Origin of the sequence: Paenibacillus thailandensis, from assembly GCF_042685365.1 — a bacterium.
GTDB lineage: Bacteria > Bacillota > Bacilli > Paenibacillales > Paenibacillaceae > Paenibacillus_AP > Paenibacillus_AP thailandensis.
In genome coordinates this window covers 57672-106757 of sequence record NZ_JBHUMY010000041.1, presented here as the reverse complement: position 1 = coordinate 106757, position 49086 = coordinate 57672, and the positions used below count along the sequence as shown (strand labels likewise).

At 56.6% G+C, this 49086-nt stretch carries 44 protein-coding genes (1 of these 44 cut by a window edge); 38 read left to right on the top strand and 6 right to left on the bottom strand.

Features of this window, described 5'->3' with window-relative positions:
* The first annotated feature begins 97 nt into the window (after positions 1–97).
* Positions 98–469, top strand: coding sequence for a hypothetical protein (locus ACFSW5_RS24215; protein WP_379279162.1), 372 nt, complete (start codon positions 98–100; stop codon positions 467–469).
* A gap of 254 nt (positions 470–723) precedes the next feature.
* Here the strand turns inward: ACFSW5_RS24215 and ACFSW5_RS24210 are convergent, their stop codons facing one another.
* Positions 724–3006, bottom strand: a complete 2283-nt coding sequence (locus tag ACFSW5_RS24210; protein ID WP_379279159.1) for a helix-turn-helix domain-containing protein — start codon at positions 3004–3006, stop codon at positions 724–726.
* 350 nt (positions 3007–3356) lie between these two features.
* Between ACFSW5_RS24210 and ACFSW5_RS24205 the strand changes: the two genes are divergently transcribed.
* The 3 genes from ACFSW5_RS24205 to ACFSW5_RS24195 are packed head-to-tail and all read left to right on the top strand — an operon-like array spanning position 3357 to position 6804.
* The gene (locus tag ACFSW5_RS24205) at positions 3357–4250 is read left to right on the top strand and encodes an ABC transporter permease (RefSeq protein ID WP_379279173.1); all 894 of its coding nucleotides are present in this window, start codon (positions 3357–3359) and stop codon (positions 4248–4250) included.
* A 19-nt stretch (positions 4251–4269) separates the two neighbouring features.
* Positions 4270–5148: a carbohydrate ABC transporter permease gene (locus ACFSW5_RS24200; protein WP_379279157.1), complete on the top strand. Its 879-nt coding sequence runs from the start codon at positions 4270–4272 to the stop codon at positions 5146–5148.
* A 30-nt stretch (positions 5149–5178) separates the two neighbouring features.
* A complete protein-coding gene (locus ACFSW5_RS24195) occupies positions 5179–6804 on the top strand; it encodes an ABC transporter substrate-binding protein (protein ID WP_379279155.1) in 1626 nt (541 codons plus the stop codon).
* Positions 6805–6985: 181 nt separating this feature from the next.
* Here ACFSW5_RS24195 and ACFSW5_RS24190 read toward each other — a convergent pair whose 3' ends face one another.
* On the bottom strand, positions 6986–7219 hold the full coding sequence (locus tag ACFSW5_RS24190) for a hypothetical protein (protein ID WP_379279153.1): 234 nt from the start codon (positions 7217–7219) through the stop codon (positions 6986–6988).
* 293 nt (positions 7220–7512) lie between these two features.
* Here ACFSW5_RS24190 and ACFSW5_RS24185 point away from each other — a divergent pair, with 293 nt between their 5' ends.
* From ACFSW5_RS24185 to ACFSW5_RS24140, 10 genes are all read left to right on the top strand, one after another.
* Positions 7513–8376: a MurR/RpiR family transcriptional regulator gene (locus ACFSW5_RS24185; RefSeq protein ID WP_379279151.1), complete on the top strand. Its 864-nt coding sequence runs from the start codon at positions 7513–7515 to the stop codon at positions 8374–8376.
* Positions 8377–8840: 464 nt separating this feature from the next.
* Positions 8841–9773: an N-acetylmuramic acid 6-phosphate etherase gene (gene murQ / locus ACFSW5_RS24180; RefSeq protein ID WP_379279149.1), complete on the top strand. Its 933-nt coding sequence runs from the start codon at positions 8841–8843 to the stop codon at positions 9771–9773.
* 45 nt (positions 9774–9818) lie between these two features.
* Positions 9819–11279, top strand: coding sequence for an ABC transporter substrate-binding protein (locus tag ACFSW5_RS24175; protein WP_379279147.1), 1461 nt, complete (start codon positions 9819–9821; stop codon positions 11277–11279).
* Between the two features lie 498 nt (positions 11280–11777).
* Positions 11778–12680, top strand: coding sequence for a carbohydrate ABC transporter permease (locus ACFSW5_RS24170; protein ID WP_379279145.1), 903 nt, complete (start codon positions 11778–11780; stop codon positions 12678–12680).
* Between the two features lie 14 nt (positions 12681–12694).
* The gene (locus ACFSW5_RS24165; protein ID WP_379279143.1) at positions 12695–13555 is read left to right on the top strand and encodes a carbohydrate ABC transporter permease; all 861 of its coding nucleotides are present in this window, start codon (positions 12695–12697) and stop codon (positions 13553–13555) included.
* 9 nt (positions 13556–13564) lie between these two features.
* On the top strand, positions 13565–14770 hold the full coding sequence (locus ACFSW5_RS24160; RefSeq protein ID WP_379279139.1) for an anhydro-N-acetylmuramic acid kinase: 1206 nt from the start codon (positions 13565–13567) through the stop codon (positions 14768–14770).
* Between the two features lie 33 nt (positions 14771–14803).
* The gene (locus ACFSW5_RS24155; protein WP_379279137.1) at positions 14804–15817 is read left to right on the top strand and encodes a GNAT family N-acetyltransferase; all 1014 of its coding nucleotides are present in this window, start codon (positions 14804–14806) and stop codon (positions 15815–15817) included.
* The gene (locus ACFSW5_RS24150; RefSeq protein ID WP_379279134.1) at positions 15814–16524 is read left to right on the top strand and encodes a PIG-L deacetylase family protein; all 711 of its coding nucleotides are present in this window, start codon (positions 15814–15816) and stop codon (positions 16522–16524) included. Before ACFSW5_RS24155 ends, ACFSW5_RS24150 begins: the two co-directional genes overlap by 4 nt.
* 13 nt (positions 16525–16537) lie before the next feature.
* The gene (locus ACFSW5_RS24145; protein WP_379279132.1) at positions 16538–17680 is read left to right on the top strand and encodes an exo-beta-N-acetylmuramidase NamZ family protein; all 1143 of its coding nucleotides are present in this window, start codon (positions 16538–16540) and stop codon (positions 17678–17680) included.
* A 21-nt stretch (positions 17681–17701) separates the two neighbouring features.
* The gene (locus ACFSW5_RS24140) at positions 17702–20251 is read left to right on the top strand and encodes a glycoside hydrolase family 3 N-terminal domain-containing protein (protein ID WP_379279128.1); all 2550 of its coding nucleotides are present in this window, start codon (positions 17702–17704) and stop codon (positions 20249–20251) included.
* Positions 20252–20477: 226 nt separating this feature from the next.
* Here ACFSW5_RS24140 and ACFSW5_RS24135 read toward each other — a convergent pair whose 3' ends face one another.
* Entirely contained in the window at positions 20478–21467 is a 990-nt protein-coding gene (locus ACFSW5_RS24135) for a stalk domain-containing protein (protein WP_379279126.1), read from the bottom strand.
* Between the two features lie 187 nt (positions 21468–21654).
* Between ACFSW5_RS24135 and ACFSW5_RS24130 the strand changes: the two genes are divergently transcribed.
* From ACFSW5_RS24130 to ACFSW5_RS24090, 9 genes are all read left to right on the top strand, one after another.
* On the top strand, positions 21655–21810 hold the full coding sequence (locus tag ACFSW5_RS24130) for a hypothetical protein (RefSeq protein ID WP_379279122.1): 156 nt from the start codon (positions 21655–21657) through the stop codon (positions 21808–21810).
* Positions 21811–21851: 41 nt separating this feature from the next.
* Positions 21852–22070, top strand: a complete 219-nt coding sequence (locus tag ACFSW5_RS24125; protein ID WP_379279119.1) for a hypothetical protein — start codon at positions 21852–21854, stop codon at positions 22068–22070.
* A gap of 177 nt (positions 22071–22247) precedes the next feature.
* The gene (locus tag ACFSW5_RS24120; protein WP_379279117.1) at positions 22248–22604 is read left to right on the top strand and encodes a Na-translocating system protein MpsC family protein; all 357 of its coding nucleotides are present in this window, start codon (positions 22248–22250) and stop codon (positions 22602–22604) included.
* A gap of 406 nt (positions 22605–23010) precedes the next feature.
* Entirely contained in the window at positions 23011–24069 is a 1059-nt protein-coding gene (locus tag ACFSW5_RS24115; RefSeq protein ID WP_379279115.1) for a Nif3-like dinuclear metal center hexameric protein, read from the top strand.
* Between the two features lie 24 nt (positions 24070–24093).
* Positions 24094–25185, top strand: a complete 1092-nt coding sequence (locus ACFSW5_RS24110) for an ABC transporter substrate-binding protein (protein ID WP_379279110.1) — start codon at positions 24094–24096, stop codon at positions 25183–25185.
* 3 nt (positions 25186–25188) lie between these two features.
* Positions 25189–25968 carry an ABC transporter ATP-binding protein gene (locus ACFSW5_RS24105; protein ID WP_379279107.1) on the top strand — a complete coding sequence of 260 codons (780 nt, stop codon included), beginning with the start codon at positions 25189–25191 and terminating at the stop codon, positions 25966–25968.
* Complete coding sequence (locus ACFSW5_RS24100) at positions 25949–26818, top strand: ABC transporter permease (RefSeq protein ID WP_379279105.1); 870 nt, start codon at positions 25949–25951, stop codon at positions 26816–26818. Before ACFSW5_RS24105 ends, ACFSW5_RS24100 begins: the two co-directional genes overlap by 20 nt.
* Positions 26819–27018: 200 nt before the next feature.
* The gene (locus ACFSW5_RS24095; RefSeq protein WP_379279170.1) at positions 27019–28551 is read left to right on the top strand and encodes a hypothetical protein; all 1533 of its coding nucleotides are present in this window, start codon (positions 27019–27021) and stop codon (positions 28549–28551) included.
* 293 nt (positions 28552–28844) lie between these two features.
* Positions 28845–29729: a helix-turn-helix domain-containing protein gene (locus ACFSW5_RS24090; RefSeq protein WP_379279103.1), complete on the top strand. Its 885-nt coding sequence runs from the start codon at positions 28845–28847 to the stop codon at positions 29727–29729.
* 124 nt (positions 29730–29853) lie between these two features.
* Here ACFSW5_RS24090 and ACFSW5_RS24085 read toward each other — a convergent pair whose 3' ends face one another.
* Entirely contained in the window at positions 29854–30384 is a 531-nt protein-coding gene (locus ACFSW5_RS24085; RefSeq protein ID WP_379279101.1) for an NAD(P)H-dependent oxidoreductase, read from the bottom strand.
* Positions 30385–30624: 240 nt separating this feature from the next.
* Between ACFSW5_RS24085 and ACFSW5_RS24080 the strand changes: the two genes are divergently transcribed.
* Positions 30625–30981, top strand: a complete 357-nt coding sequence (locus ACFSW5_RS24080; protein ID WP_379279097.1) for a winged helix-turn-helix transcriptional regulator — start codon at positions 30625–30627, stop codon at positions 30979–30981.
* A 115-nt stretch (positions 30982–31096) separates the two neighbouring features.
* Here the strand turns inward: ACFSW5_RS24080 and ACFSW5_RS24075 are convergent, their stop codons facing one another.
* Positions 31097–31369, bottom strand: coding sequence for a hypothetical protein (locus tag ACFSW5_RS24075; protein WP_379279095.1), 273 nt, complete (start codon positions 31367–31369; stop codon positions 31097–31099).
* Positions 31370–31914: 545 nt separating this feature from the next.
* On the opposite strand from ACFSW5_RS24075, the gene ACFSW5_RS24070 reads away from it, so the two are divergent.
* Entirely contained in the window at positions 31915–32334 is a 420-nt protein-coding gene (locus ACFSW5_RS24070) for a hypothetical protein (protein WP_379279093.1), read from the top strand.
* A 205-nt stretch (positions 32335–32539) separates the two neighbouring features.
* Entirely contained in the window at positions 32540–35020 is a 2481-nt protein-coding gene (locus ACFSW5_RS24065) for a carbohydrate-binding protein (protein WP_379279090.1), read from the top strand.
* 57 nt (positions 35021–35077) lie between these two features.
* Here the strand turns inward: ACFSW5_RS24065 and ACFSW5_RS24060 are convergent, their stop codons facing one another.
* Positions 35078–35395: a cupin domain-containing protein gene (locus tag ACFSW5_RS24060; RefSeq protein ID WP_379279088.1), complete on the bottom strand. Its 318-nt coding sequence runs from the start codon at positions 35393–35395 to the stop codon at positions 35078–35080.
* A 431-nt stretch (positions 35396–35826) separates the two neighbouring features.
* Between ACFSW5_RS24060 and ACFSW5_RS24055 the strand changes: the two genes are divergently transcribed.
* The 12 genes from ACFSW5_RS24055 to ACFSW5_RS24000 all read left to right on the top strand — a co-directional run.
* Positions 35827–36324: a TRAP transporter small permease gene (locus ACFSW5_RS24055; protein ID WP_379279086.1), complete on the top strand. Its 498-nt coding sequence runs from the start codon at positions 35827–35829 to the stop codon at positions 36322–36324.
* Complete coding sequence (locus ACFSW5_RS24050; RefSeq protein WP_379279083.1) at positions 36324–37619, top strand: TRAP transporter large permease; 1296 nt, start codon at positions 36324–36326, stop codon at positions 37617–37619. The genes ACFSW5_RS24055 and ACFSW5_RS24050 overlap by 1 nt, the downstream gene beginning before the upstream one ends.
* 91 nt (positions 37620–37710) lie before the next feature.
* Complete coding sequence (locus tag ACFSW5_RS24045; protein ID WP_379279080.1) at positions 37711–38748, top strand: TRAP transporter substrate-binding protein; 1038 nt, start codon at positions 37711–37713, stop codon at positions 38746–38748.
* A 104-nt stretch (positions 38749–38852) separates the two neighbouring features.
* Positions 38853–40673 carry a sensor histidine kinase gene (locus tag ACFSW5_RS24040; protein WP_379279077.1) on the top strand — a complete coding sequence of 607 codons (1821 nt, stop codon included), beginning with the start codon at positions 38853–38855 and terminating at the stop codon, positions 40671–40673.
* A 4-nt stretch (positions 40674–40677) separates the two neighbouring features.
* Positions 40678–41451, top strand: a complete 774-nt coding sequence (locus ACFSW5_RS24035) for a response regulator transcription factor (protein WP_379279074.1) — start codon at positions 40678–40680, stop codon at positions 41449–41451.
* Between the two features lie 226 nt (positions 41452–41677).
* Complete coding sequence (locus ACFSW5_RS24030; protein ID WP_379279070.1) at positions 41678–43504, top strand: LytS/YhcK type 5TM receptor domain-containing protein; 1827 nt, start codon at positions 41678–41680, stop codon at positions 43502–43504.
* Positions 43452–44231, top strand: a complete 780-nt coding sequence (locus ACFSW5_RS24025; protein ID WP_379279067.1) for a LytR/AlgR family response regulator transcription factor — start codon at positions 43452–43454, stop codon at positions 44229–44231. Before ACFSW5_RS24030 ends, ACFSW5_RS24025 begins: the two co-directional genes overlap by 53 nt.
* Before the next feature lie 256 nt (positions 44232–44487).
* On the top strand, positions 44488–44793 hold the full coding sequence (locus ACFSW5_RS24020; protein WP_379279064.1) for a DUF485 domain-containing protein: 306 nt from the start codon (positions 44488–44490) through the stop codon (positions 44791–44793).
* A gap of 3 nt (positions 44794–44796) precedes the next feature.
* Entirely contained in the window at positions 44797–46311 is a 1515-nt protein-coding gene (locus ACFSW5_RS24015) for a solute symporter family protein (protein WP_379279062.1), read from the top strand.
* A gap of 6 nt (positions 46312–46317) precedes the next feature.
* A complete protein-coding gene (locus tag ACFSW5_RS24010; protein ID WP_379279060.1) occupies positions 46318–47868 on the top strand; it encodes a solute symporter family protein in 1551 nt (516 codons plus the stop codon).
* 210 nt (positions 47869–48078) lie between these two features.
* Positions 48079–49053: a sugar ABC transporter substrate-binding protein gene (locus ACFSW5_RS24005; protein WP_379279058.1), complete on the top strand. Its 975-nt coding sequence runs from the start codon at positions 48079–48081 to the stop codon at positions 49051–49053.
* On the top strand, positions 49050–49086 hold the start of the coding sequence (locus tag ACFSW5_RS24000) for a sensor histidine kinase (RefSeq protein ID WP_379279056.1). Its footprint extends 1436 nt past the window's final position; 37 of the gene's 1473 nt are visible here — the first part of the coding sequence; its start codon is at positions 49050–49052; the stop codon falls past the right edge of the window. Before ACFSW5_RS24005 ends, ACFSW5_RS24000 begins: the two co-directional genes overlap by 4 nt.

The following is a 49086-nucleotide window of genomic DNA, read 5'->3' as shown; positions in this document are numbered from 1 at the left end:
CGAAAATTCTACTTTAATACGGTAAATCGATAAAATTTGTGTCTACTATCTTGACAGAGGTCCATATTGATGAAAAGTTAAAATTGAGGTGAAGCAAATGAAGCTGATTCAAATTGTGATTTTATCGGTGTTTATCGTGACAATCGGGTGCTCAAATACAAGTAAGCAAGACGTGCTTGATTATTTATCTGCCGACTCCAGCGAAAGATACAGAATCCACTTATTCTACGATGACACGACCAAACTTGATCATAAGCTGCTTGAATATTGGAATTCAAAGCAAGAGCTGCTGCAACTTGTCCAAGGCATCCAACTCTTCGATGTGCAGATGAAGAAAAACAAGGAAATGGCAACCCTTCTAGGGATCAACGACTTTCCTTCTTTTATCATTATGAACGACAAAGAAGTCGTGTTGGCGACAAAAGACCTAGCAGAATTGGAAAGCTTCTTCAACAAGCTAATTCCTTAGTTCGATAGTAATATTAGCAATATGTGTTACGATCAGAAGCTAACGGCAATATTACGATTTACAGTGTAAGGTTTTGATAGATCCGATTAGGCTTGCGAAGGTGCCAAAGGGAATCTCTGCCAAAAAAATGACCTGCATCTCGATCGGATGCAGGTCCAAGCTTTTCCTCTATGTCGAATAGGGAGTATGATGCTTGATTATGAAACATTTACCTTAAACCATCCTTAGAGAAAGGTTAGCCCAGCATAAAAGAGTCAAGCGCCGCTTTTCTCCATTGGCGCATGGCGCCTGCGGTATTCGCTTGGGCTAACGCCTGTCCACTTCTTGAACATCCGGTTGAAGGACGTAATGTTCTGGTACCCGACCTGCCTGCCGATATCCGCAATGGAAGTACTCGTGCCGACGAGAAGCTCCTGCGCTCTGCGCATCCGGATGTTGTTCAGATGCTCGCTGTAATTCGTCCCCGTCTTCTCCTTAATATAAGCCGACAAATAAGAGCTCGACATGTTCAGCCTGTCCGCCAAATAATCGAGCGACAGCTCCTCGGCGTACCTCGATTCAAGCAGCTGCAGGAAACGGCTGACGATCGGGTCGTCCGCTTCCTCTTCCTCCTCCGGCATGCTGCAATACAGCTCCGCCGCGTGCCACAGCAGCCGCTGAAAGGCATCCTTATATTCCTCCAGCGAGCAGCATTCGCCAAGCTGCCGGGTGATCGGCTTCAGCGGCCATAAGGCTTGGTCGTCGATCCGCTTCTGCCTCAGGCTGTCCGTAATTCGGCCGACGATATCGTCCGCGAAATGCCGGAAATGCTCAATGCTCGCTTCCTGCTCATGCAGCTTCTCCAGAAATTCGATCAGCATCGGCATCGCCGCTTCGGCGCGCCCAGCCTCCAGCGCGGTCTCCAGCTCCTTGCGCCGCGCCGGATCGAGGACCGGCGGGACGAACGGCCTGCCGCTGCCCCAAATGATCTGCGTCTCTTCGATCAAGAGCGCCTGCCGGGTCATCGCCAGCACTTGCGTATAGGCGTGATTGAACTGCGACGTATGCTCAAAGCGCGAGGATGCGGCTGCCGTCACCAGGCAGTAGCCGCTTTCCCGGTCGAGCACGTCCTTCAGCCTCCGCAGCATATCCGCAAGCCCGTCCCGATTTTTGCCTTTGATCACCGATAAAATCTGATGCTTCTCCATCTGGAACGTATGGGAGTCGGGAAACGTCTCGGAGCAAATCAATTGGACATGCTCGCGGATGGCTCGAGCGGCCCGGTCGGCGGAGATGCCCGCTGCAGCAAGCGCGGCGGACCGGAAGCGGAGCTCGTAGAGCACGACGGTGTAGGATTCGCCGGTCTCCAGGAAATCTTTCCATTCATTGATATCGGTATGGATGCTCTTCAGCTTGTTCATATAACCGTAGGTGGTCAGAATGGACGACTGCCGTTTCATCTCGTTCTCCACCGCGTCCTTCTCCGCCATCAGCCGGCGGATATTGCGCTCGATCAAGTCGAATTCCTTGATCTTGCTTTTGCCGGGACGGGCATGCCCCGGATTCGTCATGGCCGACAAAATATGCTTGACGGGCCGCTGAAGCCGGTTGCTGAACGCATAGGAGGCGGCCAGTCCGATCGCGATCGACAGCGCCGCGACGAGCAGCAGCACCCAGGACAGCTTCCGGACTTGTACGGCGATGCTCTCGTAAGGCACCGAAGTTACGTACCGAAGCCCATTCCCGTCCTTCTCCCAGAAATAATAGAAGCCGTCCTTCAGCTTGTAGCCCGAATCGCCGTCCAGCGCCGGAAGCGGGGTTTCGCGTGCGGCGTCCGGCGAACGGTACAGAACGGTCCCGTCCCCGTTCACAATCGCCACGGAGCGGGCGGCGGCCTCCCCGAAAAACTCGTTCCGGGCCTTCTCGATGTCGATCAGGGCGATGACCCGGTAATCCGAACCCTGCTCCTTAAAGGATAAGGGAAGCAGCTCGCCTCCGCCGGGCAGCTCGTCGGAGCTGTTGTAGCGGGCGGCCGGAAGGAAGCGGAAGGCATTCGCGGACGAGGCCAATCCGTTCCAGAAGGACAGCGGGTATTCGCCGCTCGCGTAAGCCCGTCCGAACAGGTCTTCGGCGCTGCTGCTTCCTTCTTGATCCAGCGTTAACGAACCGGATTCATAATGAATAACGATCGCTTCCAAATAAAACAGCGGATTATAAGCTTCTTTACGAATGGCTTTCAGCGCGTCGACCGCCTGCAGATAATTGACGTCCAGGCCTTGGGCTCTTCGGAGCTGGCGGGCGAAGCCCGCCACGTCCTTGTCGACGTAAAGGTTGTGCAGCATCGTCTGCACCCGGGCGAACTGCGTGCCGAACCGCTCGGAAGAATCGGCCAGAAGCTGCCGGTTCGTGTCTATAATCTCGCGCTGTACGTTCTTCGTAAAAAAAGCGAAAGTAAACGCGTTGAATAAAGCGAATAAAAGAATAATCGATAAGAAGCTGACAAAGATCTTCATAAACAGCGATTGGCCGGATAGGCGAAGTCGGCGAAACCGGATCATAAACGGATAGCTCCTTTCGCGCGGACGCAGGCTTTCTCCATTTATGGTAGCGCAGCGGGCCGCCGAGCGGAAGTGACCATTGTTTTAGAAACTTTGCATTTTTTTAGATCGCCGTTTTACATAGAGCCCCGGAACACGGTCTCGCCCCTTAACAACGGAAAAAGGAACAAGCGGCAACATTCGTAAGAACGGTGAATAGGCACGAAGGACACCCTCGTTATATGATCGGGCTGCAGGCGGTAAGCGGCTGAAGAGAAGGGGGTGAATCGTTGGAGCGGCTTACGAAAGAAAGATTCCGCATGTCCGCAGGAAGCGGAGAGGTCAAGGAGACGGGCGCCCGGCGCCGGCGAATGGTGCGGATGCGGCGAAACGCGGATTTGTATCTGTTGTTTCTGCCGGTCGCCGCGTTTTTTGTTCTTTTTCAATACGTGCCGATGTACGGCGTGCAAATCGCGTTCAAGGACTTCATCGCCGTGCAGGGCATATGGGGAAGCCCGTGGATCGGCTTCGAGCATTTCGAGCGTTTTTTCAACAGCTATTATTTCTGGCGGCTGATCGGCAATACGCTTGGCATTGGGGTATACGAGCTTGTCGTCGGGTTCCCGCTGCCCATTATGCTCGCTTTGCTCATTCACGAGGTGCGTTCGGCGCGTTTCCGCCGATTCGTGCAGACGGTGACGTATGCGCCGCATTTTCTGTCGACGGTCGTGGTCGTCGGCATCCTGATGATGTTCCTGTCGCAGGAGAGCGGAATGCTGAACGGCTTCATCCAGATGGCGGGCGGCGAGCCGATCGGATTTCTGACCGAGCCGTCCTGGTTCAAGACGATCTTCGTCGGCAGCGGCGTCTGGCAGAGCATGGGCTGGAACTCGATCATTTATCTCGCGGCGCTGGCCGGCATCGATCCGCAGCTTCACGAAGCGGCCAAGGTGGACGGCGCAAGCAGGCTGCAGCGGATTTGGCATATTAACCTGCCGGGCATTCTGCCGACGGTCGTCATTCTGCTTATTCTGAACGTTGGGCAAGTGCTCGGCGTCGGCTTCGAGAAGGTGTATCTGCTTCAGAACAACCTGAATATGCAGGCTTCCGACGTCATCTCCACCAACGTCTACCGAAGCGGCATATTGGGCGCGCAGTACGGCTACTCCGCGGCGGTGGGCTTGTTCAACTCCGTCGTCAATTTCATTCTGCTCCTCTCGGTCAACCGGCTGGCGCGCAGATTGAACGGGACAAGTCTATGGTGAGAGGGGGAAGAGAAGCAACATGGAAAACCGGTTGGACCGATGGACGGAAAGAGTGATTGTTTGCATACTCGCCGTCATATCTCTTCTCGTGCTGTACCCTTTATGGTTCGTCCTGATCGCTTCCATAAGCGGTCCGGAAGCGGTGCTGCGGGGGGAAGTCTGGCTCTGGCCGAAAAACTTCAGTCTGGTCGGGTATGAGCGTCTTTTCCAGAACCCCGAGATTGTAAGGGGCTATTTGAACACAATATTGTACACGCTCGTCGGAACGGCGCTGAACCTGATTCTGACCGTCGCGGCGGCTTACCCGCTGTCGCGCAAAGATTTCGACGGCAGGGGTCCGTTCACGGCCATGATCGTCTTCACGATGTTTTTCAGCGGCGGCATGATCCCGACTTACTTGCTGGTCAAAGATTTGGGGCTGCTGAATTCGTTCTGGGCGCTTATTTTGCCGACGGCCATCTCCGTGTGGAACGTTCTCATTATGCGCACCTTTTTTCAGACCGGCATTCCGTACGAGCTGCAGGAAGCTTCGTTCATCGACGGCTGCTCGAACATCCAGACGCTGCTTCGCGTCGTCCTTCCGGTATCGGGTCCGGTGATGGCCGTCATGCTGCTGTTCTACGGGGTGGGCCATTGGAACGCCTATTTCAGCGCGCTGTTGTATCTGGCCGACCGCGAGCTGTATCCGCTTCAGCTGCTGCTGCGCGAAATTCTGATTCAAGGCCAGATGCAGGAGATGGTCGACATCGGCGACGATTCGCTCGCCCGCGGGCTGCTGGACGCCGAAGCGATCAAATACGCGGCCGTGATCGTGGCCAATTTGCCGATGCTGGCGCTTTATCCGTTCCTTCAAAAATATTTTGTGCGGGGCGTCATGATCGGAGCCGTTAAAGGCTGATTCGCTTTGTAGAGGAGAGGATGGGAGAACATGTTGATAAGAAAAGGTTTGGGGCTTGCGCTGGCGGCCCTCGTTACGGTATCTTCCCTTGCGGCCTGCAGCGGCGGCAATAGCGGAGCGGGAGGGGAAGCCGCGGCAGGCGCAACGGCCGCGCCGAGCGTGAACAAGACGGGCTTCCCGATCGTGAACGAACCGATTTCGCTTCGGTTTTTTACGGGCAAATCGACGACGAACGGCAACAATTTCGAAGAGACGCTCGTCTGGAGCGAATACGCCAAGATGACGAACATGAACGTCAAGTTCGAGCTCGTGCCGTTCGAAAATTTGACGGACAAGCGCAATCTCGTGCTGGCGAGCGGCGAATACCCGGACGCGTTCTATTCGGCGCGGGTATCCGCGGCCGAGCTGTACAAATACGGCAAGCAGGGCGTGTTCGTGCCGCTGAACGACATGATCGGCGAGTACGCGCCGAACCTGAAGAAGGTGCTGGATACGTACCCTTTTATCAAGAAAGGGCTGACGATGCCGGACGGCAACATTTATTCGATCCCGTCGATTTACGATCCCGAGTTTCTGTCCATGCTCATCGGCATGCCGCTGTGGGTCAAGCAGGAATGGCTGGACAAGCTCGGCATGAAGGAGCCGACGACGATCGACGAGTTCTACCAATTCCTGAAGGCCGTCAAGGAAACCGATCTGAACGGCAACGGGCAGCAGGACGAAATTCCGCTGAGCGCGGTCAATATCGGCGAGGTGATCGATCAGCTGAAGGGCTCGTGGGGGCTCGGCAACCGGGGCCTCAGCCATAAGCTGGTGGATGTCGATCCGCAAACGAATCAGCTTCGTTTCACCAAGACGACGCCGGAATACAAGGAGCTGCTGCAGTTTATCAACAAGCTTTACACGGAAGGGCTGCTCGACAAGGAGATTTTCACCATTAAGGATACGGCGCTTAACGCCAAGGGACAGGCGGGCGTTCTTGCCGCGACGATCGTGCCGAACCCGGCTGCCGTCATGGGGCAGAAGGGTTATATCGGGCTTGGCACGCTGGAGGGGCCGCATGGCGACAAGCTGTATTCCCATGTCAAGTCGCCGCTCGTATGGGTCGGGGCGTTCGCGATTACGTCGGCCAACAAGCATCCGGAGGCGACGCTCCGCTGGATCGATTATTTCTACGGCGACGAAGGGGCGAAGTTCTACTTCATGGGATTGAAGGACAAGACGTATATCGAGAATCCGGACGGTTCGCTGGAGTACGTGAAGGAAATAACGGACAACCCCGACGGTCTTACGCAGGACCAAGCCTCGGTCAAATATTTCACCTGGATGGGCGGAAGCTACCCGGCGTTCGCGAAGCAGGCTTACTTCCGGGGTTCGGAATCGCTGCCGGAGGCGCTGGCCTCGGCGGAAAAAGTCAAAAACGACGCGGTGAAGGAGATTTGGACGAGCTTCAACTTTACCGAGGAAGAGACCGGCTTCATGTCGTCGACAGGCGCCGACATCTCGAGCTACATCAGCGAGATGGAATCGAAGTTCATCAACGGCTCGGCTTCGTTCGACGAGTGGGACAATTACGTCGCCACCCTGAAGAAAATGGGCTCGGACGAGTACATGAAGGTGTACCAAGCCGCCTACGACCGGTATAAAGCGGAATAAGGGCATAAGGGACAAGGAGGACTCTCCGCCGGCGGCGGGAGTCCTCTTGCTTTGATACCGTTCGAGAATTGGAGTTATTATCGAAGTAATTCGGGAAGTCATAAAACCGAACCGTATCCCGCGGCCGTTGGGCTAAATTATGCAGCGCCGGTCACTTCGAAAGTGAGCGGCGCTTTATTTTTTATCTTTGCACAATCATAGAGATTATAAATATAAGCGCCCCAAAAATAATTACGCTGTAAAAGAAATAAGCAAACCAGCGCAGCGGTTTAGGCATATTGTTTATATCTGCTTTTTTATCAGGTACACCCAGTATACTTTGATAGTGGTCGGTTACATCATTGAAGGACGGGACTTCAGAACTCGCTTCTTCTTTGTAACGTCTAGATTCCCTACTCCCGTAATTTTCTTTCAAGTACCTTCACACCTCCGCCTCATTTTTAACAAAACTTGTTTCGTCAGTTTTGATCCAGTGGCAGAATCCAATTGGTAATAAGCAAACCCGTTAGTACCCCAATTATTTTGACGAAGGCCGATTGATTTTGTTGCGATTATCTGCTGTCGCTTCATCAATCCGCTTGGTTACATTCCTCTCTTGTCAAACCCCGAGAAAGCGCTTATAGTATAATTATATTTTTCATCAATGACGTTCTCTTTTGGAGTAAAAAATCATACTTGTTGGATAAGGGGGCTTAGGGGAGAGAATTCATGGCTATCAACGACAATGTGCTTATTAAAATTCGCGACATGAAAGACAGCTTGACGCCGGTAGAGAGAATGGTAGCCGATTACGTGCTGAACAATCTGGAGGAGATCCCCCTGTTGTCCGTCAAGGAATTGGCGAAACAAAGCAAGACGAGCGACGCTTCGGTGCTCCGGTTCTGCAAAACGATGGGATACGGCGGTTACCGCAGCTTTATCGTCAGCATCTCCGCATCGCTTGGCTCGATGGACGAGGAGCAGAAGGACCAGTACACCGATATCCGGCCGGGAGACAGCTTGTCTACCATTATCGCCAACATTGCCCACAACAACAGCAAGTCGATCGAGGATACGATGAGCGTCATCGACCGCGAGGAAGTGGCGCGCGCCGTCGACGCGCTTGTCTCCTGCAGCCGAATCGCCTTGTTCGGCGTGGGCGCTTCGGGGCTCGTATGCCAGGATGCGGAGCAGAAGTTTCTGCGCATCAACAAGATTTGCCGCGCCTACACGGACGGGCATAGCCAATTGACGGCGGCTGCTTTGCTTGGGCCCGACGACGTCGCCATCTTCGTTTCCAATTCGGGCAGCACGTCCGATGTTTTGGAAGCGCTTGATATCGCCGCCAAAAACGGCTGCAAAACGATCGCCGTCACGAAGCACAGCAAAAGCGAGCTGGCGGACAAATGCGACATCATCCTGAACATATCCACGCCGGAGCTGACGTTCCGCAGCGGGGCGATGGGTTCCCGCATCGCGATGCTGACGGTCGTCGACATGCTGTTCGCCGGAGTGGCCAGCGCGGAATACCATCATGTGAAGAAGTATTTGACCAAAACGCACAACGTGCTTGCCGGCAAGCACCGGAAGTAAGCGGAGCTTAATCCCCGGGCGACGAGGGGGGGCGAAGACACTAACGAATCGTATCGCGCTTATTATCGATAGAACGCTCATTCCCCGAGGCTAACGAACCCCAGCGGCGCTATTGGACCAAAATAGGGCTGCGGAATGCCGAGAAAAGCCAAATAACGCCGTTCGGGTTCGTTACAAATTTATAAAGCTGCTTTAAGATGGATTAACGTGTCTCAGATTCGTTATGCGGGTAGATGGCCTGGCGAATCAATCGCGTGAGAATAGCATCGGTTTGACCAACGGGAAGGCCGCTGCTTTTTTTGCCTCTTTTATGACGAAAAAAACCAAAAATAAACACCGTAATAAAATTAAATTTCGGAATCTGTTGACAGACATGCCCAGCGCCCTTAATATTAAGACTAACAAAAGCGATGTCAGAATATATGACATTAATCTGGCACGCTAAGGTAGGAGAATGGAACGATATGGATGAATACCTTGCGGGACTGACGACGGAGGAAATCAATCCGAATACGAGAATGATCGACGAATGCACCACGGAAGAGATGCTGGAGCTCCTCAACCGCGAGGATGCGAAGGTTCCCGCCGCGGTAGCCGCCGAAATTCCGCAAATCGCGAAGGCGGTAGACATTCTCCATCGCCGGCTGAAGGACGGCGGCAGAATGTTTTATATAGGCGCAGGCACTTCGGGAAGGTTAGGCGTGCTGGACGCGTCTGAATGTCCGCCCACCTTCGGGACGGACCCCGAGCTGGTACAGGGGTTCATCGCCGGAGGGGATACAGCGCTCAGAACGGCAGTCGAAGGGTTCGAGGACAGCGAGGAGGAGGGGATCGCGTTAATCGAGCGGTGCGGCGTGACGGACAAAGACGCCGTCGTCGGCATTTCCGCCAGCGGCAGCGCCGCGTTTGTCATCGCCGGCTTGAAGAAGGCGGCGGAGCTTGGGGCCGCGACGATCGGCGTCGTCAACAACAAGCATTCGAAATTGTCCGAATATTGCGATGTATGCATTGCGCCCGTCGTCGGGCCGGAGGTCATAATGGGCTCGACCCGGCTGAAGGCGGGAACGGCGCAGAAGCTGGTCCTCAACATGCTGACGACCAGCACGATGGTGAAGCTGGGCAAGACGTACAACAATTTGATGGTTGACCTGAAGGCGAGCAACAAGAAGCTGGTGGACCGCTCGGTCCGGATCATCAAGGCGGCGACGGGCGCCGACGCGGAGACGGCGGCGGATTACTTGGTCCGCGCGTCGATGAACTGCAAGCTCGCGATTATGATGCTCAAGACCGGGCTTGGCATGGAAGAGGCGGGTCGGGCGCTCGACGCTTGCGACGGAAGCCTGAAGGCGGCCGTCCGCATGTGCGCGGCGAAGCAGGATGCGCACTCGGGCTTCTAAAGACACACGGATTACCGATGAAAAAGACGGGGGAGGAAGATGGTTTTGAAAAACAAATTTCGTTTGTTTGCTTCTGCACTGGCTTTAACGGTATCTCTTACGGCATTGTCGGCATGCTCGTCCGGCAACAACGGCAATAACAACGGAGGGGCGGGCGCTTCGCCCGGCGCGACGAACAGCCAGACCCCGGGCGCTTCCGAGGCGAAGGATACGATTACCGCGCTGCTTCCGCCGGTGTCGGCCAATTATCAAAGCAACTTCGACCAGATGGAGGCCGACTTCAACAAGCTGTACCCGAACCTGACGCTGCAGATCGAGCCGGCCAGCTGGGAGGATATGACCCAGAAGCTCGACACGCAGGTGAATGCGGGCAGCCCGCCGGATATCGCGTTTATCGGCTCGGGCGGCATTTCGAAATACGTGGAGCAGGGCATGCTGATGGACATTACGGACGTGGCCACGGACGAGATGATCGCCGACTTCGACGAAGGACCGCTTAACTATATGCGCAACGGCGAAGGGCTGTACGGCTTCCCGGCCTACATGGAAATCCATGCCTTGGGCGGCAATAAGAAGTTTCTGGAGGAAGCGGGCATCGATTGGAAAAAGGTGCAGCAAAACGGCTGGACGTACGAAGAGTTCCGCGAGGCGATCAAAAAAGGCGTCGTGAAGGAAGGCGACACGACGAAGCGCTACGGCTTCGTGTTCGCGACGGCCGGCGTCACAAGCAAGGACTATTTAAACATTCTGATCAAAAACGCCGGCATGCCGGACGCTTTTACGAAAGATTTGAAATACGCCTACACGAGCAAAAACTATCTCGAAGTGCTGAAGGCTGTCCGCCAGATGATCGACGACGGCTCGATGCCGAAGGAGCTTAGCTCGGTCGACGCCGGCAAACGCTGGAACATGTTCCTGACCGGCCAAACGATGATTACCGGCAAAGGCCTTGCGACTTTCGAAAACTCCGCCAACAAAAACAACGAGAAGCTGAAAGCGAACGACGGCAGCGCCGTCGAAGGCAGCATCGAGACGGAATACATCGTCCTGCCGGTGCCTTCGTTCCTCGGCCAGCCGGCGGTATCGAGCCCGGCGGTCGACGGATACGTGACGTTCCGCGGCAAGAAGGAGCCGACGGCCGAGCATAAAGCGAACGTCGTGAAGGCGGCTTATTTTCTGGCCAGCGGCAAAATCGCGGCGACGACGGCCAGCGAATTGTTCGTCGAGAACATCACGGAGTCGGGACGCCAAGCGGCCGCGGACATCAAGGTCGACCGCAACCCGGACAACGTCGAAGCGGTGAAGGTGCTGCTGTCGAAAGCCGCTCCGGCCCGGCCTGACATTCCGACCGAGCTGGGCGCGGAAGCGATCAAAATCGAGGACGAAGTCATTATTCCGAAGCTGCAAGCTCTTCTCGCTAACGAAATTACGCCGGAGGAGATGTACGAAGCCGTCAAGGAAGCGGCGATCGATGCGTTCGGCGAGGACGGCGTCGTCCAGGATTAAGCCGGCAAGCATGCGTTCGGGGAGGCGGCGGCCTCCCCGGCCCCCGGCTGGTAAGGCTCGGCCGGGATTGCTCCAGTCTCTGGCTTTAACGCAAACGGTTTGTCTTTCGATTAGGGCGATGACGTTATGCTTCGTCCGCAGGACGGGCGAGGGTTTCTTGAACGAGACTCTCACGGAAGAGAGTAGCAGATCGCTCCTTAAGGCATAACAGTGGCTTAAGAAGAGGGAAAGGGAGCTTTGTCCGAAAGGACAACGCGGGGTCTGCACGCCTGATTGTCGAAGACGGCCGCGGGGCAGTTACGCCAATTTGGGGTGTCCAGAGGGGCGAGCCCCTCGGAGCCCTCTCCTCCGGAGGGGGTGGGGGAGGCAAAAAGGTGGTGTCCGAGGGGCGAGCCCCTCGGAGCCCCCTCCTTCGAGGGGGGGCATAAAAGGTGGTGTCCAGAGGGCGGGAGCCCTTTGGAGTCCCCTCTAAGGAGGGGGTTTGGGGGAGGTAATTTAATGGCTCGGCTTACTAACATGGTGAAAAGACGGAAGCTGCGAGAGGATGGGGCTTGGGCTTACGCGTTTATCGCGGTTGCGCTGGTCGTGTTCGCCCTGTTTACGGCTTACCCGGTCATCAGCGCTTTCATTATCAGTTTTCAGGAATATAAGCCGTTAGGCTCCGAATATGCGGGATTTGAAAATTACGCGAACACGTTCGGCGACGAACTGTTCTGGAAATCGATCGCGAACACGGCCGTCTATACGGTGCTGACGGTTCCCGTCGGCCTGCTGCTGTCGTTTGCGGTCGCGATTATGGTGCTGCCGCTCAAGAAGTGGCTGCAAACGGCGTTTAAAGCCATCTATTATTTGCCGGCGGTTGCTTCCGGCGTTGCGCTTTCCGTCGTCTGGCTGTGGATCTTCGATCCGCTGCCTTCCGGGATTTTGAACAAGGCGATCGGCTTCTTCGGCATCGATAACCAGAACTGGCTCGGCGCGAGCGCCACGGCCATGTTCTCCCTGGTCCTGATGGCCTGGCTGTCCAGCCACGGCACCAGCATCATCATTTACTTGGCGGCTTTGCTCGGCATCGACAACAGCTATTACGAAGCGGCGGAGCTGGATGGCGCGTCGTTTTTCCAGAAACTATGGTATATCGTGATCCCGTTTTTGAAACCGACGACGTTGTTTCTGCTGGTGACGGGCGTGATCGGTTCGTTCCAGGTGTTCCAGAACGCCTATCTGATGACCGGCGGCGGTCCGGACAACGCCACGACGATGGTCGGCCTGCTCATTTTCAACAACGCGTTCAAATATTTCGAGTTCGGCGAAGCATCCGCGCAAGCGCTTATTCTGACGCTTATCATTGCCGTCATTTCGTTCTTCCAGTTCAAATTTCTTGGCAATGACGTGGAATATTAGGGGGGCGACGGACGATGGCATTATTCAAAACGCATGCAGGCAACAAACCGGTCCTGTACGCCCGAAACGGGATGATTATCGCGGTCCTTTTCGCTTTTGCGCTTGCGACCTTGTTCCCGATTTATTTCATGCTGATCTCCTCCTTCGGCGATCCGATCGAGGCCGGCGCGGCCAATTACAGCTTGTGGCCGGGCAAGTTTACGCTGGCGTCGTATCAATTCTTCTTCGATTACAGCGAGCATTCGTACCGCTGGCTGCTTAATTCGTTTGTCGTGGCGGTATGCGTAACGGCGTCGAACGTCGCGTTCGCCAGCTTGGCCGGGTACGCCTTCTCCAAAATCCGGTTCAAGGGCCGCAACGTTCTGTTCGCGATTCTGCTGTGCGCGATGATGATTCCTTATCAAGTGACGCAAGTTCCGCTATACATTCTGGTCGTCAATATTTTTCAGATCGAAAATACGTATACCGCTCTGATCGCGCCAAGCCTGGTGACGGTGTACAACATTTTTTTGGCCAAGCAGTTCATCTCCACCCTTCCGACGGAAATTATCGAAAGCGCCAAGGTAGAGGGCTGCAGCCAGTTCCAGATCTACATCCGCATTATCCTCCCGCTGTCGAAGACGGTTATGGCCGTCATGGCGATTCTGACGTTCATGGAAAGCTGGAACACGTTCTTCTGGCCGTTTCTCGTCACGAACACGATGGATATGCAGACGATTCAAGTCGGGCTCAAAAACTTCCGCTTCGCCAACACGACGTATTTCGCGCCGATGATGGCGGGGGCGACGATCTCCGCGGTGCCGATGTTCATCCTGTTCTTCAGCCTGCAAAAATATTTCCTCGAAGGCGTAACCGTCGGAGCGGTGAAAGGATAGGTGGCGGACATGGATCGGCTTAAGCGTGGCTCGCGGCGATATGCGGTCGGCCTTATGTCCGGCACGTCCGTGGACGGCATCGACGCCGCCGTCGTGGAAATAACCGGCCCGCCCGGCGGAAGCGAAAGACCTGCGGTTCGGCTCGCCGCGTTCGAGAACCGCCCGTACCCGGCCGCGGTCCGGGAGGAGCTGTTCGCGCTGTTCGATCCGCGCGAGGCGACGGTCGACCGGGTCGGCCGCATGAACGCGCTGCTCGGCGAGCTGTTCGCCGAAGCGGCCTTGTCCGCGATCGCCGCTGCGGGCCTCGCGCCCGCGGACATCGCGGTGATCGGGTCGCACGGCCAGACGATCTGGCATGCTCCGGAGCCGCAGCGGTATTGCGGCTACGGCGTCGCCTTCACGGTACAGATCGGCGAAGGCGCGGTTATCGCGGCCCGCACGGGCGTGCCGTGCGTCTCCGACTTCCGCGTCGCGGACATCGCTGTCGGCGGCCAAGGCGCGCCGCTTGTTCCGTTCACGGAGCTGCTGCTGTACGGAGAAGCGGAGCGGACGCTGCTGCTGCAAAACATCGGCGGCATCGGCAACATGACCGTCCTTCCGGCGGGCGGCACCGCGGAAGACGTCTTCGCCTTCGACACCGGCCCGGGCAATATGCTCATCGACGGCCTGGTGTCGAAGCTTTATCCCGGGCTTACGATGGACGAAGGCGGGAGGATCGCCGGCGCGGGCCGGGTCGACGAAGGGCTGCTCGGCGAGCTGAAGCGGGAGCCGTATTATGCGCTGCCGCTGCCGAAGTCGACGGGCCGTGAGCGGTTCGGCGCCGCCTATGTCGAGCGGCTGCTTGCTTATCGGGCGGAGCGCGGGTTATCGAATGAGGATCTGATTGCGACGGTTACCCGGCTGACCGCGTGGACGATCGGCGACGCATACCGCCGCTACGTGCGGGACCGTTATGCCGCCGACGCGCTTATCGTCGGCGGCGGAGGAAGCCATAATCGGGCGCTCATCGGGATGTTGAAGCGCGAGCTTGAACCGTACGGCGTGCCCGTGTTGACGCAGGAGGAGGCCGGCCATAACAGCGACGCGAAGGAGGCGGTCGCGTTCGCGCTGCTCGCCGACTATGCGATGGCGGGGCTGCCGAACAACCTGCCTTCGGTGACCGGGGCGGTCCGCCCTGCTGTCATGGGCAAAATCTCGCATCCATTCCGGCCGTGAAAGGCCAACGATAAAGAGGCGGTGAAGCAAGCGATGCTGGCAGCTTGGGAAGACCGTTATGCGGACGGCGTCATTGCGTTATGGAACAAGGAGGCGGTCCGCGACGGCTATAAGGAGCTTGACGAGAACACGTTCAAGTCTATATTTACGGACAATCCGTATTTTGATCCCCGGAATGCGTTTGTCTTATTGGGCCGCGAACAAGAGGTCGCCGGCTTCGCATGCGGCTGCACCGGAGACGATCTGCCGCTCGGCGACAAGGCGGGCTACTTGACGTGCATAGTCTTAAGCGGGCCGTACGCGCTGGACGAAAACTACAAGCTGCTGTTGACGGCGCTGGAGCGGCGGTTCGCGGAGCTTGGCAAGACGCAGGCGGACGTCTTGTTCTTTAACCCGATGCAGCTGCCGTGGTATATCCCGGAGACGCCGGGCCACGAGCATAACAATGCGCCGGGTGTGCCCGTCGGCAGCAGGCTGCATTGGTTTCTGCTGGAGCAAGGCTACGCGGAGCGGGCCCGGGAGCAGGCGATGTATCTCGATTTGTCCGGCTTTGCCGTTCAGGAGGACATCCGTGCGAAGGAAAAGGCTGCGGCTGCGGCAGGGTATACGGTCGGCGTGCTTGGGAACATGCCGGCCGGAGACGGCCGGCTCTCCGGTTTTGCGCCGGGCGGGCTTCGCGGCATCGAGGAGATGCTGGAGGGTCTCGGCAACCCGCTATGGACGAAGGAGATCGCGGCTTGCGCCGCGAACGGGACGCCGGTCGTCTTCGCCGCCAAGAACGGCTTGGCCGCGGGTTTTGCCGGTCCGGTCATCCGCCAGCCGAACGGGCGGGGTTATTTCGCCGGTATCGGCGTACACCCGGATCATGAAGGGCACGGGCTCGGAACGGTGTTGTTTTTTAAGCTGTGCGAAGCTTTCCGCGCGATCGGGACGCCTTATATGTCGCTGTATACCGGCGTCGGCAATCCGGCCGCCCGGATTTACGGGAAGGCGGGCTTTAAAGCGGTCAAACATTTTGCCGTTATGCGAAAGGAGTTAATCCGATGAGCGACAAAGAACCGAAGCAGACGATACTGGCGATCGGCGGGCATGTGGGAGACATGGAGCTGACGGCCGGCGGCGTGCTGGCGGCTCATTCCTTGAAGGGGGACCGCATCGTAACGCTGGCGCTGACGGCCGGAGAGCGGGGCGCGCCGGCGGGCCGGGACGTTGCCGATTATCGGGAGCAGAAGGTGCGCGAGGCGCGTCAGTTCGCGGAGCTGCTGGGCGGCGAGGCGATCGTGTTCGATACGCCGGACGGCGAGCTGCAAAATTCGGAGGAGAACCGGCTCCGGGTATGCGACGTCATCCGCGAGGCCAAGCCGAACGTAATCATTACCCACTTCAAAAGCAGCATGCACAAGGACCATAACACGACTCATCTGATCGTGAACGACGCGCGGTATTATGCGGCTTTAGCTCCTCTGAAACGGGAGAAGCCGGCCCATTTCGCCTCGAGGCTGTATTATGCGGAGAACTGGGAGGACGCGGTCGATTACAAGCCGTATGTCTATGTCGATTTCGACCGGGCGGCTTACGATTTATGGGTGGAGGCCGTGTCGAAGCATTGGTTCGTGACGGGGAGCAAGTCGTTTCCTTACTTGGAGTATTACAAGCATCTGGCCCGCGTTCGCGGCATCGAAGCGCGCAAGGCTTATGCGGAAACGTTTATGGTTCCGCCCGAGACGCTGCGCGTGCTGAAATCCGAGCTGTAAAGGAGAGCGAACGATGGTCGTGAACGGCATCGACAGAATCGCGAATGACGGGCGTTTGTTCCGGGGCAAGCGGCTTGGCCTCATTACGTCGCCGACCGGCCTGAACGCCGAATTCGCGTCCACGATACAACTGCTGCACGACAACTACCGGCTGGCGGCGTTGTTTTCGCCGGAGCACGGCGTGCGCGGCAACGTCGAAGCGGGCGGAATGGTCGACACGTATGCCGACCCGATTACGGGCGTCCCGGTGTACAGCCTGTACCGCCCGGATTCGAAGCGGCTGACCCCGGAGATGCTGGACGCCGTCGACATGGTCGTGTACGACATTCAGGATATCGGCGTCCGGTATTATACGTTTATTTCGACGATGCTGCTCGCCTTGGAGGATTGCGCGAAGGCGGGCAAGCCTTTTGTCGTGCTCGACCGGATCAACCCGCTGGACGGCGTTACGGTGGAAGGCAACGTGCTGAAGGAAGCGTACCGTTCGTTCGTCGGCCATTACCCGCTGCCGGTCCGCTACGGCCTTACGGCGGGAGAGGTGGCGGCGATGGCGAACGAGCAGATGGGCTGGAAGGCGGAGCTTCATGTCGTTCGCTGCGGCGGTTGGGAGCGGACGATGCAGTTTCCCGACACGGGCGCGACGTGGATCCATCCTTCGATCGGCATTCCGCGCTTTGAGACGGCGCTCGTCTACCCCGGCACCTGCCTGTTCGAAGGGACGAACGTTTCGGAAGGAAGAGGGACGACGTTTCCGTTCGAGATGATCGGGGCTCCGTTCATCGAAGCGGAACGGCTCTCGGACGAGATGAACGGCAAACGGCTGCCCGGCGTCCGGTTCCGCCCGGTCTATTTCAAGCCGGCGGCTTCCAAGTTTGCGGGAGAGACATGCGGCGGGGTACAGCTGTACGTAACCGACCGGCGTGCGTTCCGTTCGGTCGAAACCGGCGTGACGCTGCTTTACGCGATTCGGCGCAATTACGCGGAATTTCGCTTTTTGCCGCCGCTTAAGGAAGGCTCGCGCCCTTTCATCGACTTATTGGCCGGGGACGACGTCTATCGCGGGGATGATTGGCACGATCCGGCGCCGCTTCTCGAACGGTTCCGCGAGGAAAGCCGGCTGTTCGCGGAGAAGAAGCGGCAATATCATCTTTATTAGCGGGCATGAGAGGGATCGAACATGAACAAGCTGACATTGCGGGAGAAGATCGGCCAGCTTATCGTAACGGGCTTTCCGAAGGCGGAGGTTTCCGCCGAGTTCGAACGGCTGGTCGCCGAGTACAAAATCGGGAACGCCATATTATTTTCGTATAACGCGGAAAACGTGCCGCAGCTGAAACGGCTGTGCGGCGAGCTTCGCGCGCTTATCGAGCGGCATACGGGGATGCCCGCTTTTATCGCGATCGACCAGGAAGGCGGCCGGGTAACGCGCCTTCCGGCGGATGCGACGAACGTTCCCGGCGCGATGGCGGTCGCTTCGACCGGCCGTCCCGAGCACGCGTACGCCGCCGGACGCCTGACGGCGCGGGAGCTGCGGGCGCTTGGCATCAACTTCAATCTAGCGCCGGTGCTGGACATTAACAATAACAAGCGCAATCCGGTCATTAACGTCCGCTCCTACGGAGACACGGCGGAAGCCGTGGAAACGTACGGGCTGCCGATGATGAAAGGGCTGCGGGACGAAGGCGTATTGTCCGCGATCAAGCATTTTCCGGGGCACGGCGATACGAATGTCGACTCTCATCTGGGACTGCCGGTTATCGGGAAAACGGCCGAGCAGCTGGAGGAGCTGGAGCTGCGTCCGTTCGAGCGGGCGATTAACGCCGGCGCGGAAAGCGTCATGACCGCCCATATTCTGTTCCCGCAGCTCGAGCCGGAACGTGTCCCCGCGACGATGTCGAGGGCGATCGTCACCGGTCTGCTGAAGGGAAAGCTCGGTTACGGAGGGCTGATCGTTTCCGACTGCCTCGAGATGGATGCCGTCAAGACGCATTACGGAACGGCGGAAGGGGCGCTTGGCGCGTTGAAGGCCGGCGTCCATCTGCTGTTCATCAGCCATACGCCGCAGCTTGTCAGGGAAGCCGCCGAGCGGATCGAACGGGCGGTGCTCGAAGGGGAGCTTTCCGAGGAGGCGCTCGACGAAGCGGTGGAGAAGGTGCTCTACTATAAGGAGAAGTACCGGATCTTGCCGTCTTTGGGCGGCGATGCCGGCATTGTCGGCTGCGCGGCCCACAGGCGGACGGCGGAGGCGATCAGCGAGGAAAGCATCTGCCTGACGAGCGGCCGGCTTGAGCCGATTGCGCGCGGAGCTGCGGATACGATGATCGTCGGCTGTTATCCGTTCCGGACAGACCGGGCTTCGAACGCGGTGAGCGGCGCGCTTTCTTTTCCGCGGGCGATGGCCGAAGCGCTTGGCGTGCCGTACCGCATGACGGACATGAACCCGGATGATGCGGAAATCGAAGACGTGCTGGCTGAAACGGCCCGCTATTCGCGTATCGTGCTTGGGCTGTACAACGGGCAGGATCATCCGGGGCAGCTGAAGCTGGCGCGGGCGCTTGTCGCCGCAGGCCGCCGGGTAACGGCGGCGGCGCTGGGCAAGCCTTACGATCTGGAGCTGATCGAAGGCGTTGCTTGCGGGCTTGCCGCTTTTGAGTATACGCCGCTGTCGCTTCGGTCGCTGGCCAAGATGTTATGCGGCGAAGCCGTTCCGACGGGACGGTTAAGGCTGCGCGGCATGGAAACAAGCCCAAACGGTCCGGAGTTTGTGAACAATAAGGTGTCCGGGAAGGCAAACGCGCCCCTGAGATATGTGGCCGGATGGGACGGCGGCGGGACGAAAACGGCCGTTGTCGTCGTGGACGAAACGGGGAAAGAAGCGGGATCGTTTGCCTCCGGCTCGATCAACTTGAACGGGCGGGATGAGGCCGGCGTTCGGGAAAGCATCCGGGAGCTGCTGGCATCGACCTCGGCTTTGTGCGGCGGACTGGAAGCTTGCGAGTACATTTGCGTCGGCGCCGCCGGGGTGAGCAATCCGTCCGTCGTCTCCCGGTTAACCGCCATGATCAGGGAATGCGGCTACGAAGGCGGGCTTGCGATTACGGGCGACCACGAGACGGCCATGGCCGGCGCCCTCGAAAGCACGGAAGGCATGATTCTAATCGCCGGCACAGGCTCGATCTGCTACGGCCGCAATGCCCAAGGCGACTCGCACCGTACCGGAGGCGGAGGTCATCTTGTCGACGACGAAGGCAGCGGCTACAGTATCGGACGCGAGCTTATAGCGGCAGCCTTGCGGGCAAGCGACGGCCGAATCGCGAACCGGACGATTGCGCCGGCCGTATTGGCCCGTCTGGGCCTAGGCTCGGTCCGCGAGTTGATCGGTTACGTTTACGATCCCCGCACGAACAAAAAAGACATCGCGGCGCTGGCAACGCTGCTGTCCGAGCTGTGCGACGCCGGCGACGGGACGGCTCTTGCCATTGCGGAACGAAGCGCCCGCGCCTTGTTCGAGCTTGTCGTCCCCGTCGCCGAGCGGTTGTCCTTGCAGGACGGACGGCTTGCGCTGGCCGGCGGCGTTCTGCTCCGCAACGGGATAATCCGCGATTCGTTGACGGCTATGCTGCTGCGGAAATATCCGGATTTGCAATGCGTTCCGGCGAAGCGGGACGCCGCCCGCGGCGCGGCGTTAATGGCGCTGCGGCAGCTGCAGGGGCAAGGCTGTCGATGAAGACGGTTTGAACTGCTTCCCACGACCTGAACATACGAAACAAGGAATGTTCTGGAAGCGATAGCGTTCGCCTTTGAATCCGGATTTCACAGCGATCGGAACAATAGTCACTTGCGCAGTTTGTGACTCTTTAGCCGTGGGATCGTTTTCCAAAGAAAAAGGGGAGCTAGTCATCTACGATGACACTCCCCGCTTTTTCGCTTAATTATGGACTAATTGGAGACGATTAGAACGTATCCAGCTCGCTGCCGTCATCCACGCTGTAGATGATGCCTTCGATGTCCGCATCCGGGAATGCGTCCTCCGCGTCGTCCATTACGTTGTCCTGGAAATTGTTGATGTTGGTCGTGCTCAACTCGTCCCAATCTTCTTCGGCCACATAAACTTCAATCGTCATCTCGTCTTCATCGCCGGATACATAGATATCCCAGTTTACGTCTTGATAGTCTCCCCAATCATCGTTCAGCTGATCTTCCAAGTCGCCGATGTCCATATCTTCGTCCACCATGTCTACGTCGCCGCTGCTGTCCGTCTCGAAGCTGGCGAGCGTATCCGAATCGTCGTTCTCAACCGTGCCTTCAACGGCGGCATCCTCATACACATCGAGAATATCGTCGACAATGTCCTGCAGGTAGGAGGTTTGCTTGGAGGTGGACAGATCGTCCCAGCCGTCTTCATCCACTTCAATCGTTACTTCAATCTCGTCCTCGTCGCCGGAGAGCGAAATGCTGGCTTCCGTGTCTTCGTAATCTTCATAATCGTCCTGAATATCGCTTTCGAGATCGTCGATATCCGCTTCGTCGTCTTCCAGAGCGGCCGCCAATTGAGAAGTTAGCTCGGCAATTTCCGCTTCCTTGTCCGCGAGCTGGATTTGCGCTTCGGCAAGCTGCTGCGTAAGGCTGTTGACGGTTTCCTGATTGGCGGAGGAATCGTCCGCAATGTTGATCGTTTTGGTCGTTTGATCCCAGGTTACCGTACTTCCCGTCGCTTCGCCGATCAAACGTACGGGAACGAACGTCGTTCCGTTGACGATAAACGGCTCGGTCGCCGAATCGGTGCTGACCGTGGAACCGTTGAACTTAATGACGATGTCGCTGTACACGGCGGTCAGCTTTTTTTGCGCTTCTGCGGCAAACGTGGTGTTCGTCATCAATGCTCCGGATACAAGGACGGCGGACGCCGCTGCGATGACCATCGGTTTTTTCCATAATCTCATGAGGTAAGGGCTCCTTTTCCATATGTAATTTCCTTTCCTATTAAACCAGACTTATGTGAAGAAAATATGAATAAAAAGCCAGGAATGGAACGGGCCCGAATAGCGGCGCGGAATAGAAAAGCCGCCTGTTACGCAACATAAACATGCCTGCATTTCTAAATTTCGCCTGCGAAAGGGGAGAGTGTCCATGCCGAACCGGCAGCGTACGACGAACGACAATAACGAGACGACCGAACGAACCCCGGAGGTTAAAGTCGTCGCGGAAATGCCGCAGGACGCGGAAATTCGCGAACAGCTTGAAGAAATGGAAGAGAACGACGGCTATCCGCCGCTCTGCAGATGACTTCAAAATATCCAGATGATTCGGAAAAGGAATGAGACCGCATGGAAAACGAAAACAAAGTTTATGCGCCCGTAAAGCATCGCAACGAGCAGTATGACGAATCGCGCATCGTGTACGACGGCAACGATTCGATCGAAGATGCGGAAGAAGCCGCGGTTGCGGCGGTGAAAGGCCATATCGAAAGGCAGGACCTTGAAGGCGTTGAAGCGGATGCCGAAGAGGAAATCGCCAAAGCCGGGCAGCGCCGGGAACAGGAATAGTTTTTTTCGAGAAAAACGACACAAAAACCGACGAAGCCCAAAGGCGGCGATTCGTCGGTTTTTTTATTATAAGATTGTTGAAGCGAAATTAAAGCGAAAAGGTAACGATGCAAAAATGCCGAATTGTTAATGCAGTGAACGTTATACGGTACACGGAGCGTTAAGGAGGGGAGAAGCATGAAACGGGAGTTGTCGCCTGGGGAGCTTAAGCAGGAGATTATTAAAATTTACAACACGATCAATCAGGAAATATTCGGGGTTGGGATCAAGTCGCAGAAGATCGACGTCGTCGGCGACAAAGTGCTGATCTTCGCCACGCATAAGCGGATTCCCGCGCTCAAGGTGTTGGACGGCGAACACCGCAGCATAACCGCAAGCGTCGATATGCTGATCATGGAAGTCAACAAGAAGAGGCTCAAGGAGGAATTGGAACGCAGCTTGGGCCTCGACATTGTCGCCGTGCTGAAGGATTATGACCCGGAGGCCGAAATTTCGGGCACTATCATCATTTTTAAACACAAGCTTGCGCCTTAATCTGCCTCGATCCGAACATATTTGCGTTATATTCGAGTAATAATTCAGAAAATTATTTAAATTCTCTTGTCTTGCCGTTACAATCATGTTATATTAGTTGACAAGAAAACGGCAAGCCTGAACAACAAGACGATACATAAACGGCTGGAGCGCAAAGTTTGCGGCAGACGGCTTATGGCGGCGGATCCTTCCCTAAAGGACGAGATGCGAAGCCATGAACCCCGCGCCGGACGAACGAAGCGGCAGGTAGAGAGGAACTCGCTGCCCGAGAGCCTTTAAACCGCCAATTGTGCGACATATTGCGATCATGTAATCGATGGTCCCGGTATGTTCATAATTGGCGGTTTTTTGCGTATCGGTTTAAGGGCGGAGCCGGCATGAATTTAAAGGAGAGAGGAGTGGGAGCTTGTTGTTGTCAGAGCTGTCCCGGTCGGGAACCGATATTGGCATCGTCCTGGAGGCGCTAAACCGCATTTCCGGCGGCAGAATGGTGATGAATTGGGAGGAGATCGCTTCGGGCGGCAATCCGTACGTCGTCATGAAAAACTCCAACATTCCGGGCAAAAGCGTGATGGAAATTCCCGGGCTCGTATTCGGAGACAAAAACAAGCCGGTCTCCCGGATCGGCGTCGGCATGACGCTTACCGAATCGATGATCGAGCTGGCGTCCGGCATGAAGCTGGACCTGCTGGTCGTGCACCATCCCGTCGCGGATGCGGCCAGCTCGGGCGGCGTGCCGTTCGCGGACTACTTGCCGCTGTACGATCTGGCCGTCATCGAAATGCACGAGGCGTTCCACGGCCTTCATCCCGGTTTAACGTTTCTGCACGGCCATCATAAGCTAATAACAGACATCTCTTTCGGAGGTCTGCCGGGCAACGTTCTTCACAAGGGGATCGCGCTTGAAGGATTAACGACGGTCGGCGGCTTGATGGCGCATATGGCTTCCCATGCGGGTCGGGAGATCGACGTCGACCTGCTGGAAGCGGAACGGGCCATTCGCGGCGAGCCGGCCTTGCAGGAGGCGACCGTCGCGAACCCGCCGCTATGCTTAAGCGGAACGAGAGATTGTCCGGTCCGGCATATTCTTCATTTTTTTCCGCATACGGGCTTTTCGCTTCAGCATATGGAGCAAGCGCTGTTGATGTACCCGGAGACCGATACGATCATTGCGAGCATCAGCAGAGTGCGCGAGAACCATCCGATCGTGGAGCTGGCGCGGCAGCGGGGTCTTAATTTTATCGTCGGCAACCCGCATTCGGTCGAAATTATGGAGAACGGCTTGCCGCTTGCCTGCGCCCTCGAGAAGCTGCTTCCGGATACGGAAATTTATTTGCTGCGGGAGCGGATGACGGCGGTGCCGCTTAGCGGAATCGGCCATCGGGGCATGGTTGCATACGGCAGGGAAATGGCGGAGAAGCACCTTGTGGCGGGCCCGTCGTCCAGGACCGTTTCAATATATTGAATATTATGGAGGGGGAACCAATCCATGAGGAAAAGTAAAGCCGCATTGTCTGTCATTGCCGCCATGCTGCTCTTCTTCGCGGCTGCCTGCGGAGGAGGAGGAGGCAATAACACGCCGCCAAGCCCAAGCCCGTCGCCAAGCGGCTCCGCGCCGCCCGCGGCGTCCGCCGATCCGTCGCCGTCCGAGACGTCGAAGGAGAAGGTGACGGTCAAATTTTCGGAAGTCATCCGCTCGATCTTCTATGCGCCGCATTACATCGCGATGTCGAAGGGCTTCTTCGAGGAAGAAGGTCTGATCGTCGATATGACGACGGCGCAAGGCTCGGATAAAGGGGCGGCCGCGCTTATCGCCGGTACGGCCGACATTTCGCTCGTAGGCCCGGAAACGGCCATCTATATTTACAATCAGAAGGGCGACAAGACGCTCAAAATATTCCACCAGCTGACGATGAAGGACGGCTCGTTCCTGCTCTCCCGCGAGAAGACGGACGCCTTCGACTGGAAGGACTTATCCGGCAAAACCGTCCTCGGCTGGCGGCCGGGCAGCGCCCCGCAGATGGTCATGAACTCGACGCTGATCCAAGAAGGCGTAACGGACGCGGCCGTCGTCACGAACATCGCGTCGCCGGCGCTTGCCGGGGCTTTCACCAGCGGCCAGGGCGACTATATCCAGCTGTTCGAGCCCGTCGCCTCGACGCTCGTGCAGGAGGGCAAGGCGCATTACGTCGCGTCGCTCGGCGAAGCGTTCGGCGACTTCCCGGAAACGTCGTACGTCGCGACGTCGGACTATATCGCCGAGCATCCGGACGTGATCCAAAGCTTCGTGAACGCCGTCGCGAAAGGCACCGCATGGCTCGGCACCGCGTCCGACGACGAAATCGCCGAGGCGTTAAGCCCGTTCTTCGAAGGCACATCCAAGGAGCTGATTATCCAGTCGATTCACCGGTATAAGGATCAAGGCACATGGCCGGAGAAGCCGGAGCTGACGGCGGAAGCGTTCGAGAAGCTGCAGGGCGTGCTGATCGAGAACGGCGTGCTGAAGGCCGAGGAGAAGATCGCCGACATGAACGCGGTCGTCGATATGAGCTTCGTGCAGAAGATCGGGGGTGCGGAATAAACGATGGCGCAAATCGAACTGCGGGATGTCAAGCTGAGTTATTTTACGCCTAAACAGGAAACCGAAACGCTGCGCGATATCCGGCTGTCGATTGAGCAAGGCGAATTTATCAGCATCGTAGGGCCGAGCGGGTGCGGGAAAAGCACCCTGCTCTCCCTTATCTCCGGCATGCAGAAGCCGACGGCCGGAACGGTCGAGATCGACGGGAAGGAAGTGCGGGGCACTTCCCCCAAGGTGGGGTACATGCTGCAGCACGATCATCTGTTCGAATGGCGGGACGTGCTGAACAACTTGCTCGTCGGAGCCGAAATCCGGCGCATGAACAAACGAAAAGCGCGAGAGAAAGCGCTCGAGCTGCTCGAACGGTACGGCCTTGGCGGCTTCGCCTACCATAACCCGATGCAGCTGTCGGGCGGCATGCGCCAGCGGGTCGCTTTAATCCGGACGCTTGTGGCCGAGCCGGACATTTTGTTGCTTGACGAGCCTTTCTCCGCGCTGGATTATCAAACCCGGCTGACGCTTGCCGACGATATCCACCGCATTATCAAGGACCAAGGCAAGACGGCCATTCTCGTCACGCACGACATCTCGGAAGCGATCAGCATGGCCGACCGCGTCATGGTCATGTCGAAACGGCCGGCCACGATATCGGCGGTATACGATATTCAGTTTGACGAAGGAGAAGGGTTATCCCCGTGGAAAAAACGCGAGGCTAGCCGCTACAATCAATATTTTAACGCTATATGGAGGGAGTTGGACGGTCATGTCGTCACTGCCCGTTAAAGAATTGTCCATCTCCAGCGACCGTTCGTCGGCCGCTCAAGCCGGACAGCCGGCTTCGCCGGCGTATCTTCGCTATTTATCCCGGCAAAAAAGAAACAGATGGCTCGTTCAATTGTCCCGTCTTGCCGTATTGGCCGTCTTTCTCGGCTTATGGGAGCTGGCCGCGTCGCTCAGATGGATCGATCCGATGCTGACCAGTCAGCCGTCGCGCCTTGTCACCTCGTTCTGGGAGCTTGCGACGGCGGGGAACTTGTGGCATCACACCGGGGTAACCGCGCTGGAGACGATTATCGGCCTTGCGATCTCGATGACGGTCGGCATGCTGATCGCCGTCCTGTTCTGGTGGTCCACGTACGCTTCCAGCGTGCTGGAGCCTTATATGGTCGTGCTGAACGCGCTGCCGAAGGTGGCGTTTGGACCGATCTTCTACATCTGGCTGGGCGACCGGTATTCCGTTTACGGCATGGCGATCGCGATTTCGATTATCGTCACGATCATGATGATCGAATCCGGCTTTAAAGAAATCAGCAAGTCGAAGCTGAAGCTGATGGAGTCGTTTGGCGCAACCAAGCTGCAGATGCTCCGCATGGTGCTGCTGCCGGCAAGCGTGCCGAACTTGATCGCGACGCTCAAAGTCAACGTCGGCCTGACGCTGGTCGGGGTCATCATGGGCGAGTTTCTGTCGTCGAAGGCGGGACTCGGTTATTTAATCATTTACGGCGGACAGGTATTCCAGATGGATATGGTTATGGTCAGCATCGCCATGCTGGCGCTGTTGTCGATCCTTCTCTATGGCCTCGTTACGGCGATAGGGCATTATGCGCTCAGGCGCAACCATTTCGAGAGGTAAAACGGACAATGGACAAGGCTCGCTTGAAGTCTCGTCGATGCGCCGGAGGCAGCGGCGCATGCATGGTCCGCGGCAAGCCGTCTTTCGGGAAGCCGTTCCGGCCAGGCGGCCATGTCCCGAGCCAGCTCGGAACATGGCCGCACGGGATGGCTTAAGCGGTTTGCGCTTTTTAACGGGAGCTCACATCCAATTTGCCAGATATGAAGGAAAGGGGAGCGGTGCGCCATGCCATCCTGTCTGTTGGCCTGCCGGGCGGACGCCGCAACAGAATCGATCCGATGAAGCCGATTCTATTTACGCTGGCGATAACCGCTTATCTTTGCTCGGTCTTTTTTCCCGGCGCCCTATGGTCCTCTATCGTCTCCGCGCTCAGCTTGGCCGTTATCGCGGCCGTATTCCGATCGGTGACCGGTTTCGTCAAAGCTGCGGGCACGGTGTTTCTGACGATAGGCGGCTTCCTCCTGGCCGTAGGGGGCGCATCGCTGCAGGAAGCTTTGCTCAGCTTCGGCTATATGCTTAACGTACTGAGCTTGTTCGCCCTTGTTCCTCTCATTGCGATACCGCTTCGGCTGGGCAAGTACGAGAGGGGCGTTCAGGCGATGATCCGGTCGCGGGTTAGGCACTCCGGCGCGCTGTATGCGGTCACTTCGTCGTTGTCGTACATGTTCTGCGCCTTTATGAATTTGGCCGCGCTTCCGATGGTGCATCAAACGATTCGGCCGTCGCTCGAGTTGTATCCCATTCAAGACCGGGACCGGTTCGTCAGCAGGGCGATTACCCACGGCTACAGCATGCCCGTGTTGTGGTCTCCTTTGGCGCCGATTATGGGCATCGTCGTCGAGATGACGGGCGTGCGGTGGATCGACATTTTGCCGGTTGTCATCCCGTTTAGTCTAATTGGACTAGCCTTGGATATCGGAATGGGGATGTGGATTGCCAAGCGCCGGATAATCCGTCGGGCTAACGGCGCGGGCGCGATCGGGGAGCTTGCGGAAGCGAAGGACAGCCCGGTTGAAGCGAACGGCGTAGAAGAGCGGCTAAAGCTCGCGGCAACGCAAGGCAATCGGGCGCGGTTCGCCGATATTCTCAAGAGCGGCGGCGCCAAGCATCCGGCACAGATTATTGCGGCTATTTTGCTGTTTAATGCGCTCATTTCGATCATGGAGGGTTTGACGAATCTCGGCTTTCTGATGCTGGTGTCCGTGACGGTCGTTCCGTTCGCTTTGGTCTGGTCGATGCTCATCGGACAAGGCAGGCAGTTTCTGAAGGAAGCCCGCAAGAGCATGCCCGAGCAGCTGCTTCGGATGCAGGACCAGTTTTTCGTATACTTGAGCGCGGGGTTTATGATCACGGCGATTCAGACAACCGGAGCGGGCCATGTGTTGAACGAAGGGATCGCCGCATTCAAGGATTGGATCGGCAGCGAGATGTTCCTGCTCTGCATTCCGTTTATTCCGTTTGTTCTGGCGTTTGCCGGTTTGCACCCCGCGGTCGGTTTGGCGCTGGCCGCCGAATCGCTGGACCCGGCCGCGCTCGGCTTGCCGCCGCATTTAACCGCCATCGCCATGCTTACGGGCGCGACGACGGCGTTTCTGATGGGACCGTACAATGCGACGGCCGGCATGATGGCGGGGCTTATCGAGCGCAGCCCGTACAACGTATCCAATTGGAACGCGCCCTATACGGCCGCATATATGGGGTTATCCCTTTTGCTTTTGTTGATTTTGCATTAAGTTGCTTCAAGTTGCTTCGTCGACGATGATCGGGGCCTCTCCTTTTCTATATACATAGGACCTCTCCATAGAGCGGTCAGGCATAGGGCATAACGCCATAATTTGATATTGCCGAGCCAACCGTTTTATTCGATATTATAACTAATTATATCCCTCTTGGATCGGCTTTCGCAGCCTGTCCCGGAGGGTTTCTTGCTGTCCGGCGCCGCTTGGCGTCTTAGTCAACATCGCAAAAATAATCAAAAAACAGGATGCGCCGATCTGGTATCGTTAAAGCAAAGGAGGGCGCCGCCTTGACTATCCGCAGCATCATTCAGGAAAGCATTCGATATATGGAGGAACGACTGGAGGAGGACATTACGCTGGAGCAGATCGCGGCGCATGCCGGATTTTCGCCGTATCATTTTCACCGGCTGTTCCGCAGGGAGATCGGCATGAACGTGGCCGATTACGTAAGGAGCCGGCGGCTCTGCATGGCTTCGAGACTGCTCCTGTATTCGGACATGCCCATTATCGATTTGGCTTTTCACTGTTACTTCGAAAGCCAGGAGGCTTTCACCCGCGCATTTAAAAAAACGTACGGCATGCCGCCGGGGCGTTACCGCAAAATGTTCGCTTCGATGACGCATGCTGCCAAAGGAGAGGGAACGATGAATACGGAATCGCCGGTAAAAGGCTGGTTTCTAAGCGGGAGCCATCCGCATCAATACGAGATCGGAATCGACCGCAGCTACGTGCACCAGGGGAACGCATCGGGTTATATCAAGGCGGTTACGCCGGAAAGCCCGGAAGCTTTCGCGACGATGATGCAGCAATTTAAAGCGAATCGTTATATCGGCAAAAGAATGCGTTTTTCCGGTTTCGTCAAAACGAGGGGCGTGGAGCAGTTTTGCGGCTTGTGGATGAGAGTCGACAATAACGCGCAGGACGTGCTGCGCTTCGATAACATGCACAACCGGAAAATAACGGGAGACACCAACTGGAACCATTACGCGATCGTCCTCGATATTCCGGATAACAGCGCGACGATTTCGTTCGGCGTTTTGCTGATGGGCCCGGGACAGGCTTGGGTGGACGGCTTCCGCTTCGAAGAGGTGGACGACAGCGTGCCGACGACAAACATGGAGCTCGATGATTTGGAGCGGGACGAACCTTACAACCTTTCATTTGAGGAGTAGGGCGAGAGCGGAATGAACATGCAAACTCCAAGCCGCAGCAGGCGGATGAGAGTTTGCATGTTTTTGCATGATCGTCCTTGTCTTGCTAAGTCCAATCGGATTACGCTGCCCGCTTTGATTTCCTTTATCGTGCGAGCTCCGCCAAGGGGCTCCGAATATGCTCGGCATACCGCTCCGCTTCGGTTGTAAGAGTTTTAGCAGTCGGATTATACGACACAAAGGCCGGAAGGAACGTACCGTTGCAACGATTAATGGTGCTTTGAATCGGCCGAATATATTCGCTGACGGTAAACCAATTGCGTCCGCCGGCGCGATATTCGTTCTCGGATCCTCCCGTTGTGGTAGCGACCAGGAATTCCTTCCCCTTTAGATGGTCCCCCCCGGGTCCATACGCCCAGCCATAGGTCAGAACGTCGTCAAACCACTTTTTGAGCAGCGGCGGGCAGCTGTACCAATAGAAAGGGAACTGGAATACGATCCGGTCATATTCGAGCAGCAATTGCTGCTCTCGTTCGGCATTAATCCTCCAAAGCGGATACTCCTCATACAAATCGCGTATGTAAATACCCGGCTCGTTTTTTAATCCGTCCGCCAGCGCTTTGTTCCATACGGACTCTTTCATGTTGGGATGCGCGACAATTACCATCGTTTTCATGACCATCATCCTTTGCGATTTTTATGCTTGTCAATCAACCTGCCTTTTACCACCCCATTATTAAGGACATTTCCGGCTTTGCAAAGTACGCTTTTTACACGTACTTAGTCCTTTCGGACGTACTTTAGGCGGGGTATGGGCTTTCTAATGACGGTACGTTATAACGTACTAAGTACGAATAGAAAGATTACTATTGCGATTCGAGATAGTCTGATAAAGTAAAGGAAGGAGCTGATGTTGATGGAAGCAAAAATCCGCGAGGAGACATCGAATCAAGGCATATTGGCGATATTGGAGGTCGTCGGGGGAAAATGGAAGCCTTTAATCCTGTTCCTATTGCTTTATCGGGGCACCAAGCGATTCGGAGAGCTGAAGCGGATGCTCGCCGGCATTACGCAAGGCACCCTCGCGAATCAGCTTCGGGAGCTCGAACGGGACGGGCTCGTTGAACGCCGCGTCTACCCGGAGATTCCTCCGAAAGTCGAATACCATTTAACCGATTACGGCAAAACGCTGGCGCCCGTATTGACTGCAATGTGCGATTGGGGATTTAAGCATCTCGATCATATGAAGGGGCTGCGCGAAGAAGGGGACTAAGCGGGGATGATGGTACAAGCGCGATCTACGACATTAAAATCGACAAGGTTGTCTTTACCGACGGTACTTCCTGGGTAAACCGATAAAACCAGAAAGCAAAAAAACTCACCTCAAGCTAGGTGAGTTTTCTTTTTAGAGCGGTTCTATTGTTGAGGGGGGTTAACGATATGATCTCGCTAATTCTAATGGCAATAGGTCTCCGTTCCGAAAGGATCACAAGCACGTCTTTGCCGACCATTTTTAAGACACCGTCGAACTCGGCTGAACCGGCTTCATCCACGGCGAGTCCAGTTGTGGAAATAAAAACCCGCCTTCCTAATAATCTTCGTACTTTCTGCCGGAAAGTCAACATTTCAAGACCCCTTTCTTTATCGTCTGCTTCAAGCATTCCTCTTATTTCTTATTCCCGGCCTCTGTCCGACCAAAGCAACGATCTCGTCGTTTCTAATGATGACGCGTCTTCTTTCATCCGTAATAAAACAAATGAAATCTTTTCCCACCTGACGTATCACACCTTGGAATCGAGCAGGTTCTGCGGTACCGTTTAAGCCTCGGGGCGAGCCTGTTGTAAAAATGACGACACGGCGGCCAATAAACATTCTAGCGAAGGCTTTGAAAGAAAAATTCACTACATAATCTCCCCTTCTATGAAGATAGCGTCAATGCCGGACACGAGGGTTTATATAAAAATTGTTTGCGTTCAGTACTACAGATTATGTGGATCATGTCGAGCAGTTGCATCCCCGCTGCATTAGCCGAAAGAACCCCTCATCGTTTCGACGATGCGGGGTTCTTTTCATAAGAGCTACAGGTTCTCAGAACTATCTTAATCTGTATAAAAATGGTTCCTATGTTTCATGTAAATTTTATAAAAAAAGGTATAGTTAGGTAATGGATGGAATGTCCAAATTTTACCTTTAAGGAGGGTTTATTATGAAAAACGTTCGTTTATTTCTGCTCGTGCTTACGATCGCGCTCAGTCTCCCGTTCCTGACCGGCTTTACAAGCGGCGAAACGGCGTCGCCCCTCACCCCGCAGGCGACCGTTACCCCGATGGGTGCAGGCGAATGGGATTATATCGGCTCTTCTACGTTTACTACCTCCAGCGCGACCGCCAATTCCGCAGGCGGAGACTTTCTGATCTGCCTTGAGGCCGGCCCGTCCGGCTACTATAACTTATATGAATACGATCCGTCGAATGCGGATGACCGGGTAGGCTACGTATACTTATACGCCGGCGCCTGCGGCGCCTTCCGCGATATCGGCGGCTTCGTGGACGGCGACAACAAGCGGGCCGAGTTTTACGTTTATAAGGCCTTTGGCGGCAGCGCTACGATTTCGTTCTGGGATTGACCGGCCGGCGGCGCGCTTTGCATTAGACAGCTACCATCCGTAGCTGTCTTTTTTGCCGTTCAGTCAGCTCGCCGCCGCCCTGCGCCGGTATGGCATCGAACAAGGTAAGTTGCGGGCGGGCGATTGGGAGTAATATAATATGCGAAAATACGAAGCCGTTCGAGGTGGCGATAAATGAGTATTCCAAGAGGAGGTTCTGCATCCTGTGAAGACAAGCTTCAAGGTTAATCGCAACGGGGTTATGACGTTCTTGTTGGCCGCATTTGTCGTCATATCGGTTATTGTTATGATCGGCAAGGAAGAAGAGGAAGACACTCTATTAAAAACGGGAAACTATTTCTATAGTCTTACTCCGGACGGAGGGAACTCTCCCGATTTAAATGCGGACGGACTCCGATCCTCGGCAAACGGCGTGTTGTTCGACGGGGCTCCGTCTTACGCGGGCTGGATGGGAGGCGAGAACGCTCCCGGGACCGTGAATGTCGTGATTGACCTGTTAAAGGATTACCCATTGAACAAGGTCCGCGTAGTGCTGAATTCGCCCAACCAATATTGGGGATTTAAAGACATTACCGTCAAATATCGTTCCGAGGCGGCGACGGGTTATTCCATTGCCGACCGGCACGAAAGAACGGGGAACGGCTTGAACTACTCGGTAACCGTTCCGATGTCCAACAAGTCGGCCAGATTTATGATTTTGACCGTTAGCCGTTCGCAGCCTTATCAACATATTCCCTTGACGGAAGTTGAGATTTATAAAGGTACGGGGGTTGAAGGGCGGAAGCCGGGACAGGCGCTTACGACGGAACAATTGAAAGCCGAACTGAAGAAGGAAGTCGTGCTGGTAGATAAATACGGCTATTCGACGAGCGAAACTTGGCCGGGAAAGGTTACGTCAGATGACCAGCTGCGGCAGGAATATTCGGATGAGGCCAAGGCGCTGGCGGATGTGTCGCTGGACCTGACGAAATACGATCCATACGGAGGCATTAAAAGGCTGGGGAAGCAGGAAAGCACCGGGTACTTCAGGCTGCAAAACATCGACGGCAAATGGTGGTTTATTACGCCGGACGGATATCCCTTTATCGTGAAAGGGGTCGATGCCGCAAGCTTGTGGGAGTACGGCTATAAGACGCCGATTCTGAATGAGGACGGAACCCCGAAGCGGATATTCGAAGAATTGCCCGATCGGACCGACTACGCTCCTGCTTATACCAAAGATGCAAACGGGGAATACGTCAGCTTCGTCATCGCCAATGTAATGAAAAAATACGGAAGCGACTTTGAGGCGAAATGGGAGGACATCACCAAAAAGCGTCTGATCGAGTGGGGCTTTAATACGTTCAGCAAGTGGACGAAACCGAGAAACGTCACGTTTCCGTATATTCAAGTGCTGCAAGACCCGCCGGATTTGAGAAGGATACAATGGACGTACGACGTGTTTGATCCGCAGAGCAGGACCATCATCGAGAACGCGCTGAAGGCGAAGCTTCAAGAGGCGAAAGACAGCAAATGGCTGATCGGCTATACCTACGACAATGAAGCGGGCTGGAATGCGGATATCGTAAAAGAGGTGCTGACGTATTCTTCGGACTCTCCGGCTAAAGAAACGTTCGTTGATTTTCTTAAGCCGAGATATAACGGCAGCCTTGCCGCGGTGAATAAGCTTCTGGGCACGAACGCCAAATCGTTTGACGCATTGAAAGATACCCCGATCGATATCGGCAAAGTCCCCGCGGTCGACGTATCGGAGTATATCCGGCTGGCGTCCAGAACGTATCATTCCATGATCAGGGACATTATTAATAAATACGACCCGAACCATCTGTTCCTCGGCACAACTGTCGTTCCCACTTGGCGAACGAGCTTGGATTGGGATCAGGAAGCCATGCAATATGTAGACGCCTTTTCCGTCGACAGCTATACAAGGGATGCGGGCTGGATTTCCAGATACGAGGATTACGGAAAACCTTTGTTAAATCTGGAGCTTTCATTCGGATCGTCCGAACGCGGACTTTCCAATGTCAGGGCGGCTACGATGGCGGCCAGCATTGCGGATCGAGGAACGGCTTACCAGGCTTTGGCGGAAAGCCAGGCCGCGCATCCGTTGTTCGTCGGCTCGGGCTGGTTTTCCTATTACGATCAGCCGGTAACCGGGCGCCCGGACGGCGAGAGCTACAACGTCGGACTGGTCAACCAGCAGGATCAGCCGTATACGGATATGGTGAACATCATGAAGACGGTCCATGACGGGTTGGAAAATATTCACGTTAACGGCTCTGCCCAATCGGCGAATCCCGCTCCGGTCAAAATGGAAGCCGAGGAATATAGTTCGCAAATGGGGATTGAGACTCATCCCTTGTCGGAGGCGGAGACGGGGACCAGAATCGGTTCCTTGCAGCAAGGCGACTGGGCCGCTTACGGCGAGGTCGATCTGACGGGGATGAAGAGCATCGATGTGAGGCTCGCCTCGGCCGTTTCAGGCACGGTCAAGATACGGTTGGGAGGCCCGGCGGGTACCGTTATAGGTACGCTTCCTATCGCTCCCACCGGCGGATGGCAGAGTTGGACGACGTCCAATGTTCCGATCGAACCGACCATCGGCACGCACAACCTTTACTTTACATTCGAAGGGGACGAGGGGCAGGCGATCGGCACGATCGACTATTTTGAAATCAAACCGTAATGAGAAGCGAAACAACAGACGATTGCCCCGGCCGCTATGCCGGGGCTAATTGACGTTCTACCTCTTTAATAAGTCCTCGCGGATCGGCGTGAACACGTCCAGCAGCACCGAGCTTTCCAGCGCGGTAACGCCGTGCTTGGCCCCGCTCGGAATGCTGATCGTGTCGCCTTCCTTCAGCACCGTTTCGACGCCGTTTATGCGGAAGACAAGCTTGCCTTTGATGCAGTAGCTCATCTGCTCGTGGACATGGCTGTGCTCGTACCCTTCGGCTCCGGGCTCGAAATGCACCTCCATCATCATTAAAGATTGTCCGGCCTGCTTGATGCAGCGTACAACGCCGGGTTCCGCTTTTTCCCATACTCCGATATTGCTCATTTTTTTCATCTCCTAAAGGTTTTTGTGAATAAATGCCCCGATAAGGGGCATGGAACAAAAATCCGGCTTCGTAAGCGTGTGCTTAGGTTTTTGTGAATAAATGCCCCGATAAGGGGCATGGAACAAAAATCCGGCTTCGTAAGCGTATGCTTAGGTTTTTGTGAATAAATGCCCCGATAAGGGGCATGGAACAAAAATCCGGCTTCGTAAGCGTATGCTTAGGTTTTTGTGAATAAATGCCCGATAAGCCAGCATTGGAATCACCCGCTTAGGTCGAGTGTATACGAATTTCGGCCGCGGCGCCCGGGGCTTAAGCAAACTTCTAAAAAAATCACAAAAAAGTATAAAACGACCCTTACACGCTCTCTCCTCCGATCAAGCTACAATGAGTAAGCAATCAGCCTTACACGTCAAGCCGAGGGGGATGATAAATGAAAACGCTTAAAAAAGTCGCGCTGGCCATCGACACCTTTTTGGAGACGGCTACGTTAATCGGGCTTGTCGCGATGATCGTAATCGTTACCGTGCAAGTTTTTACGCGAAAAGTATTCAGCTATGTATTCCACGGTTCGGAAGAAATAACGATGCTGCTGCTCGTTTGGTTTTCGTTTCTTGGAATCGCTTTCGGTTTCCGGGAAAAATTGCATCTCGGCATCGACTCGTTTACGGCCAAATGGCCGAAGCGGCTAAACGCGATTCTCGACAAAGTCATATATGCCGTCATCTTTGCTTTCGGCGTCTATCTCGTTTATTACGGCTGGCGCTTTACCGTCCTGATGAGCGAGTCCGAGCTTCCCGCAACCGGATGGCCGAACAGTCTTCTGTACATGGTCATGCCGATAACCGGATTGCTGACTTGCGTGTACGCGTTTTTGCAATTTATCGGCGTCGATACGCGCAGACACCGAGATTTAGGGGGACATGAGTAATGGCCGAATCGACAATCGCGATATGTATTCTTGCAATCAGCTTTGCAGCGCTCATCATCCTTCGCTTTCCCGTTGCCCTCGGCCTTGCCGTCTCTTCTATCCTGACCGTCCTGTACCTCGGCATTCCGCTCGAGACGATCGGCCAGACGATGGTACAAGGAATGAACTCGTATTCGCTGCTGACGATTCCATTTTTCATTTTGGCCGGACAAATTATGGGCGAGGGCAAAATGGCGCTGCGTCTCATCAATTTGGCCCAACTGATCGTCGGAGGCGTCCGCGGCGGACTTGCGATGGTGAACTGCGTCGCTTGCATGTTCTTCGGCAACATATCCGGATCGGCTGCAGCCGACGTGTCCTCGATCGGATCGATCATGATTCCGTCGATGAAGAAGAAAGGGTACGACACCGATTATTCGGTAGGCGTGACCGTCTCCGCGGCGATTCAAGGCGTCGTCGTGCCGCCGAGCCATAATCTGGTGCTTTATTCGCTGGCGGCGGGAGGAGGCATCTCGATTTCGAGCTTGTTTCTGGCAGGAATCGTCCCGGGGTTCTTGATGTGCCTTGCGCTTATGGCGACCAGCTACGTATTTGCGGTCAAGCGCGGCTATGAAAAAGGCGAGCCGGTGGCGAGGAAAGACATCCCGGTTATTATCCGGGACGGGCTGCTGTCGCTCATGACGGCGGTCATCATTCTGGGAGGCATCTTCACCGGCTGGTTTACCGCGACGGAAAGCGGGGCGATCGCCTGCTTGTACGCTTTTATCCTTACTTTCTTTGTCTACCGGGACATTCCGCTTAAGCGCATGGGCGTCATCTTGAAGCGCACGTTCCGGACCGTATCGATGGTCTTGTTCCTGATCGCGGCTTCGGCTTCGTTCAGCTGGGTGCTCACGTACCTGCAAGTGCCGAGCATGATCACGGATTGGATGCTGGCCGTGTCGGACAATCCGATCATTATTTTGCTTATTATCAATATCCTGCTGCTGCTGCTTGGCGCGCCGATGGATATGGCTCCGCTCATTCTTATTATGACGCCGATTCTGCTGCCGGTCGTCACGTCGATCGGGATGGATCCCGTCCATTTCGGCATCATCTTGATGCTTAATCTCGGGATCGGGCTGTTGACGCCGCCGGTCGGCACCGTATTGTTCATTGGCGCGGCCATCGGCAACATATCCGTCTCGCAAGCGACAAAAGGGATGATGCCGTACTTCTATGTATTATGCGTCGTGCTGCTCATTCTGACCTATATTCCAGGCATCGTCATGTGGCTGCCTAACCTATTCGGGTGAAGCCGTTTATCTCTAGGGAATAATTGGAACAAGAAAATATGTATGCGCTTTCTATGATTTTAATTATAATTGGTAGAGGGGCGAATTCGGAATGAAAAAAAGCAAGCTAACGATGGCGTTGTTATCGGTGGTCATGGCGGGAGCGCTCGCTGCGGGCTGCGGCGGCAACACGAAGGAAACGATAACGGGGGCCGACGCTTCCGCCGGCGGCTCCCAAACGGAAGGTCCCAAATATACGTTCCGTTTGGCGGATGCGCATCCGGAGGGTTACCCGACCGTCGTCGGCGACCAGAAGTTCGCGGAGCTCGTCAAGGAGAAATCCGGCGGGCGCATCACGATCGAAGTGTTCCCGTCGGCACAGCTCGGCGAAGAGAAAGCGGTCATCGAGCAGGTGCAGCTTGGCGCGATCGAGTTTACGCGCGTGAGCACGGGAGCGCTCGGCGGCTTTAACAAGCAATACGAAGTGTTCAGCCTTCCTTATATTTTTGAAAGCGACGAGCATCTATGGAAGTTTCTCGAGAGCGATAAAGGGAAAGCTCTCTTGGACAGCCTCGAATCGTCCCGCATGAAGGGGCTTGCCTATTACAGCTCCGGCGCAAGAAGCTTTTATTCGACGAAGCCCCTTGGCAGCATCGACGATTTGAAAGGGCAGAAAATCCGGGTCATTCAAAACAAAGTGAATATCGACCTGATGGAAGCTTTGGGCGCCAATGCGACGCCGATGAACTACGGCGAAGTATTCAGCGCGCTGCAAACCGGCATTATCGACGCGGCCGAAAACAACTATCCGAGCTACTTGACGTCCAATCATTACCAGCATGCGAAAAACTTGATTTTGGATCAGCATCAGCGCGTGCCGGAAACGCTGCTCATCAGCAAGATCACTTGGGATAAGCTGTCGGAAGCGGACCAAAAAATTATTCTGGAGGCGGCCCAGGAGTCTGTCGCGGTACAGCGGGCGGAATGGGACAGGTTCGAGAAGGAGTCCGAAGAGAAAATTAAAGCGGCCGGCGTTACGATCACCGAGGTTACGGATTTGAAGCCGTGGCAAGAGGCGGTCAAACCCGTCATCGATAAATACCGGTCCGAGTACGGCGAAATATTGGATGCCATCGAGCAGGCGAAATAAATAGGGGAAGGAGGCGAACGGCTTGCCTCCTTCTTCTCGTTGCGCGGCGGGAGCAGGCATAACCGGAAAGCCATAGTCAATGACGGATTGGAGGCGGCATGACGTTGAAACGGAAACAGGCGTTAAGGCTTTGGCAAATCGCGCAGCGCATGCTGTTTTTGCAGGATCGGCCGCTTTCCGTGAAGCTGCTTGTTTTTTTAGGGCTGCTCGTCATCGTGCCTCTAGTGGTCGTCGGCGTGATCTCCTACGTCAAATCGTCGGCGATTCTGCAGGACGGCGCGAGCCGCAGCAGCTGGCAAATTATGGCCCAGGTGAAATCGCATATCGAATATTACATTCGGGATTTCGAGATCGATTCGATCAGGCTGATGAATCAGCCCAATATGAGGAAGCTGCTTACGATGGACAATGCGGAGGAAATCGAAAGCAGCGGCATGAAGGATCGCATCCTTCAATTGTTCAAGGATACGGCTTATTCGCGCCCCGATCTGTCCCGCATTACGCTGCTGCTGGAAGGAAAGGCGGTGATCGATACGGCAGGCGGGGACGAGGGGCAGGCCCTTGCCGCGCTGCCGCATTCGGAATGGTACGCAACCGTTCCGATGAACGGCGACATCAAGCTGGTCAGCCGCGTGTCGCAGCGGCGGAACAGAACCGAGAACGTCATTTCGATCGCGAAGCGGATTATCGACCCGCAGACGCTTGAGCCGGCCGGGATGCTCATTATGGACATCAACTTCAAGCGGATCGAGGAGATCGCCTACAACGTGACGGTCGGGCGGTCCGGCTACATGGCGATTCTCGACGAACAAGGCCGTTATATTTACCATCCCGATCCGGCCATGCTCGGGCATAAAGCCGCGTTCCGCCATATCGATTGGATGCTGAGCGAGGACAACGGTTATTTTCAGACCGGGAACGAGCCTTTTTATACGTTCAACCGCTCTTCTTATTTGAATTGGTATCTTATTTCGGTAATGCCCGCCGAGGAGCTGACCCGCGGAGTGGCCTATATCGGTCGGACGCTGTCGGTTACCGTGCTTGTAACCTTATTCGTCGCGTATTTGTTTGCGATCGGGTTTGCGGCGAGCATCGTCGCGCCGATCCGGAAGCTGCAGTTTTTCATGAAGCGGGTCAAGGAAGGCGATTTTGCGGCGCGGGCGAAGGTGGATTCCAAGGACGAAATCGGGCGTCTGGCCAACGACTTTAACGGGATGGTCGAAACGGTTCAGGTGCTCATGGACGAGGTGTACGCCGCTCGGCTGCGGGAAGCCGAACTGTCGCTGTGGCAGAAGGAAGCGGAATTGAAGCTGCTGCAATCGCAGGTGAACCCGCATTTCCTGTACAACGCGCTGGAGACGGTGCGGGGCATGGCGCTGGAGAGGGACATGGGCGACATCGCCAAGCTGGTGTCCTCGCTCGCGAAGCTGCTCCGTTATAATTTAAACAATAAGTCGCCGGTCGTATCGCTGAAGGAAGAGCTGGCGATTTGCCGAATGTATTTGGCGATTCAAAAATTTCGCTTCGAGGAGAAGCTTAGCTTTGCGATCGACGTCCCGGATTGGGCGCTGAGCCAGGAGATCGTCAAGTTTTCGCTGCAGCCGCTTGTGGAGAACAGCGTCATTCACGGCATGGAGCCGGGAACGGCGAAAGTAAGCATTACGATCGGCGTCTCGAGGATAAGCGAGGAAAGTTATGCGCTTACGATTGAGGATACGGGAGCGGGCATACCGCCGGAGAGGCTGCGCGACATCCGGCTTGGCCTTCGCCATAACGATGCGTCCATGGCCGGCGAGCATATCGGCATGCTTAACGTGCATCGGAGAATCGTTCATCTGTGCGGAGAGCCGTACGGACTGCGGGTCGACAGCGAGCCGGGGCAAGGGACCTCCGTTTCCGTCCATCTACCGCTGAAGGAGGCATAGACTTATGCGACACACGGTTACCGGAAACGAAACGTACAAGGTGCTGCTCGTAGAGGACGAACGTTGGGTGCGCCTTGTGCTGCGCGAAGTGTTGAAGGAAACGGGGCTTCCGTTCCGCATCGTGCAGGAATGCGGGAACGGGCTCGAAGCGCTCGATTGGCTGAAGGAGAATAACGCCCACCTGGTGCTTGCCGACGTGAAAATGCCGGTCATGGACGGCCTTTCCTTCGTAGAGCAGGCAAGCAGGCTGGCCGGCAAGCCGTCCGTCGTGTTTATAAGCGGGCATGACGATTTCCATGCGGCCCGCCAAGCGCTGCGATGGGGAGTCGTCGATTATTTGCTGAAGCCGGTAGAGGCGGAGGAGATGGCCGCCGTGCTGCGCCGCTGGATGGCGGAGCGGGAGAAGGGAGGCTCGTCGGCCGCGCCGTCCCCCGCCGCGGCCGATGAGACTTCCTTGATCGGACGGGTGCTGCGGATTATCCATTCCAGTCCGGTCCATGCGCTCAGCTTATCGGACATTGCGGCGAAGGTGCATATGAATCCGAGCTATTTAAGCCAATACTTCAAGCAGCATACGGGCACGAACTTCATCGATTATATCGTGGGACTGCGCATGGAGGAAGCGCGAAGGCTGGTCGCCTCCACGACGCTGCGTATTTGCGAAATCGCGGAGCGTCTAGGGTACAACGATACCGCCTATTTCAGCAACGCGTTTAAAAAAGCGACGGGCCAAACCCCGCTCGAATACCGCAAAAGCGGCCCGAAAAGCTGTTCGTAGAGGCAACCGCCGGACGGGGCGATAAGCTCGCGAGAATCGCTCGACCGCCGTTCGGCTGTAAAGCTGCTTAGCCGTAAACCGGCCGAACCGTAAACCGGCCGAACGCCGCTCCTTGATTTTTTTTTCATTTTCTGGAAGACTTGGCAATGCTATAATTCCAGTGACACGATGCTGAAAGCGCAATCAGTCTATTGGCTTCAAACCGTGCGGGGAGAGGGATGCCCGGATGCAGCAGTTGACGCTCCATTTGTTCGAGCGGATGGGAATATTGCTCGTGCTGACCTTTATATTGACGCGGGTGCCGCTGTTTCGCCAGCTGCTCGACCTTGACCGGCGGAACATGTCGGGAAAGCATGTCGCCGTCTATTCGGGCTTGTTCGGGTTGTTCGGCATATTGGGAACGTATGCGGGCGTCGTCGTCGGAGAAGGGAGAGCCGTCACTTCCTTCTGGATTGCGCCGCTCGGGCCGGAGCAGGCGCTGGCCCATTCCGCGCTTGTCGGGGTCGTCATCGGCGGCTTGATGGGCGGCCCGGCCGTCGGCATCGGGAGCGGGCTGCTGACCGGCGCCCATCTTCTGTACATGGGCGGATACGCGGGATTGGCCGGGGCGATAGCGGCCCCGGTCATCGGCGCGCTGGCCGGCGGAGTCGCCCGCTTCTTCTCGCAGGAGCGGGTCATCTCCCCGGCCAAAGCGCTGTTTATCGGCATGTTCGCGCCGATTATGCTGATGGGGATCGTTCTTATATGCGCGGGGGCGGACAAGCCCGAGCGGGCGATCGCCCTCGTCAATGCGATCGGCCTGCCGATGGTGCTGACGAACAGCGTCTCGATCGCGATCTTTACGGCGATGCTGCGCGTGGCGCTGAAGGAGGAGGAGCGGGCGGCCGCTTATGAAACCGAGCGGGCGCTGCATATCGCGGAGGCGGCGCTGCCCCATCTGAAGCGGGGCCTGACGTACGCGACGGCGCAAGCGGTCGCAGGCCTGCTGCTGCGCGAGCTGCGGGCCGCCGCCGTCGCCGTGGCCGACACGGAGCGGCTGCTGGCTCACGCCGGAATCGGCAGCGGCGCGGTCAAGCCCGGCGAGCCGATCCGTTCCGCGCCGGCGCTGGCGGCCGTCCGGAGCGGCGAGCTGCAGGTCGTCGCCGGCGAAGAGGAGCTGCAGCCGCCCCATCCGGCGCTGGGCGCGGCGATCATGGTGCCGATGCTGGAAGGCCGCCAGACGGCGGGGCTTATCCAGCTTTATTTCAAGCGGCCGCAAGATATCCGGCGCGTCGAGATCGTGATGGCGGCGGGCATCGGCCAGCTGCTGTCCTATCAGCTGGGCGCCGCGTCGCACGAGCGGATGACGGCGCTCATGAAGGAAGCCGAGCTGAAGCTGCTTCAAGCGCAGATCAACCCGCATTTTCTTTTCAATACGCTGAACGCCATCCATTCCTTGATCCGCACGGACCCGAACCTGGCGCGGCATGCCACGATGCAGCTCGGCTCGTTCATGCGGCTGAACGCGAAGGCGATGGCTTCCGGCGGCACGACCGTCCGGCAGGAGCTGGACTTGGTAGGCGCCTACCTGGACATTATCCGAATCCGCTTCGAGGACCGGTTCGACTTTCTTTGCCGGATCGAGGACGGGCTCGAGGAGCTGCGCATTCCGCCCGCATCGCTGCAAATGCTGGTCGAGAACAGCGTCAAGCACGGGCTTCGCGACAAGGCGAGCGGCGGCCTTATCCGGCTCGAGCTGAAGCGGACGGAAGGCGGCATGGCCGAAATTCGGCTGGAGGACAACGGCAGCGGCATTCCGGCCGGGCTGCTCGGCCGACTCGGGGAGCGGCCGGTCGGGACCGAAGGAAGCGAAGGCGCCGGCATAGGCGTCTACAACGTCAATCAGCGGCTGATCGCCATGTACGGCAAGGAAGCGGGACTGCGCATCGAAAACAGGCCGGAAGGCGGTTGCCGGTTTTCGTTTGCGGTGCCGGTTGCTTACGGGGAAGGGGGAGGACAACGTGAAGCGGATAATAGCTTTGATCGCGGAGGACGAACGGCTCGCCCGGGATGAGCTGGCTTACCTGCTCGGTCAGGAGCCGGATATCGAGCTCGCGGGCTTTGCGGCGAACGGCAGGGAGCTGCTGGACATAGCGCCGGTCTCTAAGCCGGACGTCGTTTTTCTGGACGTCCAAATGCCGGAGCTGGAAGGGGTGCAGGCCGCCCGATTGCTGAACGGGCTTCCGTGCCCGCCCCTGATCGTCTTTACGACCGCTTACGATCATTATGCGGTAGAGGCGTTTGGGCTGAACGCCGTCGATTATTTGCTGAAGCCGTACAGCGGGGAGAGGTTGAAGGAAGCGCTGCTTCGCGTTCGCGGCCGGCTTGCAGCCGCAGCTCCTTCGGGACAGGCAATCGCCGGCGGCGAGCCGCTGCAGCGATCCTCGAATGCGGCCGTCAAGGCGGGCAAGCTGCTGCTCGACGACGGAGACAAGCTGGTGCTTGTCGAACCGGGAGCGATTGTTTACGCCGTACGCGAGGACCGGGTGATTTGCGTCCATACGGAGGAAGGGCGGCGAATCGGTTCGCGGCTTACGCTTCAGGAGCTGGAAGAGAAGCTGGAGGGACACGCTTTCTTCCGGCCTCATCGAAGCTACCTCGTGAACTTGAACCGGATTGCCGAAATTACGCCGTGGCTGAACGGCGCTTACAATATCACGATGAAGGACGCCGCCCGAACTTCCGTGCCCCTTTCGCGCGAAGCGGCCAAGGAATTGTTCCGCCTGCTGCGGAGCATGTAAGAGGCCGCTATACTCCGCATTCGCTTTTCGCCCCGAAAGCCGTTTCGACGCCGCCCGTGCCCTTCCGGGGCCTTCCGGGAGACGCGCCGACGGCGAACGTTGCGAGTTCCGGTCCCGGAAGCGGCGTTTCGCGCGCGATTTTCTACGCTTCGTGCAGAACCCGTAGTACCGAATGCCTATCCCGTATATAATCATTTTGAAGCGCTTACAATTGTATGCCGGCCGTTTGAAGATGATGCTATTGGAGGGAAAGGCAATGGAAGCGAAAGAAAAAAGCTATAACGAAGTATGGCAATCCGCCAAATTCAAAACGCTGCTCTCCCGCAAAAAACGATTCATTATCCCGATGACCGTCTTTTTTCTCGTGTTTTATTTTGCACTGCCCCTGTTGACCTCGTACACGGCCATTCTGAACAAGCCGGCTTTCGGCCCGATCTCGTGGGCATGGGTGTTTGCGTTCGCCCAGTTTATCATGACATGGGCGCTTTGCATCATTTACACCCGCAAGGCAAGCCAGTTCGACCGCATGGCGGACGAGATTAAAAAGGATATGGGGGCGTAAAACATGGCTATCGCATTATTTTGCGCAATTGTACTGCTTACGCTGGTCATCACGTATTTCGCGGCCAAAAAGACGAACAACGCCAGCGAATTTTATACGGCGGGCGGAGGCTTAAAGGGCTGGCAGAACGGGGCGGCCATCGCGGGCGACTATATGTCGGCGGCATCGTTTCTCGGCATCGCGGGCTCTATCGCGCTTGTCGGCTTCGACGGCTTCTTCTACAGCATCGGCTTTCTGGTCGCTTATCTTGTCGTGCTTTATCTGGTCGCCGAGCCGCTCCGCAACTTGGGCAAATATACGGTGGCGGACATGATCGCCGCCCGCTTCGCGGACAAAAAAGTGCGCGGCGTCGCGGCGCTCAATACGATCGCGATTTCGATCTTCTATATGATCGCGCAGCTGGTCGGGGCGGGCGCGCTCATCAAGCTGCTGCTCGGCCTCGATTACGTCACCTCCGTGCTGATCGTCGGCGTGCTCATGACCGTTTACGTCGTATTCGGCGGCATGCACGCCACGAGCTGGGTGCAAATTACGAAGGCGGTTCTTCTGATGGGCGGCACGTTCGTCATTTCTTTAATCGTCTTCGCCAAGTTCGGCTTTAGCCTGACGAACATGTTCGAGCATATGAAGACGGCAACGCCTTTGCAGGAAGCGTTCCTGAATCCGGGCAACAAGTATAAGGTGCCGCTGGAGACGCTGTCGCTGAATTTGGCGCTCGTGCTCGGCACGGCAGGCTTGCCGCATATTTTAACCCGCTTTTTCACGGTAAAAGACGCCCGTACGGCGCGCAGCTCCGTCGTATACGCGACCTGGATCATCGGCATTTTCTACGTCATGACGATTTTCCTTGGCTTCGGGGCCGCCGCGTTCGTCGGCGCCGCGGACATTACGGCCGTCGACAAGGCCGGCAACATGGCCGCTCCTTTGCTCGCCAAGGCGCTTGGCGGCGACTTTCTGTTCGCGTTTATATCGGCGGTTGCTTTCGCGACGATCCTTGCCGTCGTGACCGGCCTCGTCTTGTCCGCCGCGTCGGCTTTCGCGCACGACTTCTACGGCCAGATCGTCCGCCGCGGGAACGCGACCGAGAAGGAACAGCTTCGCATGGCCCGCTGGGCGTCGATCGGCGTATCGATCGTCTCCATCCTGCTGGCGCTTTTCGCCCAGAAGATGAACGTCGCCTTCCTCGTCTCGCTGGCGTTCGCCGTAGCGGCCAGCGCCAACTTGCCGGTCATCTTGTTCACCGTCTTCTGGAAACGGTTCAACCGGACCGGAGCGATCTGCGGCATGCTGGTCGGGCTGTTCAGCACGATTATTCTCGTGGCGCTTAGCCCGAACGTGTGGGATCCCGAGGCCGGCAAAGCGATTCTGACCGGGACGGCGATATTCCCGATGAGCAATCCGGGCATCATCTCGATTCCGCTCGGCTTTCTAGCGGCTTACGTCGGAACGATCTTGTCCAGCGGCAAGGACGAAGCGAAATACGCCGAGGTGCTCGTCAAGGCGAATACGGGAGCTTAAACAAGGGTGAACTTGTTCGGATTGGTCTTTTTCCTTGCCGTCATCGCGGGGACGCTTATGATTACGTATTATGCCGCGCGGCGGACGACGAACACGAACGATTTCTACGCCGCCGCGGGCCGGCTGACCGGCTTGCAGAACGGGCTAGCCATCTCCGGCGACTACATGAGCGCCGCTTCTTTCCTTGGCATTGCCGGATCGATTGCCGTTTACGGCTATGACGGTTTTTATTATTCGATCGGATTTTTTGCCTCGTACGTGCTTGTGCTGTACGTCATCGCCGAACCGCTGCATCATCTCGGAAAATATACGATGGCGGACGCGATAGCGGCCCGTTTCGCGGACATCCGGCTGCGCGGGCTGCTCGCCGTCAACAATTTGCTCATTACGATCGTCTACATGATCGCGCAGCTGGTGGGCGCCGGCTGGCTCATCCATTTGCTGTTCGGGCTGAATTTGTCGGCGGCGATCGTTCTCGTCGGCATTCTGATGACGGTTTACGTTACGTTCGGAGGCATGCTTGCGACGTCTTGGGTTCAAATCGTGAAGACCATATTGCTGGTCGGCTGCACGTTTATGGTGAGTTTGATCGTATTGGCAAGGTTCCGCTGGGACATCCCGGCGCTGTTCGCCCACATGAAGCTGGCAACGCCGCTGGGGGAGCGGTTTCTGGAGCCGGGCAACATGTTCGGCCATCCGCTCGACACGCTGTCGTTTAATATGGCGCTTGTGCTCGGTACGGCCGGCCTGCCGCATATTATCGCCCGTTTTTATACGGTCAGGGATCCTTTATCGGTCCGCACCTCCGTTTCAACGGCGATTGGCGTAATCGGCGTTTTCTACGCGCTCACCGTCTTCCTCGGCTTCGGGGCGGCGGCTTTCGTCGATTGGCCGAATCTGGACGGCCGCGTCGATCTCGCCGTGCCGCTTCTTGCCGAGGCGCTCGGCGGGGAGTTTCTGATGGCGTTCGTGTCGGCCGTCGCGTTCGCGACGATACTGGCGGTCATCTCGGGACTTGTGCTGACCGCCTCCTCGGCGTTTGCGCATGACGTGTACAGCAGCATTTTCCGGCGCGGGCAAGCGGCCGAAGCCCAGCAGATGAAAGTGGCCAAGCTGTCGGCCATCGCCGTAGGCGCGGTCTCGATCGCGCTGGCGCTTGGCGCGCAGAGGCTGAACGTCGCTTTTCTCGTTTCGTTCGCCTTCGCCGTGGCGGCTTCCGCCAACTTGCCGGTGCTGCTGTTCACGTTGTTCTGGCGGCGCTTTACCGTCGCAGGGGCCGTGACCGGAATTGCAGCAGGCCTCCTATCCTCGCTGCTGCTTATTGCCGCTGGACCTAACGTAATGGATCCGTCGGGCGGCTGGATTAAAGCCGAGGCTCTTTTCCCGCTTAAATACCCCGGAATTGTGTCGATCCCGCTTGGCTTCGTCGGCGGCCTGATCGGAACGTGGCTGTTTCCGCAGCGGGCCCAAGAGCGGCAGCGCTTCGAGCGGACGGTGGCGGACGCCCATTTGGCGCCCGCCAAGGCAAGCCGGCCGGACGGGAGGTTTTCCTCCTGAGCCTTTTACTCCGGGTTGCCGTCGCTTGCAATACGAAACGGTTCGTCCTGCCGCGGGCGAGCCGTTTCTTTTTTTTCGCCAGGAGCGGCATCAAACGGCATAAAGGAAACCGGCAAACCATGTAGAATGCTTTTATGGAAACGCATTCTTGGATGTGAAATCATCAATCGGCCTTCGGGCGGAAGCTTACGGGAAACGGAGAGCGTTCATTTGCGAAAAACGGTTTTTATTGCGCTTGGAGCCATTGGTTTCGTTCTGTTTTATTTCACGTTCCAATCCACTTATAAGGTGTTTCGCGCCGATTGGCTGCCGCCGGAGGCGCCGGAGCGTGCGGCGCAATATCGCCTCGTGCTCATTACGCAGGATTTGGAGACGCCCTTCTGGGTGAAAGTCGCAAGCGGCGCGGCCGAGGAGGCGAGGAGAAGCGGGGCGGCGATTGAAGTATGGGGCAGCTACGGCAACAATCGGGAGGATTTTTTGAAGAAGCTCGAAATCGCAATCGACTCCAAGGTGGACGGCATTATCGTGCAAGGGCTCGATACGGACGAATTTAAGCAATTGACGAAGGTGAAGGCGGCTTTTTACGGCATTCCGGTCATTACGGTAGCGAGCGACGTGCCGATGGAGGAAAGCTCGCGCCGAACGTACGTCGGTTCCGACCAGTTCAAAGCCGGACAGATGATCGCCGAGCAGCTGGTGCAGGACATGGGGACGGCGGGTAAAGTGATCGTGCTCGGGGAAAGCAGCCGGGAATATTACCAGCAGCAGCGGCTCGAAGGCATAACGGCGTTTCTGAAAAACTATCCCGGCATCCGGACGGTATACGCGGGAACGCCCGAAGCAAGGGAACGCGTAATCGCCGCCACGCGGGATCTGATGAACCGGCTGCCCGACGTGCAAGCGTTCATAGCGGTGAACGCAAGCATCGCCGGGGCGATGATTCATGAGATCGGCAGCCGCTCCAGGGTGGAGCCGTATTATATTTACTCGTTCGACGACAGTCCCGACGCGGAGGCGCTGCTTGAAGAAGGCAAGCTGGACGGGATGATCGGACAGGCTCCCGAGGAGATGGGCCGTCTGAGCGTTCGGCTCACAATGCAATGGCTCCGGGGCGAGACGGTGCCGCTTGATACGGACGGATATTTGACCCCGGTGCGGATGCTGCGGTCGGGGGAGACGCCATGATCGGCATTCAGAAAAAAATAATGGCGCTCGCCG

Excerpts from the sequence above, each read along its gene's own strand:
- ACFSW5_RS24165 (WP_379279143.1), top strand. The coding sequence starts at position 12,695 with ATGGCATTATTCAAAACGCATGCAGGCAACAAACCGGTCCTGTACGCC.
- ACFSW5_RS24070 (WP_379279093.1), top strand. The coding sequence starts at position 31,915 with ATGAAAAACGTTCGTTTATTTCTGCTCGTGCTTACGATCGCGCTCAGT.
- ACFSW5_RS24130 (WP_379279122.1), top strand. The coding sequence starts at position 21,655 with ATGCCGAACCGGCAGCGTACGACGAACGACAATAACGAGACGACCGAA.
- ACFSW5_RS24075 (WP_379279095.1), bottom strand. The coding sequence starts at position 31,369 with ATGCTTGAAGCAGACGATAAAGAAAGGGGTCTTGAAATGTTGACTTTC.
- ACFSW5_RS24085 (WP_379279101.1), bottom strand. The coding sequence starts at position 30,384 with ATGAAAACGATGGTAATTGTCGCGCATCCCAACATGAAAGAGTCCGTA.
- ACFSW5_RS24125 (WP_379279119.1), top strand. The coding sequence starts at position 21,852 with ATGGAAAACGAAAACAAAGTTTATGCGCCCGTAAAGCATCGCAACGAG.
- ACFSW5_RS24045 (WP_379279080.1), top strand. The coding sequence starts at position 37,711 with ATGAAAAAAAGCAAGCTAACGATGGCGTTGTTATCGGTGGTCATGGCG.
- ACFSW5_RS24120 (WP_379279117.1), top strand. The coding sequence starts at position 22,248 with ATGAAACGGGAGTTGTCGCCTGGGGAGCTTAAGCAGGAGATTATTAAA.
- ACFSW5_RS24170 (WP_379279145.1), top strand. The coding sequence starts at position 11,778 with ATGGCTCGGCTTACTAACATGGTGAAAAGACGGAAGCTGCGAGAGGAT.
- ACFSW5_RS24205 (WP_379279173.1), top strand. The coding sequence starts at position 3,357 with ATGGTGCGGATGCGGCGAAACGCGGATTTGTATCTGTTGTTTCTGCCG.
- ACFSW5_RS24145 (WP_379279132.1), top strand. The coding sequence starts at position 16,538 with ATGGTCGTGAACGGCATCGACAGAATCGCGAATGACGGGCGTTTGTTC.
- ACFSW5_RS24105 (WP_379279107.1), top strand. The coding sequence starts at position 25,189 with ATGGCGCAAATCGAACTGCGGGATGTCAAGCTGAGTTATTTTACGCCT.
- murQ (WP_379279149.1), top strand. The coding sequence starts at position 8,841 with ATGGATGAATACCTTGCGGGACTGACGACGGAGGAAATCAATCCGAAT.
- ACFSW5_RS24080 (WP_379279097.1), top strand. The coding sequence starts at position 30,625 with ATGGAAGCAAAAATCCGCGAGGAGACATCGAATCAAGGCATATTGGCG.
- ACFSW5_RS24200 (WP_379279157.1), top strand. The coding sequence starts at position 4,270 with ATGGAAAACCGGTTGGACCGATGGACGGAAAGAGTGATTGTTTGCATA.
- ACFSW5_RS24060 (WP_379279088.1), bottom strand. The coding sequence starts at position 35,395 with ATGAGCAATATCGGAGTATGGGAAAAAGCGGAACCCGGCGTTGTACGC.
- ACFSW5_RS24195 (WP_379279155.1), top strand. The coding sequence starts at position 5,179 with ATGTTGATAAGAAAAGGTTTGGGGCTTGCGCTGGCGGCCCTCGTTACG.
- ACFSW5_RS24135 (WP_379279126.1), bottom strand. The coding sequence starts at position 21,467 with ATGAGATTATGGAAAAAACCGATGGTCATCGCAGCGGCGTCCGCCGTC.
- ACFSW5_RS24015 (WP_379279062.1), top strand. The coding sequence starts at position 44,797 with ATGGCTATCGCATTATTTTGCGCAATTGTACTGCTTACGCTGGTCATC.
- ACFSW5_RS24150 (WP_379279134.1), top strand. The coding sequence starts at position 15,814 with ATGAGCGACAAAGAACCGAAGCAGACGATACTGGCGATCGGCGGGCAT.
- ACFSW5_RS24185 (WP_379279151.1), top strand. The coding sequence starts at position 7,513 with ATGGCTATCAACGACAATGTGCTTATTAAAATTCGCGACATGAAAGAC.
- ACFSW5_RS24050 (WP_379279083.1), top strand. The coding sequence starts at position 36,324 with ATGGCCGAATCGACAATCGCGATATGTATTCTTGCAATCAGCTTTGCA.
- ACFSW5_RS24215 (WP_379279162.1), top strand. The coding sequence starts at position 98 with ATGAAGCTGATTCAAATTGTGATTTTATCGGTGTTTATCGTGACAATC.
- ACFSW5_RS24140 (WP_379279128.1), top strand. The coding sequence starts at position 17,702 with ATGAACAAGCTGACATTGCGGGAGAAGATCGGCCAGCTTATCGTAACG.
- ACFSW5_RS24100 (WP_379279105.1), top strand. The coding sequence starts at position 25,949 with ATGTCGTCACTGCCCGTTAAAGAATTGTCCATCTCCAGCGACCGTTCG.
- ACFSW5_RS24210 (WP_379279159.1), bottom strand. The coding sequence starts at position 3,006 with ATGATCCGGTTTCGCCGACTTCGCCTATCCGGCCAATCGCTGTTTATG.
- ACFSW5_RS24030 (WP_379279070.1), top strand. The coding sequence starts at position 41,678 with ATGCAGCAGTTGACGCTCCATTTGTTCGAGCGGATGGGAATATTGCTC.
- ACFSW5_RS24155 (WP_379279137.1), top strand. The coding sequence starts at position 14,804 with ATGCTGGCAGCTTGGGAAGACCGTTATGCGGACGGCGTCATTGCGTTA.
- ACFSW5_RS24020 (WP_379279064.1), top strand. The coding sequence starts at position 44,488 with ATGGAAGCGAAAGAAAAAAGCTATAACGAAGTATGGCAATCCGCCAAA.
- ACFSW5_RS24160 (WP_379279139.1), top strand. The coding sequence starts at position 13,565 with ATGGATCGGCTTAAGCGTGGCTCGCGGCGATATGCGGTCGGCCTTATG.
- ACFSW5_RS24110 (WP_379279110.1), top strand. The coding sequence starts at position 24,094 with ATGAGGAAAAGTAAAGCCGCATTGTCTGTCATTGCCGCCATGCTGCTC.
- ACFSW5_RS24035 (WP_379279074.1), top strand. The coding sequence starts at position 40,678 with ATGCGACACACGGTTACCGGAAACGAAACGTACAAGGTGCTGCTCGTA.
- ACFSW5_RS24095 (WP_379279170.1), top strand. The coding sequence starts at position 27,019 with ATGAAGGAAAGGGGAGCGGTGCGCCATGCCATCCTGTCTGTTGGCCTG.
- ACFSW5_RS24055 (WP_379279086.1), top strand. The coding sequence starts at position 35,827 with ATGAAAACGCTTAAAAAAGTCGCGCTGGCCATCGACACCTTTTTGGAG.